Source organism: Flavobacterium sp. IB48, from assembly GCF_016405855.1.
Lineage (GTDB): Bacteria > Bacteroidota > Bacteroidia > Flavobacteriales > Flavobacteriaceae > Flavobacterium > Flavobacterium ginsengisoli.
The window spans coordinates 120,253-177,923 of record NZ_JAEFCA010000003.1; the positions used below are offsets into that span (position 1 = coordinate 120,253).

At 33.5% G+C, this 57,671-nt stretch carries 45 protein-coding genes and 1 other RNA gene (1 of these 46 running past the window's edge); 17 read left to right on the forward strand and 29 right to left on the reverse strand.

Annotation, left to right across the window (positions count from 1 at the left end; genetic code table 11):
* The 3 genes from JC605_RS11225 to JC605_RS11235 all read left to right on the forward strand — a co-directional run.
* Window positions 1-3,834: gliding motility-associated C-terminal domain-containing protein (locus tag JC605_RS11225; protein WP_198856276.1), on the forward strand; the 3,834-nt coding region annotated here is incomplete at its 5' end.
* A 135-nt stretch (window positions 3,835-3,969) separates the two neighbouring features.
* On the forward strand, window positions 3,970-4,887 hold the full coding sequence (locus tag JC605_RS11230) for a type IX secretion system membrane protein PorP/SprF (RefSeq protein WP_198856277.1): 918 nt from the start codon (window positions 3,970-3,972) through the stop codon (window positions 4,885-4,887).
* 12 nt (window positions 4,888-4,899) lie between these two features.
* Window positions 4,900-6,843, forward strand: a complete 1,944-nt coding sequence (locus JC605_RS11235) for an OmpA family protein (protein WP_198856278.1) — start codon at window positions 4,900-4,902, stop codon at window positions 6,841-6,843.
* Window positions 6,844-6,959: 116 nt separating this feature from the next.
* Here the strand turns inward: JC605_RS11235 and JC605_RS11240 are convergent, their stop codons facing one another.
* The 7 genes from JC605_RS11240 to pyrR form a co-directional block, all read right to left on the reverse strand.
* Window positions 6,960-7,463 carry a CAP domain-containing protein gene (locus tag JC605_RS11240; RefSeq protein WP_198856279.1) on the reverse strand — a complete coding sequence of 168 codons (504 nt, stop codon included), beginning with the start codon at window positions 7,461-7,463 and terminating at the stop codon, window positions 6,960-6,962.
* Window positions 7,464-7,637: 174 nt separating this feature from the next.
* Complete coding sequence (pdxH, locus tag JC605_RS11245; protein WP_198856280.1) at window positions 7,638-8,282, reverse strand: pyridoxamine 5'-phosphate oxidase; 645 nt, start codon at window positions 8,280-8,282, stop codon at window positions 7,638-7,640.
* Between the two features lie 244 nt (window positions 8,283-8,526).
* A complete protein-coding gene (locus JC605_RS11250) occupies window positions 8,527-9,432 on the reverse strand; it encodes a ribonuclease Z (RefSeq protein WP_198856281.1) in 906 nt (301 codons plus the stop codon).
* A 97-nt stretch (window positions 9,433-9,529) separates the two neighbouring features.
* On the reverse strand, window positions 9,530-9,862 hold the full coding sequence (locus JC605_RS11255; protein ID WP_198856282.1) for a ribonuclease Z: 333 nt from the start codon (window positions 9,860-9,862) through the stop codon (window positions 9,530-9,532).
* 134 nt (window positions 9,863-9,996) lie between these two features.
* Window positions 9,997-10,476, reverse strand: a complete 480-nt coding sequence (locus JC605_RS11260; protein WP_198856283.1) for a hypothetical protein — start codon at window positions 10,474-10,476, stop codon at window positions 9,997-9,999.
* A gap of 5 nt (window positions 10,477-10,481) precedes the next feature.
* The gene (locus JC605_RS11265; RefSeq protein WP_029273654.1) at window positions 10,482-11,408 is read right to left on the reverse strand and encodes an aspartate carbamoyltransferase catalytic subunit; all 927 of its coding nucleotides are present in this window, start codon (window positions 11,406-11,408) and stop codon (window positions 10,482-10,484) included.
* A 151-nt stretch (window positions 11,409-11,559) separates the two neighbouring features.
* Entirely contained in the window at window positions 11,560-12,099 is a 540-nt protein-coding gene (pyrR, locus tag JC605_RS11270) for a bifunctional pyr operon transcriptional regulator/uracil phosphoribosyltransferase PyrR (protein WP_008468864.1), read from the reverse strand.
* A 167-nt stretch (window positions 12,100-12,266) separates the two neighbouring features.
* On the opposite strand from pyrR, the gene JC605_RS11275 reads away from it, so the two are divergent.
* The 3 genes from JC605_RS11275 (at window position 12,267) to JC605_RS11285 (ending at window position 13,731) form a co-directional block, all read left to right on the forward strand.
* The gene (locus JC605_RS11275; protein ID WP_198856284.1) at window positions 12,267-12,797 is read left to right on the forward strand and encodes a hypothetical protein; all 531 of its coding nucleotides are present in this window, start codon (window positions 12,267-12,269) and stop codon (window positions 12,795-12,797) included.
* A gap of 21 nt (window positions 12,798-12,818) precedes the next feature.
* The gene (locus JC605_RS11280; protein ID WP_198856285.1) at window positions 12,819-13,451 is read left to right on the forward strand and encodes a trans-aconitate 2-methyltransferase; all 633 of its coding nucleotides are present in this window, start codon (window positions 12,819-12,821) and stop codon (window positions 13,449-13,451) included.
* 106 nt (window positions 13,452-13,557) lie between these two features.
* Window positions 13,558-13,731 (forward strand): hypothetical protein, encoded by a 174-nt coding sequence (locus tag JC605_RS11285; RefSeq protein ID WP_198856286.1) that lies wholly within the window; start codon window positions 13,558-13,560, stop codon window positions 13,729-13,731.
* Window positions 13,732-13,777: 46 nt separating this feature from the next.
* On the opposite strand, the gene JC605_RS11290 is transcribed toward JC605_RS11285, so the two are convergent.
* A complete protein-coding gene (locus tag JC605_RS11290) occupies window positions 13,778-15,397 on the reverse strand; it encodes an ABC-F family ATP-binding cassette domain-containing protein (RefSeq protein WP_198856287.1) in 1,620 nt (539 codons plus the stop codon).
* A 377-nt stretch (window positions 15,398-15,774) separates the two neighbouring features.
* Entirely contained in the window at window positions 15,775-16,578 is an 804-nt protein-coding gene (locus tag JC605_RS11295; RefSeq protein WP_233074090.1) for a TlpA disulfide reductase family protein, read from the reverse strand.
* Between the two features lie 189 nt (window positions 16,579-16,767).
* Between JC605_RS11295 and JC605_RS11300 the strand changes: the two genes are divergently transcribed.
* Entirely contained in the window at window positions 16,768-16,998 is a 231-nt protein-coding gene (locus tag JC605_RS11300; RefSeq protein ID WP_198856288.1) for a hypothetical protein, read from the forward strand.
* Between the two features lie 200 nt (window positions 16,999-17,198).
* On the opposite strand, the gene chiA is transcribed toward JC605_RS11300, so the two are convergent.
* The 5 genes from chiA to JC605_RS11325 all read right to left on the reverse strand — a co-directional run bounded on the left by chiA (window position 17,199) and on the right by JC605_RS11325 (window position 31,282).
* Entirely contained in the window at window positions 17,199-21,935 is a 4,737-nt protein-coding gene (gene chiA, locus JC605_RS11305) for a T9SS-translocated chitinase ChiA (protein ID WP_198856289.1), read from the reverse strand.
* Between the two features lie 463 nt (window positions 21,936-22,398).
* Window positions 22,399-24,465, reverse strand: coding sequence for a beta-N-acetylhexosaminidase (locus JC605_RS11310; protein WP_198856290.1), 2,067 nt, complete (start codon window positions 24,463-24,465; stop codon window positions 22,399-22,401).
* 147 nt (window positions 24,466-24,612) lie between these two features.
* Window positions 24,613-26,550 carry a glucosamine-6-phosphate deaminase gene (nagB, locus tag JC605_RS11315; protein ID WP_198856291.1) on the reverse strand — a complete coding sequence of 646 codons (1,938 nt, stop codon included), beginning with the start codon at window positions 26,548-26,550 and terminating at the stop codon, window positions 24,613-24,615.
* A 106-nt stretch (window positions 26,551-26,656) separates the two neighbouring features.
* Window positions 26,657-28,249: a RagB/SusD family nutrient uptake outer membrane protein gene (locus tag JC605_RS11320; protein ID WP_198856292.1), complete on the reverse strand. Its 1,593-nt coding sequence runs from the start codon at window positions 28,247-28,249 to the stop codon at window positions 26,657-26,659.
* A 12-nt stretch (window positions 28,250-28,261) separates the two neighbouring features.
* On the reverse strand, window positions 28,262-31,282 hold the full coding sequence (locus JC605_RS11325; protein WP_198856293.1) for a SusC/RagA family TonB-linked outer membrane protein: 3,021 nt from the start codon (window positions 31,280-31,282) through the stop codon (window positions 28,262-28,264).
* A gap of 275 nt (window positions 31,283-31,557) precedes the next feature.
* Between JC605_RS11325 and JC605_RS11330 the strand changes: the two genes are divergently transcribed.
* The 3 genes from JC605_RS11330 to JC605_RS11340 all read left to right on the forward strand — a co-directional run bounded on the left by JC605_RS11330 (window position 31,558) and on the right by JC605_RS11340 (window position 34,945).
* Window positions 31,558-32,610: a sensor histidine kinase gene (locus JC605_RS11330; RefSeq protein ID WP_198856294.1), complete on the forward strand. Its 1,053-nt coding sequence runs from the start codon at window positions 31,558-31,560 to the stop codon at window positions 32,608-32,610.
* Window positions 32,600-33,301, forward strand: a complete 702-nt coding sequence (locus tag JC605_RS11335) for a LytTR family DNA-binding domain-containing protein (protein WP_198856295.1) — start codon at window positions 32,600-32,602, stop codon at window positions 33,299-33,301. Before JC605_RS11330 ends, JC605_RS11335 begins: the two co-directional genes overlap by 11 nt.
* Window positions 33,302-33,475: 174 nt before the next feature.
* Entirely contained in the window at window positions 33,476-34,945 is a 1,470-nt protein-coding gene (locus JC605_RS11340) for an MFS transporter (protein ID WP_198856296.1), read from the forward strand.
* Window positions 34,946-35,061: 116 nt separating this feature from the next.
* On the opposite strand, the gene JC605_RS11345 is transcribed toward JC605_RS11340, so the two are convergent.
* The 4 genes from JC605_RS11345 to ffs form a co-directional block, all read right to left on the reverse strand.
* A complete protein-coding gene (locus JC605_RS11345; RefSeq protein ID WP_198856297.1) occupies window positions 35,062-35,559 on the reverse strand; it encodes a hypothetical protein in 498 nt (165 codons plus the stop codon).
* A gap of 94 nt (window positions 35,560-35,653) precedes the next feature.
* Complete coding sequence (gene fsa, locus JC605_RS11350; protein ID WP_198856298.1) at window positions 35,654-36,310, reverse strand: fructose-6-phosphate aldolase; 657 nt, start codon at window positions 36,308-36,310, stop codon at window positions 35,654-35,656.
* Window positions 36,311-36,477: 167 nt separating this feature from the next.
* Window positions 36,478-37,281, reverse strand: a complete 804-nt coding sequence (locus JC605_RS11355) for an SDR family oxidoreductase (RefSeq protein ID WP_198856299.1) — start codon at window positions 37,279-37,281, stop codon at window positions 36,478-36,480.
* Window positions 37,282-37,458: 177 nt separating this feature from the next.
* Window positions 37,459-37,556: signal recognition particle sRNA small type (ffs, locus tag JC605_RS11360), an RNA gene on the reverse strand.
* Between the two features lie 88 nt (window positions 37,557-37,644).
* On the opposite strand from ffs, the gene JC605_RS11365 reads away from it, so the two are divergent.
* Both JC605_RS11365 and hutI read left to right on the forward strand, forming a co-directional pair.
* Complete coding sequence (locus JC605_RS11365; protein ID WP_198856300.1) at window positions 37,645-38,694, forward strand: glutaminyl-peptide cyclotransferase; 1,050 nt, start codon at window positions 37,645-37,647, stop codon at window positions 38,692-38,694.
* A 93-nt stretch (window positions 38,695-38,787) separates the two neighbouring features.
* Window positions 38,788-40,023, forward strand: coding sequence for an imidazolonepropionase (gene hutI / locus JC605_RS11370; protein WP_198856301.1), 1,236 nt, complete (start codon window positions 38,788-38,790; stop codon window positions 40,021-40,023).
* Between the two features lie 80 nt (window positions 40,024-40,103).
* Here hutI and JC605_RS11375 read toward each other — a convergent pair whose 3' ends face one another.
* Entirely contained in the window at window positions 40,104-40,982 is an 879-nt protein-coding gene (locus tag JC605_RS11375) for a hypothetical protein (protein WP_198856302.1), read from the reverse strand.
* 98 nt (window positions 40,983-41,080) lie between these two features.
* Between JC605_RS11375 and JC605_RS11380 the strand changes: the two genes are divergently transcribed.
* The gene (locus JC605_RS11380) at window positions 41,081-42,118 is read left to right on the forward strand and encodes a formimidoylglutamase (protein ID WP_198856303.1); all 1,038 of its coding nucleotides are present in this window, start codon (window positions 41,081-41,083) and stop codon (window positions 42,116-42,118) included.
* 136 nt (window positions 42,119-42,254) lie between these two features.
* On the forward strand, window positions 42,255-43,502 hold the full coding sequence (locus tag JC605_RS11385) for a DEAD/DEAH box helicase (protein WP_198856304.1): 1,248 nt from the start codon (window positions 42,255-42,257) through the stop codon (window positions 43,500-43,502).
* Here the strand turns inward: JC605_RS11385 and JC605_RS11390 are convergent.
* The 3 genes from JC605_RS11390 to aroC all read right to left on the reverse strand — a co-directional run bounded on the left by JC605_RS11390 (window position 43,499) and on the right by aroC (window position 48,181).
* On the reverse strand, window positions 43,499-45,682 hold the full coding sequence (locus JC605_RS11390) for a response regulator (RefSeq protein WP_198856305.1): 2,184 nt from the start codon (window positions 45,680-45,682) through the stop codon (window positions 43,499-43,501). The genes JC605_RS11385 and JC605_RS11390 overlap by 4 nt on opposite strands.
* Window positions 45,683-45,807: 125 nt before the next feature.
* The gene (locus tag JC605_RS11395; protein WP_198856306.1) at window positions 45,808-47,070 is read right to left on the reverse strand and encodes a dicarboxylate/amino acid:cation symporter; all 1,263 of its coding nucleotides are present in this window, start codon (window positions 47,068-47,070) and stop codon (window positions 45,808-45,810) included.
* A 52-nt stretch (window positions 47,071-47,122) separates the two neighbouring features.
* Window positions 47,123-48,181 carry a chorismate synthase gene (gene aroC / locus JC605_RS11400; protein WP_198856307.1) on the reverse strand — a complete coding sequence of 353 codons (1,059 nt, stop codon included), beginning with the start codon at window positions 48,179-48,181 and terminating at the stop codon, window positions 47,123-47,125.
* 188 nt (window positions 48,182-48,369) lie between these two features.
* Here aroC and JC605_RS11405 point away from each other — a divergent pair, with 188 nt between their 5' ends.
* Together JC605_RS11405 and JC605_RS11410 are read left to right on the forward strand one after the other, a co-directional pair.
* On the forward strand, window positions 48,370-49,191 hold the full coding sequence (locus tag JC605_RS11405; RefSeq protein WP_095930510.1) for a UDP-2,3-diacylglucosamine diphosphatase: 822 nt from the start codon (window positions 48,370-48,372) through the stop codon (window positions 49,189-49,191).
* 139 nt (window positions 49,192-49,330) lie between these two features.
* The gene (locus tag JC605_RS11410) at window positions 49,331-49,828 is read left to right on the forward strand and encodes a hypothetical protein (protein WP_198856308.1); all 498 of its coding nucleotides are present in this window, start codon (window positions 49,331-49,333) and stop codon (window positions 49,826-49,828) included.
* 182 nt (window positions 49,829-50,010) lie between these two features.
* Here JC605_RS11410 and JC605_RS11415 read toward each other — a convergent pair whose 3' ends face one another.
* The 7 genes from JC605_RS11415 to JC605_RS11445 form a co-directional block, all read right to left on the reverse strand.
* On the reverse strand, window positions 50,011-50,436 hold the full coding sequence (locus JC605_RS11415) for a protease complex subunit PrcB family protein (protein WP_198856309.1): 426 nt from the start codon (window positions 50,434-50,436) through the stop codon (window positions 50,011-50,013).
* Window positions 50,437-50,450: 14 nt separating this feature from the next.
* The gene (gene bshA / locus JC605_RS11420; RefSeq protein WP_198856310.1) at window positions 50,451-51,596 is read right to left on the reverse strand and encodes an N-acetyl-alpha-D-glucosaminyl L-malate synthase BshA; all 1,146 of its coding nucleotides are present in this window, start codon (window positions 51,594-51,596) and stop codon (window positions 50,451-50,453) included.
* A gap of 673 nt (window positions 51,597-52,269) precedes the next feature.
* Window positions 52,270-52,752 (reverse strand): ABC transporter ATPase, encoded by a 483-nt coding sequence (locus JC605_RS11425; RefSeq protein ID WP_198856311.1) that lies wholly within the window; start codon window positions 52,750-52,752, stop codon window positions 52,270-52,272.
* A 56-nt stretch (window positions 52,753-52,808) separates the two neighbouring features.
* The gene (locus JC605_RS11430) at window positions 52,809-53,600 is read right to left on the reverse strand and encodes a (Fe-S)-binding protein (RefSeq protein ID WP_198856312.1); all 792 of its coding nucleotides are present in this window, start codon (window positions 53,598-53,600) and stop codon (window positions 52,809-52,811) included.
* Window positions 53,601-53,736: 136 nt separating this feature from the next.
* A complete protein-coding gene (locus JC605_RS11435; protein ID WP_198856313.1) occupies window positions 53,737-55,074 on the reverse strand; it encodes a (Fe-S)-binding protein in 1,338 nt (445 codons plus the stop codon).
* A gap of 6 nt (window positions 55,075-55,080) precedes the next feature.
* On the reverse strand, window positions 55,081-56,046 hold the full coding sequence (locus JC605_RS11440) for an MlaD family protein (protein ID WP_198856314.1): 966 nt from the start codon (window positions 56,044-56,046) through the stop codon (window positions 55,081-55,083).
* A gap of 50 nt (window positions 56,047-56,096) precedes the next feature.
* Window positions 56,097-57,218 carry an N-acetylmuramoyl-L-alanine amidase gene (locus tag JC605_RS11445; protein ID WP_198856315.1) on the reverse strand — a complete coding sequence of 374 codons (1,122 nt, stop codon included), beginning with the start codon at window positions 57,216-57,218 and terminating at the stop codon, window positions 56,097-56,099.
* Window positions 57,219-57,300: 82 nt separating this feature from the next.
* Here JC605_RS11445 and JC605_RS11450 point away from each other — a divergent pair, with 82 nt between their 5' ends.
* Window positions 57,301-57,671: the start of a putative LPS assembly protein LptD gene (locus tag JC605_RS11450; protein ID WP_198856316.1), read on the forward strand. 2,332 nt of this gene lie beyond the right edge of the window; 371 of the gene's 2,703 nt are visible here — the first part of the coding sequence; its start codon is at window positions 57,301-57,303; its stop codon lies beyond the right edge, outside the window.

Consider the following 57,671-nt stretch of genomic DNA (forward strand, 5'->3'; position numbering starts at 1 on the left):
GAAGGATGCGCTAACGCGGGAACATACACAAACACTTGGACCGTAAAAGATGACTGCGGAAATGAATCGGAAACTTTCACACAAATCATCACAATCCAAGACACCACAGCTCCGACATGGACTACTGCGGCTGAATCTTTAAACGCAACTTTAGAATGCAGCGATGCAGAAGGGCTGGCTGCCGCTCAGGCTAAATTCCCGACCGCTTCTGACTCTTGCGATGCTGATGTCACAAACATCACTAAAGCGAGCGGACAGTTTGTGGCTTCTGAAAATTGTTCAAATGCTGGAACATATACCAATACTTGGACTGTAAAAGACGACTGTGGCAACACATCAGAAACTTTTACTCAGATAATTACAATTCAGGACACTACTGCTCCACTATTTACTGGAACTCTTCCTTTAGATATTGAAGTATCATGTGATGCAGTTCCTGAACCAGCAGAAATGCATACTTCTGATAATTGCAATGGAGACTTACCAATAGTTTATACAGAAACGAAATCAGGTATTGAAAATGAATGTCCTTCTAATTATACCTTGACTCGTACTTGGAAAATTAGTGATTGTGGTGGCAATACGACTACTCATGTTCAAGTTATCACAGTACGAGATAAAACTGCTCCAACTGGAACAGCTCCAGAAAGTGTAACCAACTTAGCTAGTATAGATGTAATACCTGTAGGAAATCCATCAGATATTAAAGATGCTGCCGATAATTGCAGCCCTACTGTAAATATCACTGTTACCGATACAAACAATGGCGGAAATGGATGTGATGGAGAACCATATATCTTAACAAGAACTTACACTTTAACCGACTGTGCAGGAAATAAAACCGAATTGGTTCAAACTTTCACAGTTGAACGTAAAGTTACAGTTAGCGGAATTGCAACAAACACAAGCTGTTTTGGCGGTTCAGATGGTTCAATTACAATATCAAACAGCGCAGGCTCAACTGTAGTAATTACTAATGAAAGAAATGAGGTTGTTGGCAATACTAATTTACCAGCAGGAACTTATACTCTTACTGCAACTGCACCTATAAATGGTGAAAATCAGACTTGTTCTGCTACAGCTACCGTTGTGATTACACAACCTGTGTATACTGTAAAAATTTCTGGACAGATTATCAATATAGATACTAACGCTCCAATCGCAAATGTACCTGTTACTTTAGTTCCTCAAGGAACTACTACAGGACCAATACAAATGCACATTACAGGCGCAGACGGAATGTATAGTTTCTCTGGAATGCCTGCTGGAAGCTACTTAGTTCAAGTGCAAGACGCTAATTTGAATAGTGCATATCAATTATACCCTGTTAACTCTAGCTTATTCTTTACTACTCTAGAAGATTGTAAAATACAAACCCATAATTTTGAATATGGAGCTTCAAAACTTCCTGTTCTTGGAGATTACGTTTGGTTTGACACTAATAGTAACGGAATTCAGGATGAATGGTATGATGCGAACAATGATGGAATTGTAACTAAAAATATACCAGACTCAAATGGAAACATTGATTATAGCCAATGGGAATGGATAGATCTTAACGGAGACGGAAGCTATACCGGACCTCAAAATGTTGGAGAATTAAATGCTGGAGGTTTCGGAAATGCATTGAACGCAAATATAATTATTGATGGTCCAAACGGATACCATGATGAAGTAATTGTTGGAATTGAAGGATTCTGGAGAAACCGTCCAGATATAGCAAATCCTTATGGAGAATATACTATAAAATTGGTTAGAGATGCGAATTTCGATACTATGGCAGCAAACTTAGGATTAACTGGTTTAGTAAAAGTACTTCCGTCTATATCTGCTAAAAATATTGCTGGTAAAACAGGCAAAATGCAATTGCATACCGTTTGTAAAACCACAACAGACAGCGGATACATTGTAACCATTACTCCAGAAGATTTAGTTCATTTAGACAATGATTTCGGAATTAGCTGTAAAGAATACAAAGATATTGTTGCAAATGATGACTCTGCTGGTCCAATTCCTGGTGTAAATCATACAACAACCAATGTATTGAATGTATTACCAAATGATACATTAGAAGGAAATACTATAACAGCATCTGATGTTATAATTACAACGGTTACACCAAATGAGTTTTTAAAACTAAACCCTGATGGTTCAGTAGATGTATTGCCAAATGCTCCAGCAGGAACATTAACAATGGTGTATCAAATCTGCGAAGCTGATCAGACAGACAATTGTGACACAGCAACTGTAACCGTTACAATAGAAGCTCCTGTAATGACAGTTACTGCAACCTCAATTTGTGTTAATGATGTTCCTTACATTGATTATGTAGTAACACCAGTAAACTTCACTCCTGTAAATGGTGTAACTATTGCTTGGGCAGATAGCAACAATAATGTTGTAACAACAATGAACAATCTGCCATTAAGTGGTCGCGTATTATGGCCTGGAGCGGTAGTAGATGATCAAGGAAAAGGAATTGATTGGCCAGGTTGGGTTTTTGAAAACAACAAATGGATTGAAGCCGCTGATGGATTTGAGAAATTACGTCCAACCGCTAATGTAACGCTATCTGTAAATCCGAGTGAGACTATAACAGTTAATTATCCACCGGCAGATCCTTATTGTACTGCAAGACCAACATTTGCAATTGTTGCCAATGATGATAATCCTGCACCAATAATATCAAGCCCAACACAAACTACTGTGGGTAACGTTTTAACCAACGATACACTAAATGGTTCTGCGGTAAATATAAATGACGTAACACTTACAACAACAGTTCCCGACCCAACAGGTTCAATATCAATAGGCCCTGACGGAACTATAAATGTTGCAGCAAATACGCCTGGTGGCACTTATACATTAACGTATCAAATCTGCGAAAAGGCCGATTTTGGAAACTGTGATACAGCTATTGTGACTGTTATTGTGATCTCTCCTATAATTGCGAATGATGATACTTATAGCAATATCGGTTGTAATTCATTCGGACTAGTAGGTAATATTTTCAGCAATGATTTAAAAGGAAGAACACCTGTAACGATAGAATTAGTAAACTTTACGCTTCTTACCGAAGGGAATAACACTAAAACAGATCCAAACATTACTGTTGATGCTTCTGGAAATGTAAATGTGTCTAGCTTAACACCTGCTGGCACTTATACTTACGGTTACACAATTTGTGATAAATCAAGTCCAGATAATTGTGATTCTGCAACTGTTACCATTATAGTAATTCCAAGTGGTGTTGTAGAAGTAAGAGGCACAGCATGTAACGATGATTCGACATTGATTAACCTAAGCACCTTACTTCCTGAAGGAACTCCTTCAACAGGAATTTGGCAAGATAGAAACAATACTAATGCCCTTCAGGGTGGTATTCTTAATCCGTTTGGTTTAGCATTGGGCAATTACACTTTCGAATATATAATAGCCGATGAAAGATGTCCAAGAAATATAGTTTTAAATATGGAAATCAATGATGATTGTAAAGTCTTAGCTTGTGGTGATGTGTTAGTACATAATGCATTTTCTCCAAACGGTGACAATATAAACGATTTCTTCAAAATTGATAATATTGATGACACAACTTGTTATCCAACCAATTCTGTTGAAATATATAATCGCTGGGGAGTTTTAGTTTTTGAAACCACAAACTACAATAATACAACAAATGCTTTCGACGGAACTTCAAGAGGAAGAACAACCGTTAAGCAATCTGATGGACTACCAACTGGAACTTATTTTTACATTATTAATTATAAATCTCTAGATGGAAACAACAATGCTCAAGATCACAAATTAGACGGGTACTTATATCTATCGAAATAACAATTAAAATACGCTGCAAAGGTTATTTGCAGCGTATTTAAAAAAATGATTTTTTTGACTAATTTTGATTTATACGACATTGATTTTCAGTGATTTAAAAAATCAATAGTAATTATTAAATTAATAAAATCTACTATGAGAACAAAATTATTTTTCTTCGTCATTCTGTTAGTTACATGTTCAGGGTATGCACAGCAAGATGCACAGTATACACAGTATATGTACAATACAATAACCATAAATCCTGCATATGCAGGTTCTCGTGGAGTATTTAGTGTATTCGGCCTGTACCGCACCCAATGGGTTGGCCTTGATGGAGCTCCAGAGACAAGCAGTTTCTCAATTAATACACCAATAAATAATAGCAAATTAGGTATAGGAGCATCGTTGGTTAACGACAAAATTGGCCCAACAAATGAGAACAACATTTCTGTAGACCTATCTTATACAATTCAGACATCTGCAGATTTTAAACTTTCATTTGGTATTAAAGGAACCGCAAATATCTTCAACTTAGATGTAAACAAATTAAATCCTGCAGATCAAGGAGATCCTCAATTTCAGGATTTAAATAATAAATTCAGTCCTAATGTTGGAGCTGGGGTTTATTGGCACTCTGATAAAGCATACATTGGTTTGTCTGTTCCAAACTTTATTGAAACTAATCGTTACAATGATAACGATGTAGCAATTTATAAAGACAAAATCAATTATTATTTAATTGGAGGTTACGTATTCGATCTTGATAAATATCAATACATAAAATTTAAACCTGCACTTTTGACTAAAATGGTCGAAGGAGCACCTCTTCAAGTAGATGTCTCTGCCAACTTTATGTTCTATGATAAATTTATGATTGGTGCAGCTTACAGATGGAGCGCTTCTTTAAGTGCTATGGTTGGATTTCAAATTACAGACGGACTTTATTTAGGTTACGGATATGATCGAGAAACTACCAAATTGAATAATTACAATTCAGGTTCGCACGAAATCTTCTTGCGTTATGAATTCTTCTCAAACAAAGGCAAAATGACAACTCCTCGTTTCTTCTAAAAATAAGGTATCATGAAAAACTATACAATACTTTTCGTTACAATTATAGGCGCTTTTTCATTTAGCACTTATGCGCAACAGGCAAAAGTCAATTCTGGAGACAAGAAATATGACAGTTATGCCTATGTTGATGCCATTAAAACTTATGAAAAAGTTGCTAATAAAGGCTATAAGTCTGAAGACATGTTTAAAAAACTAGGTAACGCCTATTATTTTAATTCAGATTTTCAGAATGCCGCAAAATGGTATGGCGAATTATTTGCAATGAATACAGATGTTGAGCCAGAATACTATTTTAGATACGCACAGTCTCTAAAATCAAGCGGAGATATGGCTAAAGCAAATAAACTTCTGGATGAGTTTAATGCTAAATCAAAAAATGACAGCAGAGGAAAGCTTTATAAAGAAGATATAAACTATTTGGATCAGATTAAAGCAAACTCTGGGAGGTACCAAATAGAAAATGCAGGCATCAATAGCAAGTACTCCGATTATGGATCATTTGTCTACAACAACAAAATTTATTTTGCTTCTGCAAGAGATACAGGGAATTTCACACAACGCAAACACAAATGGACAGGAGAATATTTTACTAATATTTATGATGCCGATCTAGATCCTGCAACAGGAAGCACATCAAAAGTCAATAAATTTAAATCGGCCATTAATACTAAATTCCATGAGGCTTCACCAGTTTTTACTAGAGATGGTAAAACGGTTTATTTCACTAGAAATAATTATATCAACGGAAAGAAAGGAAAGGATGAAAATAAGATCACTTTAATCAAACTTTACAAAGCAGAACTTGGACCAGATAATAAATGGACTAACATTGCGGAACTTCCTTTTAATAGTGATAATTACAGTACGGCTCATCCTGCTTTGAGTCCAGACGAAAAAACACTGTATTTTGCTTCTGATATGCCAGGATCAATTGGACAGTCAGATTTGTATAAAGTCAGCATAAATCCAAATGGAGGTTATGGTACACCAGAAAATCTCGGAAATACAATTAATACAGAAGGAAAAGAAACTTTTCCGTATCTAACTTCTGAAAATGAAATTTACTTTGCTTCAGACGGGCATCCAGGACTTGGAGGTTTAGATGTATTTGTTGCCAATATTGACAATAACGGAAAAATAAGTAATATACAAAACGTTGGAGCTGATGTCAATTCTCCAAAAGATGACTTTGCGTATATTATTGATCCCGAAACAAGAAGAGGTTTTTTCTCCTCTAATAAAGACGGAGGACAAGGGTCTGATGATATTTACGGATTTCTAGAAACCAGAAGATTAAGATGTATTCAGGAATTGTATGGAACAGTAACCGATGCTGAAACAGGAATTGCTCTTCCTGGAGCCAAGCTTACTTTATATGATGACCAAATGAATCTCAAAAATTCTGGTGTTGCAGACGCGTCTGGTAAATACAGTTTTTCTGTAGAATGCGGGAAAACCTATTATGTAAGAGCCGAAAAACCAGAATATGCCACAAAAGAGCTACCTGTTACTATAGATAAAACAAGCGGAAAAACTAGTCTACCGATTGCATTGGAAAAATCAACTTGTAAGGTTACTGTAGGCGACGATTTAGGAAAATGCTTTGGCATCAAGATGATTTATTTCGACTTGGATAAATCTAATATTAGAACCGAAGCTGCCTTAGATCTAGAAAAAATATTGGTTGTTCTGAATGATTATCCAACAATGAAACTAGATATCCGTTCGCATACAGACAGTAGAGCTTCGCATCAGTATAACGAAGCTTTATCTGACCGCAGAGCGAAATCGACTATTCAATGGTTAGTTAAAAACGGAATCGCTCCTAACCGATTGACTGGAAAAGGATACGGAGAAAATCAACTTGTAAATAAATGTTCAGACGGAGTTCCATGTACAGAAGCAGAACATCAAGCAAACAGACGAAGCGAATTCATTATTACAGCCTTGTAATATTAAAAATAGATCAACAAAAAAGCTGCCGATATGGCAGCTTTTTTTATTTAAAAAGTCGTTGCAATTCTATGAATTACAACGACCTCTAAAAAACCAACCTGTTCAATAAACTTTTAAATCTTAACAAATATGTTAGTGTAATATTTTTTTCCCGTAGCAGGATCTGTTGTTACAGATAATCCAAAATGGGTATAATCGCCTACTATATTTTCTTTGTGTCCAGGACTGTCAAGCCAAGCTCGTACAGCCGCTTCTGCAGTTTTATAATTGTAGGCTACATTCTCTCCTACTTTTTTAGCTCCTAGTATACTAGTCATATTACTAGATCTAGCAACAAAATCATTATGATCTACAACATTGTTTTCAATCATATACTTATTATGCTCTTCACATTTAAAAGATATATGATTAATTCTCTCTAAAGCATTTAAACCAACACTCACACGGTATTCGTTTATTAGCTTCATAGTTTCTATTTCGGTATCGTTATAAGTGTAGTTTACAACAAGAGCTTCTGTTGGAGTGGTATCCAAGCTTGCTTCGGCGTTATCAGCAGAACATGCGTTCATTGCGAACAAAATCGCAATGAACAACATGGTGCGCATAATCTTTTTCATAATCATCAGCATTTTAGCGGTTTAAAGTAAATGTTGGGGCAAATCCTTTAAATTTATCTTTGAATAAAATATCGTTTGCTTTTTCTATACCAAACGTATTCAAATTACCGTTAAACTACAAAATTAATCGATGAAATGCATATAATTTTTATTTAAAAAAGTATTTTCTTACAACTAAGAAGATAGTCGCTCAATTTTCCACGAAAAATCAGACTGACTTGTATATCTAATTCTATCGTGAAGCCTATTAGGTCTTCCTTGCCAGAATTCAACTTGAAGTGGAGTTACAATATAACCTCCCCAATTTTCAGGTCTAGGGATAGTTTTACCTTCAAATTCAGTTTCTATTTTTTTTAAGTTTTCTTCTAAAAAAGTTCTCGACGGAATAACTTCACTTTGGTGCGAAACTATAGCGCCTAGCTTACTTCCGTCAGGACGTGAATCAAAATAATTATCAGAAACAATCTCAGATGTTTTCTGGGCAATTCCTTTAATAATTACCTGACGTTCTGCTTCCTGCCAAAAAAAAGACAAACAAACATTTGGATTAGCTTCTATTGCTTTCCCTTTTTCCGAATTGTAATTGGTATAAAATATAAAACCTTCCTCAGAAAATTTCTTCAATAAAACAACACGCGATTTCGGAAAACCATCCAATCCAATTGTCGAAACTGTCATGGCATTCACCTCTCCGCTTCCACCAAAATCTTCCACCTCATGAAACCATCGGTTAAAAAGATTAATCGGATCTTCTGGAATATTACTTTCTAATAATTCACTCTTCTCGTAAGATTTTCTATAATTACTTAAATCGTTCATGATTTGTTATTTTAGATTATTGACTTTAGATTTTTGTTTCAGGTTTCAGGTTTCAAGTTTCAGGTTTGAAGTTTGTCAGGCTGAGCGAAGTCGAAGCCCACAACTACAAAGCAAGTTCTACTCAAAAAAAGCACTTCGACTTCGCTCAGTGTGACAATCATATATTAAGATTCCATCAACTTAAACTTGAAGCAAATACAGCAAAACTTAGTCCCTTAGAACCTCAGCATCTCAGAACCTTAGATTAAAACTCAAAACTAACTCCATCATCAGCCAAAAGCACATTTGGAAAAACCTCTTCTGCTTCTTTTTTAAATGGCTCTAGACCATCATAACGCGTTGAATAATGACCTAAAATAAGCTGTTTCACATTGGCCTTTAAAGCAATATTTGCTGCTTCTTTTGCTGTCGAATGCAGTGTTTTTTCGGCCAATCTTGCTTCCGACTCTAAAAACGTAGATTCGTGATATAAAATATCTGTATTCTGTATAATCGGAATTATCTCTTCATTGTAAACTGTATCAGAACAGAAAGCATAACTTTTTGCTGGCGGCGGATCAAAAGTAAGTTTTTCATTTTCAATTACTGTTCCGTCATCAAGCGTAATATCTCCGCCATTTTTTATTTTCTGATAATAAGCAACATGAATATCATAACGCTGAACTGCTTCAACATCTAGTTTTCTTTCATCTGGTTTTTCCTGAAAAAGATATCCATTTGTATAAACACGATGCTTTAGCGGAATTGTTTTCACAATGACCTTTTTATCTTCAAAAACAACTTCACTTTCTTTCGATTCTAATTCGTGAAAAAACAAAGAATACGTTGTCCAAGATTCAGTCAGTTTTAATTGAATAAGAATTAATTCTTTAATTCCTTTCGGACCATAAATATGTAAATCTGTAGTTCTACCTAAAAGCGAAAAAGTCGAAATAGTTCCTATTAATCCATACAAATGATCTCCATGAAGATGCGAGATAAAAATGTGATTAATTTTTGAGAATTTAATCTTGTTTTTGCGAAGCTGTACCTGAGTTCCTTCACCACAGTCAATTAAAAACAATCGATTTCTAATTTCTAGAACCTGCGAAGTCGGATTAGTAAGTGTTCTCGGAGTTGCGGCATAACAGCCAAGTATAGTTAGTTTCAATTTTATTGTTTATTCGTTTATTTGGTAAATCGTTTAATCGGCTTAAAATTAAATCAAATCGATTAAACAGTTAAACGAATAAACAATTAAACCAATATTAAAATCCTAAATCACGTTCGATTTCTTCCATTTCGATAATATCGTGAGCTTCTAAAAGAGAAGGAACTACAGCCAATTTATCTGAAATAGCGTTAAAATCAAGATCGGTAGCTACAATTACAAACGATTTTTTTGCTTTTTTCTGAATCTTAGAAAGCGGTAAAAAAGCTTTTAAATCATTTTCTGAAATATTAGAATCTGATGATAAATCGATTATAATATTTTGTTTTTCAAAGGTTTTAAATTGTTGCGTTACTTTTTCCAAGAAAGCATTTACATCTCCTTGAGTATCTTTAATCGTAACGGTATGTCCTTTTTGATCTACTTTCATTTTTTAATTTATGGGGGCTTATATAAAAATTGATTTTCTGACAGCTAAGGTACGAAGTTTTTTTATTTTTTGGTTTCAGGTTTCACAAGCTGAGCGCCATAACTGTTGTAAAAAACAATATTATGCAATTAAGATTACTTCAATAAGGAATTTGTTCTATTATTAAAAATTTTAATAAATTCTTCTAATTTCCCTGCACCAGAACAAGTAAAACAAAAGTTTAAGATCGTTACGTTTTTTCCCCTTATAATTTCGTTATAAACATTCTCAGTCGGACATCCATCAATCCCACCAACTTTTCGAATCAGGATTGGTTTTTCTTCTAAATAAAATGCCAAAGCAATTTGATCTATTTGTTTATTAAGCCAAACAATTTCAGTCGCATTAGGTTTTAATTCATTTTGAAACTGATAAATACTTTCTAATCCTCCAATAGTATTCAAATTCAATTTAAAAAATCTATTTTCTGGTTTAGAAACTTCGTCTACCTTAAAATTTTTAGGTGTTCGATTTAATAAATTATTATAAATAGTATCTATTTTTATATTATCAACATCCTGAGCTTTAGCTATAAAACCAATTAATAGGCATAATATCTTAAGTATACTTCTCAATATAACTATTGAATCTTAGATGCTAGCAAATAAATAACCGCCATTCTAATCGCAACTCCATTCTCCACCTGATTTAATATCACAGAATGATCAGAATCGGCTACTTCAGAAGTAATCTCTACTCCTCTATTGATTGGTCCTGGGTGCATGATTACGATTTCTTTTCCTAGCGAATCCAAAAGCGGTTTATCCACTCCATATTGTTGTGCGTATTCACGTGTTGATGGAAAGAAATTCACATCCATACGTTCGTTTTGTACACGTAGCATATTCGCAACGTCACACCATTCTAAGGCTTTTCTTAAGTTTGGTTCAACTGTAACACCAAGCGATTCAATATATCTTGGAATCAATGTTTTTGGTCCGCAAACTTTTACTTCTGCACCTTGCATCTGCAAAGCATATATGTTTGAAAGCGCTACACGCGAGTGCAGAATATCACCTACAATAACTACTTTTTTCCCCGCAACATCGCCTAGTTTTTCTCTAATCGAATAACTGTCTAATAAAGCCTGAGTTGGATGTTCATGTGCTCCGTCTCCAGCGTTTACGATACTTGCTTTTACATTTTTAGATAAAAAATAAGCCGCTCCGGGATTAGAGTGGCGCATTACAACCATATCTACTTTCATCGAAAGGATATTATTTACAGTATCAATCAAAGTCTCTCCTTTTTTAACCGATGACTGAGCTGCAGAAAAACTGATTACATCAGCAGATAAGCGTTTCTGCGCTAATTCGAAAGAGAGTTTGGTTCTGGTACTATTTTCGAAAAAAATATTGGCAATGGTAATATCTCGTAATGAAGGAACTTTTTTAATCGGTCTGTTAATGACTTCTTTAAAATGATCTGCCGTTTCAAAAATCAGGTTAATATCATTCTCATTGATATATTTTATTCCTAATAAATGATTTACGCTTAATTCTTTCATGTTTAATGTTTAACTGTTTATTTGTTTAATCGTTTAATCGTTTGCTTTGCGATTAAACAGTTAACCGATTTAACGGTTCAACTTTTTATATTTTTAATTGTCTAATCATTGAGTTTCTCCGATTAAACAATTAACCGGTTAACCGATTAAACTAATTTGTCACTAGATGAACAACATCTTCACCATCATTTTCTTTCCAGCTTACAATTACTTTTTCACCATTAATAGCATCTACTTGACGACCTCTATAATCGGGTTGAATTGGCAAATGACGGCTGAAACGTCTGTCTATTAAAACCAATAATTCAATTTCTGAAGGTCTCCCAAAAGATTGAATGGCAGTTAAGGCAGAACGAATGCTACGTCCAGTAAACAAAACATCATCGATAAAAATGACTTTTTTGTCTTCGACTATAAAATTGATTTGGGTTTTATTGGCTTCAAGCGGTTTATCAGTACGACGGAAATCATCTCTAAAAAAAGTGATGTCCAGATATCCTAAAGAAATTTCAGGAACCTTGTATTCGTTTTCTAATATTTGTTTTAAACGTTCAGCTAAAAAAACACCTCTCGGCTGAATTCCCACCAAAATTGTTTCAGAGAAATCAAGATGTTTTTCGATTAACTGACAAGCCAAACGATGGAGTATGATAGTAACTTCTTTCGAATTAAGTAATACTTTTTGACTCATAAGTGATTGTAATGTTTGGTTGCGCAAATATACGGAATCTGATTTTATTTGTTGGGGTGTTGGGGTTGGAAATATTTTTATTGAAACAAATCCTGTTTTACAAAATCATTCTTAGCTAAATATCATATTTTAGCTAAAGAAAATTCTTAACCGTATTAAGTTAAACAATGCCTCAAAAGAAATCTATTCGTAGATCAGCTCCACTAGACCAGCCAAACACTAAACGGAAACCACAAATTATCAAGTTTACCTTAATAGGTCTCTTTATATGTTTTGGTATTTATTTTATTGTATGGAACTCTAAGCAAATTAATTTAGAAGGCAATTGGATTCCAACTAAAGTTGTTATCGATGGTAAAAACTTTATGACAGATAACGTTTTAAATGATTTTGAGGGTGCAAATCAAATTCTAATAAGCAATCTAGGCAACTCCATAGATATTTCAACATTTGATATAGAAACAAGTGCAAGATTTACTATAAAAAAAGACAATAAGGGTAATAATGATATAATATTAACGTCGAAAGAAAAAGCTTTAAACGGAAACTTTGAAATGAAAATTGACACTGTCGATTTAGGACCGCAAACGTATCGAGTTGAAGTAAAATTGCACTCAAACAAGACATACATAAATTTTCATAAAGAAGTTGTTGTCCCACCTTGGAAACCTGAACCTCCGAGAAGAGGGCAAGTGTAAACAGAAATATTAATAGGATCTATGGACAAATACAAAGAAACTTTTGAAACGTGGAATAAAATTGCCAATCTCTATGAAGATAAGTTTATGAATTTAAGCTTATACGATGAGACTTATGACTTTTTTTGCAACATTCTAAAACAAGAACAAGTAAACTTATTTGAAATTGGTTGCGGGCCAGGAAACATTACAAAATATTTGTTATCCAAAAATCCTAACTTAAGAATTACAGGTATTGACATTGCTCCAAAAATGATTGAGTTAGCAAAAGCAAACAATCCCTCAGCTAACTTTGAAGTAATGGATACGAGAGAACTTACCACATTAAATCAAAAATTTGATGCCATTATGTGCGGCTTCTGTTTGCCTTATTTATCTGAAGAAGATTGTTCTCAATTAATAATTGATTTCGAGAAAATACTTTATAGCAGTGGCGTTTTATACTTAAGTTTTGTTCAGGGAAAACCGTCCGAATCTGGTTTTATTTCTGGAAGTACAGGTGATCGCACATATTTTTATTACCATACATTAGAAGATGTAAGTAAGCAACTTTTCATAAATAACTTTAAAGTTATTGAATTATTTAACATAAATTATCCAAAAGGCGAAGATATAGAAATTCATACTGTAATAATTGCGAAGAAAAAAGAATAGTCAATTCAAAATTATCTCTAAATCCTAAAACATTTCCAAAAAATTCTATAACACATTTTCCTGATTCCTGAAGTAATTTTAAGTATCAATTTAAAACATCAGAATCATGCAAAATAAAATATTAAGATTGTTAATGGTATTTGTAATACTGTTTTCATTTACAAGCTGTGAAGTTATTGGAGACATTTTTAAAGCCGGAATGGGATTCGGGATTTTTATCGTAATTTTTATTGTTGCGATTATTATCTGGATTTTTGCTAAAATGTTCGGCAGTAAATAAGACATAAAAAAATCCCGTTATTTTCATAACGGGATTTTTGTTTTTATTAAAGATTGTACATCTTCTTTCTTTGTTCTTGAATTTTTTCATCATCAAGATATTCGTCAAATGTCATGTAACGATCGATAACTCCGTTTGGTGTCAATTCTACGATTCTGTTACCAACAGTTTGCGCGAACTCGTGGTCATGCGTTGTAAAGATTACAGAACCTTTAAAGTTTTTCAATGAGTTATTGAAAGCTGTAATAGACTCCAAATCTAAGTGGTTTGTTGGTTCGTCTAGCATTAAAACGTTAGCACGCTCCATCATCATTCTAGACAACATACAACGTACTTTTTCTCCTCCAGACAAAACTCTAGACGTTTTAAGAGCTTCTTCTCCAGAGAAAATCATTTTTCCTAAGAAACCTCTAATGAAAACCTCATCACGTTCTTCTTCTGTTTTAGCGTATTGACGTAACCAGTCAACTAAACTTAAATCATTTTCGAAATATTTGTGATTTTCAGCTGGTAAATACGCTTGGTTGGTTGTAATTCCCCAATCAAAATTTCCAGCATCTGCTTTTTGCTCACCGTTTAAGATTTCATAGAAAGCAGTTGTTGCACGTGAATCTTTAGAGAAAAGAACGATTTTATCGCCTTTTGCCATATTCAGGTTAATATCTTTGAATAAAACTTCTCCGTCTACAGAAGCCGCTAAGTTTTCTACATTCAAAATCTGATCTCCTGCTTCACGATCCTGATCGAAGATAATCGCAGGATAACGACGGCTAGATGGTTTAATTTCTGAAATATTTAATTTAGAAATCATTTTTTTACGAGAAGTAGCTTGTTTCGATTTCGCCACGTTTGCACTAAAACGACGAATAAATTCTTCCAACTCTTGTTTCTTCTCTTCTGCTTTTTTGTTTTGCTGTGCACGTTGTTTCGCCGCTAATTGGCTAGACTCATACCAGAACGTATAGTTTCCTGAATAGTGATTGATTTTTCCAAAATCAATATCAGAAATATGTGTACAAACCGCATCTAAAAAGTGACGGTCGTGAGATACCACAATTACAGTGTTTTCGTAGTTTGCCAAGAAGTTTTCTAACCAAGCGATTGTCTCAAAATCCAAATCGTTGGTAGGCTCATCCATAATCAGCAAATCAGGATTTCCAAAAAGTGCCTGCGCCAAAAGCACACGTACTTTCATTTTTCCTTCCATGTCAGCCATTAAAGTATAATGATCTGCTTCTGTGATTCCTAAGTTAGATAACATTGCTGCAGCGTCAGAATCGGCATTCCATCCGTTCATTTCTTCAAACTGAACTTGTAACTCTCCTATTCTGTCTGCATTGGCATCATTATAATCTAAATAAAGTTCATCCATTTCTTTTTTAACAGCGTACAGAACTTTATTTCCCATTAAAACGGTTTCCAAAACAGTATGCTCGTCGAACATGTTGTGGTTCTGGTTTAAAACCGACATACGTTTTCCTGGCTCTAAATGAATGTGCCCTGAAGTTGGATCAATATCGCCCGAAATTACTTTTAAGAAAGTAGATTTTCCTGCACCATTTGCTCCAATAACGCCGTAAATATTTCCGTGAGTAAACGTAGTATTTACTTCGTCGAATAAAATTCTTTTACCAAACTGAACTGATAAATTATTGACTGTTAACATGAATGTCTTTTTAATTAATTTGGTGCAAAAGTAGTGAAAAAGGTTCTAAGTTGCAAAGATGCTAAGGTGCTAAGGTTTTTTATGCTGATGAGCGGTTCTCGCAAAGTCGCGAAGGCGCAAAGTTTTGTTTTTTGAAGGTGATTACTGCGTAATCTTGTCATTTCGAGGAACGAGAAATCTTCGCGAGTAGCTCCGCAACAAAAAACCAATCTTTGTAGAGTTTCTTGTGGAGATTTCTCGTTCCTCGAAATGACAAAAAATGAGGTTACTTTGTCGACTAACTAGTGCGATTTCTCCTTTCAGTCGAAATGACAAAAATGAGGTTACTTTGCCATAAAACTTTGCGACTTCGCGACTTTGCGAGATTAATTAAAACTTTACATTTTACTTTCTTTCGCAAGCGCCACTTCTAAACTTTCAAAATTAGGAAGCACTTTTGCAATCATTCCTTCTTTGTTTAGAATAAAATGTGTTGGAAAAGAATTCAATTGCAGAGATTCATTCATATAGACTTTCATGTCTGGAATTACAGAATATGAAAGAGGTTTTCTTGCTAAGAATGTTTTTAATTGTTCTGCTAAATCTTCGGCTAAACTCATAAAAACGATATCTTTCCTGTCTTTATATTCTTCGACTAATTTGTTCACTTGCGGAAATTCTCTAATGCATGGCGTGCAGTGAATGTACCAGCATTTAATCACAATGATTTTTCCTTTCATGGATTCGTTGGTTACCAGATTTCCGTCTAAATCTTTGAATGAGAATTGCGGAAAAGCGGTTCCTTCCATTTTATAGTTTTTATAAGCATCAAAACCAATTTGATTGATGGTTGCTTTTATGCTTGTATCTGTTTTTGGCAGGATTTTGAAAAGCTTATAGACATATACACTTTCTTCTGATTTTAATCGAACTGGAATGAAATTTCCATTTGCCAATTGATCTAAAAAAGATTCTTTAGTAATTTCTTTTGAAGATGCGTCTAAAGCGATAAAGTCTCTAGAAAGCATTATTTTTTTATTCTGATAAGCTGCCCATTCTGGGTAAGTTTTTTGAATTTGAGTGGGATCAACTTCTGGATTTCCGAATTTGTTTTGAGCTTTACTTATTGTAAAAATAAAAAGTAGTGTAATTAAGCTAATGAATTTCTGCATAGATTCTAAATCAATTGTATTTGATCTCAAAAATAGTGAAAGTTTTTTAACCGCAATCCCGATAGCTATCGGGAGCGAAGGAATGCGCAAAGTTCGCAAAGGGTTTCTCGCAGACTCTGCAGATTTAGAAGATTCGTTCTCAAAAATCTTCCATTATGAAACAAATTTGTGTCATAATAAAAATAGTAATTCTTTAGATTTGCTAAAAAAAACAAGACAATGACTACAAATAATCATTCAGATGAAATTAAAGCAAGGTTAATCGATTTCTTTACAGACAAAATTGATTGTAAGGAAATGGCAAAAATGATACGCGAAGTAAATAATGTGCTTTCTTTATCAGTAATGAGAAAATGCGAAACGATAGAATCGGGAATAAAGAATATCGATGATAATTTTTATTGGCTTAATCAACTTGCAGAAGTTTTAGATCCTTATTTGGAAGCTTAAATAAGGAATTATTTTACCGATAAAAAAACCTGGCAACAAAAATTGCCAGGTTCATAATGCGCTACATGAGGCAAAAACCAAATAACAAATTACCTCACTTCACAGCATTTAAGAAATAAAAATTAGGTTAAAAAATAAATAACCAAACTCAATTTTAACCGTCCCAACTTTCTTATTTCTAAATTTTTAATTCTTTTATTTTAGTTTAAAAAGTTCATTACTTTCAATGACTTTTTGTGTCCAGATTTATCTGTTACGATCACAACAAAAATTTGTTTACTAGCAAAACTTGGACTATTAAGCAGTACTTCTTTATTGTTCTGAATATTTCTATGACTTGTAACAGTTTGTCCTATCGTATTAAATACATCAACTTGAGCAATATCTCCTGTGTCATTAACAACAGACAAAGTATTGTTTCTGAAATAGGCAACAGTTGTATTACTTTCAGCAGTTATATCTTCTACAGCCAATGTTTTTGCTGTGCCTTGCGATGCAAAATAAGCTGCGTATGCTTTAGACAATTCAGATGAATTTCCGCAAGAAGACGCATCCCAGTTTACAGACCAAGTCATTAAACCTCTTAAAGAAGGATATGGTCCGCCTGGTTGCATAGTATATGTTCTTCCAGAGAAATTGGTTCCGTTTCTTAAATAATCCATAGCGTTAATTCCTTCGGTTGGAGTTAGATATCCGCTACCTGCTGCACTCGGACAAGCTGGCAATGCAATAAGAACTTTTGAAGCTGGCAAGCCATCAAAATGCATTCCTGTCGAAGCAATGTTGTACCCTTTTATGATCATATCAGTCAACGCAGTAACCATGTTTGCTTTCTTGGCCGTACCATAATATTGACCATCTAATCCGTTTTCTCCTCCTGTGTTATACAATTGCACCGCTAACAAATCCAATTCGTTACGCAAGTTTTGAATAATTGGCAAGAACGAACCAAATGTATCGGTATAAGTAGTATATCCTCCTTGTACATATTGTGTTTCTGGAGCTGCAGTCAATAAGAATCCAGGCCCATAGTATGCTTTTAATTCTTTGAAAGCATCTACTACGTTTTTCAATCTTGGATAAGCTGAAATTCCCGCATAAGAAATATCTCTTAAACCTCCTGCGCTAAAATTCATAGATCCACCTTCAAAATCAATATCAACTCCATCAAATTGATACTCGTCAATAATGGCTTTCAGACCATTAACAAAAATATTTTTCTGCGTTACATTCTCTAGAACAACATGACCATTTTGACCTCCAATAGATACAATAACAGGAACGCCACTATCTCTTAAAGTTTTGATATCATTTTTCAATAATTGCTTATCGAAAACGCCATTGGTCAAATATCTAGCATCATTTGTAGTTAGTATTGGCGTATAACCATCACGATTCACTGTTTCTACAAAAGAATAATCCACTACATTAAACTTACTTCCCTTAATTTGAGAAAAATATAAAAATGGAGCTGAAGTATTTTCCCAAGAATGCGCGTATCCTAAAATAATTTTAGATGGAAGTGGAATAAATCTATTACCACTTACTGTAGCAATTTTAATAGTATTATTCAATGTAGTTACAGCCGCTTTATTATCGGTTGCTTTAATTACAATTGGATAATCCTGGTAAGCAGTTGGCGTAAAATTATACGTATAAGTATTATTTGTACCTGCTGTCATGTTAAATGTACCGCCGTTTATGGTAATAGTAACACCAGAAACTGTTCCGTCACTATCAACAGCCGTAACTGAAATTGGCACAGCTTGGAAAGAACTTTGGTATACCGTAGTATTTGATGGTGAATTCCAAGTGATTACAGGCAATGCATTTGGACAATTTGCACCTGAACAAGTTAATGTAAAACTATATGTCTTTGAATCTGTTGTTCCGTTTGATGCCGTAGCTGTAACAGTTAAGGTATGAGAAACTCCAAACTGATTTGCTACTGGTGTCCAAACCGAAGTATAAGTTCCCGAAGAATTGGTAGCACTTATCGTTTGTCCGTCTAAACTAAATACAACAGATGAAATTGTAGTGGCATCAGCTGCACTTAATCCAACACTTGCCACAAAATTAATTGATGATCCTAAATTTATAGCAATCGCCGAAGCTGTTGGTGCTGTAATAGCAACTACTGGCTTAGTTACAACCGTTGTTTGGGTATTGAAATTGTAAACTGTTGGCGTTGTAGGAACGGCAAAGTTGGCTAGATTATTTGGATAGTAAGCTACTTCTCCGTTTTGCCATGAATTTAATTTCAAGCTTAAAATTTGTGTATAACCTGCTACAACTGAATTATCGAAAGCATAATTTCCTGATGCATCTGTTGTTGCCAGAACGCTTTTCCAATTGTGTGTGTTGTCTGTCCAAGGTAAAACGATTTCAACTTGTGCATTTGCTACTGGAGTTGAACCATTTTTCACAGTTCCGCTAATTAAGTTCGTCGCTGCTGCTAATGCTACTTTCGCTGTTGAACTTGTATTAAAGTTGTAAACCGTTGGAGTTGATGGAACAGGAAAGTTTGCTAAATTATTTGGATAATAATTAACTTCTCCGTTTGACCAAGTATTTAGTTTTAAACTTGTAATAGTTGTATAACCATCTACAACTGAATTATCAAAACTGTATTTTCCTTGCGCATCTGTTGTTGCCAAAACACTTTTCCACGGATGTGCATTATCTGTCCATGGTAAAACAATCTCTACTTTTGCACCCGCAACAGGAGTTGTTCCATTTTTAACTGTTCCGCTAATTTTACTTGTGCTCGTTGCAACATCTTGAGTAAAATTCAACGTTTTATTAGCATTCAAATTAGAATAAACTGTAGATGCTGGCGTAAAAGTTTGTCCAGTCAAAGCTGCTGTTACCGTATAATTTCCACCAGAAGCTAAAGTCAATGAATACGCTCCGCTAGAATTACTTGTTGCAGTAACATTTCCTGCTGTAGAAGCTGCTGTAATTGTTACACCAGAAACTGGAGCTGATCCGTTAAGAACTGTTCCGCTTACAGTATAAGTTACCACTGCTGCACCTTGAGTGAAATTCAACGTTTTATTAGCATCAATTGCATTGTAAACTGTTGAAGCTGGCGCATAAGAGAAGCCTGTTTTTGTAGCTGTAACTGTAAAATTTAATCCAGCTGTTAAACCTGCAACACTATAAGCTCCACTTGCATTTGAAACTGCTATTAAAGTTGTGCTTCCAGAAACTGCAGAAACGGTTACGCCAGAAACTGGATTTGTTCCATCTAGAACTGTTCCGCTTACGGTATAAGTTGGCTGACTTCCGTTAATCACAACTCCTGTTTGGTTTACCGTTACATTGTTTAATGATACCGGAACAAATGTGTAACTCGCTTTTACTGCTGTAAGAGAATAGTTTTGTCCTGAAGTTAAATTATTGAATGCAAAATTTCCATTGGCAGAAACTACTGTCTGAATAACTGCATTGCTTGCATTTCGTAATTCTACTGTAACATTGGTAACCAAAGCCGATCCGTTTTTTACAGAACCAGAAATACTTACTGTTCCCGGAACTACACTTCCAAAAGAAGTATCAACTTGGTTTAATAATGCGTTAGGAATTGAACCCCTTGTATCTTGAGATAATTCCCAGATCATCCCTCCAGCTAAGTTTTTTGATTTTATATACTGCACTTTTAAGTCCATTGACTGTTTATCTTCATAAGAAATAAATTCTTTTGAAGTAGCATTATATAAATAAGGAACTTTTGTAGTATTATCAAAATATCTTACCCATCCTGCCGAAGCTGCAGATGGCGTTACCATCATCGTGTTTGGATCTAAATAGGCATGCGAGTTGGTAACTGGATTCCCAACTAAATCACAGATTTCGATACTTCCAGATTTTTCACAAGCTCCTGAACCATCCCATGTTCCTGTTGGGTTTTGCGGATTTGTACATCCAGGAACTACGTATCTTGGTGCTGAGACAAATAATCCGTTTGTTGAATTTGCAGCAACGTTATCGAATTTTTTTCCGTAGAAAGGCAACCCCATGATTAACTTATTCGCAGGAAAACCAATTACATTTAAATATTGATTTGTTAATTCATCTAATGATTCTGATTGTGTTGCACCATACAACGGGTCATTAGGGTTTCCACTTGCGTATAAAGGTGCGTTGTAACAGGTTTTATCGTACCAGTTTCCACCAAAATCATATCCGAAATAGGTGATATAATCGCAATAAGTCGAAATATCTTCTGTCATTCCGTATTGTGATCTGTTATTTGGTCCTAAATACTGTTTAGAAACATTTCTAACATTGTTTCCAGCAGCAATAGTAATTAGTTTATTTGGCATTGCCTGACGCATAGCTTTTAATAAAAGCACTAAATTTTTATTATCATTAGGGCTGTATTTTTGAGGAGGAACAGGCGAACCATTTACTATTTCTGTACCGTCAGTTCCGCCCGAAAGAGGATATTCCCAGTCGATGTCGAAACCGTCAATAAATGGATATGTAGTAATGAAGTTTGCCATATCTGCTGCTAAAGCCGCTCTTGCTACAGGACTTGCAGCAATTGGAGAAAGATCTTGTCCTTTTGTCCAGCCTCCAACAGAAATTAAAACTTTTAAATGCGGATACTTTTCTTTCAATTTCATTAAATCGTAAAAGTTTCCTTTAACTGGCGCATCCCAAGGAATTCCGCCTTCCATATGCTCAAAATCGGCATAGGTGTCTAAACATTTTAATTTTGTATTCTCCGGATGGGCAGGATCGTAAGTTGTCCCATAAAAAGAATAATTTAAGTGCGTCAATTTACTTCCATCAATTTTCGGAACATTAAAATCCCGAGCATAAATAGACCATTGCGCATAATACCCCACTACTTTTTTTCCGTGAGCCGGTTGGGCCAACGCTAGTAAGGGAAACAGTAACAAAAAGAGCAATCTGTAATAATGTTTCATAGTTAATAAATATTAGTTAATAGAAAATAAATAATTGGGCCACAGAAGCTTAAACACTTCTGGGTTTCGCTCAACAGCAGATTGGAACCCCGCGGTCGATTGGAAATAAACTCAAATTACATTCTATAGATAAATATTACTATTTCTGATTCATTCATAATCATTAGTAAATAGCAGTGATTGATATTTATTTATAATTTTAAAAATTAATATTAAATACAAATGATAAATTTGGGACTAATCATCAATCTATACTTTTTTGTCATGTTTTATTGTATTCTTATTCTTCTATTTGGTTTTAAAGGTTAATAATTAATTTCACGGCTTATATTTTGTTATTTAATTAAGTTAAGTGTTGATTATTTCTGAAATCTTGGCTATAACTATCTCTACCGAGGAACTTCAGTAGAGATAATTAAAAGCCTAATTAATGTAACTCTAATAACACTAACTCAACCAAAATTCATATTAGTTTTTTCAAACTTTCATAAACTGACAATTCCACGTCAGCATGATCTTTTGTATTACATTGATCTATTAAACTTTTTAAATCTGCTGATTTTAAAGTCGATTTGTTGTCTAATACAAGTAATAATTCCTGCGATGCATCACTTAATTTTTTAGACAATGGTAAAATTGGCTGTACTAATGGAGCATTTGCACTTAGTGCTGTAAGGTCATTATGCACTGCAATCCATTTAGTAAAAAATGCAGTCACTTTTGCTTTGTTATCTGCCGATTTATTTGCTAAATATTGATTTACCGCTGCATCAAATGCAAGAGCATCTTTTGCATCTGGTCCGCAAGCATCTGCAAACAAAGTAAAAGGAGAATACATCTGGTACTCTGTTCCTCCTTTGTTACGAGTATATCCTTTTAAAGGTTCGCTTACTTTAGAAAACTCTTCAAGCGGTTGAATACTTTGATTGTTGGCAATATTTCTTAAAATAACATCTTTGTTACGTATATGAGTAATTCCTAATTCTTCTAATCTGAAAGAAACTGTTTCTAAACGTTTACGCATATTTTCTACATCTACTACGTCTTCTGCAGACCAAAGTCTTTCTGCAATAGCTGCAGTTCTTGGCCATAATCTAGAATCTATAGTTGTTGGTGTAGCCAATTCTGTCCACATTGTCGCTTCTCCACCAAGAATTCTTGCTTTTTCGTCACTCGTTAAATTCGCTCCTTTTGGCATCGGATCATTTAAATAATGGCTTGCAATTGGGTACATCAAATCGATATAATATCCGTTAGACAAAACGGTTTTGTATCCTTTTTTAACAGCTTCTACCAAAGATTTACCTGCTGGCATTCCTTCGTTTGGCCCTCTCCATGAGTGAACGATCGCTTCTTTAGATAAATCTTTCGTCAAAATTTCTTCCCAACCCATCAATTGCTTTCCGTGCTTCTTTAACATTGGAGCCAATTGCATCGTGAAATAAGTTTGTAATTCGTGATTGTTCTTTAAATTATGTTTTTTCATGAATTCCTGAATTTTCGGGTTTTCATCCCAATCTTTCCCTTCGTTTTCATCTCCTCCAATATGGAAATAGGCACCTGGAAACAATGGGCAAACCTCATCAAAAACTTCACTTAATAGTTGATACGTTTTAGGATTTGAAGGATCTAATGTTGGTGAAAAAATACCAGCATTTCTTTCAATTCCATAGGTAGCGATTGCTGTACCTTGAATATTTTTTTCGGATGTTCCTCCTGTCAACTTGATTACTTTACTGCCAATTTCTGGATAAGCCGTTAAAATTGCAGATCCGTGACCTGGAACATCTATTTCGGGAACAATTAAAATACCGCGCTCATCGGCATATTTTACGATATTTTTAATTTCCTCTTGTGTATAATACATTCCATCCGAAGCTAATTGAGTAAACTTTGGATGTTTTTTCATTTCAATTCTCCATCCTTGATCATCAACCAAATGCCAATGAAAAACATTCATTTTCATTGCTGCCAATGCGTCAATATTTCTTTTAATAACATCAACAGGCTGAAAATGTCTTGAAGCATCAATCATTAAACCTCTCCAAGTAAATCTTGGAAAATCTGAAATTTTTGAAACTGGAAAATAAAACGATTTTGAATTGTTTTGAAGAAGTTGCAACAATGTCTCCAAGCCATGCAAAGCTCCCAAATCACTGGTTGCATTAATTATAATTTTGTTTGAAGTAATATCTAAATGATAACTCTCATCTTCATACAAACCAATTTTTCCGCTTTTACTACAATTAATTTGTAATTCTGCATTTGGAACTTCATTTAATTTGGTAATAAAACCTTGTTCAAAAAATATACCTGTTCTACCATCTAAACGGCGCAAAAAACGAGTTACTCCTCCAAAAATTCTAGCATTTGGATTACCAGTAATATTTACTTTAAAATTCTTACTTAAATTAAAATTACCTTCATTAATTACAACATTCTGAGGCCAAGGCATAAGATTCAGTTGCTCTTTCTGGACTTGAGCACCTGCCGATATACCTGCAAATAATAGTACAAATAAATATTTCATTTTTCTTTTTTTTGGTCGGATAGTTTCTTAGTCCATATCCTAATTTATATAAAAAGACAAAATCCAGAATGACTTCTGCATACCTCACTTTTACAAGTAATCATCTGAATTTTGTCATTTGATTCATTTTATAGAATCATAAAAACTTTAATAATCAAAACGCTTAAAGGCTTCTATTGCTTCATATTCAGCTAAACCTAGTTCGTCGTATAAAATTGCTGTGTTTTTGTTTCGATCTTCTGCCCTAACCCAGAATTCACGAGAATCATTTCCTTGAAACATTACTCTGTCTTTTTGAGACTGGTGATGTAAAATGGCATGACGTTTTAACAATACTTCTGAAGGACTTAACGGAACGGCCATGTCAATTTCATGAATGTCCCATTCGTGCCAAGCTCCTCTGTAAAGCCACAACCAGCAATCATTCATGTACGGTTCTGGTTTAAGCTCTTTTAATGCAGCAAAAATGGCATTTAAACAAACCTCATGAGTTCCGTGCGGATCTGCAAGATCTCCAGCAGCAAAAACCTGATGTGGTTTTATTCTAGCAATAATGTCTTTTACGATAGCAATATCTTCTGGTCCTAACGGATTCTTTTTAACCTGTCCTGTTTCGTAAAAAGGAAGATCCAAAAAGTGCGTATTCTCATCTTTCAATCCGATATATCTTGTTGCTCCGTAAGATTCTCTTCTTCTTATAAGTCCTTTTAATTTTCGAACTTCCAAAGAATCGATTTGATTTTCAGATTTGTTATTTAAAAACTCGATAACCGATTTGAAATTGATATCAGCTTGACCTTCTCCGATAAAATCACTGGCAACTTCTGCAAATTTTAAAGCTTCATCATCTGAAACTGCAATATTTCCTGAAGTTTGGTAGACCACATGAACATCGTGTCCTTGCTTGATTAATTTTGAAAATGTTCCTCCCATAGAAATCACATCATCGTCTGGGTGCGGGCTAAAAAGAATAATCCTCTTTTTTGCCGGATTTGCCCTTTCTGGACGAAATGAATCATCTGTGTTTGGTTTTCCTCCTGGCCATCCAGTAATAGTGTGCTGTAAAATATTAAACATATTAATGTTCATATCATAAGCAGAACCTTCTTGAGCCAATAGGTCAGACATTCCGTTATTGTTGTAATCACGGTCTGTCAGTTTTAAAATAGATTGTTTTGTTTTTTGACAAAGCCAGACAATTGCTTTACTTTTTAATTCAGGAGTCCAAAGACATTCACCGACTAACCACGGTGTTTTGAAACGGGTTAATTCTGATGCTGCCGACTGATCTAAAACAAAAGTTGCATTTGGATGATTTTGTAAAAACGTAGCTGGAACCTCTGAACTGATATCTCCTTGAATAGTTCTTTTGATGATATCTGCTTTGTTTTGTCCCCAAGCCATCAAAACAATACGTTTTGATCTCATAATGGTCGAAACTCCCATTGTTATGGCGCGTTTCGGTACATTATCTATACCATTAAAAGCAGATGAAGCATCGACTCTTGTGATATGATCTAAGGTAATAATTCTTGTTCCTGAATTGATGTGCGAACCAGGCTCGTTAAATCCAACATGACCCGTTCTACCAATTCCAAGCAATTGAAAATCAAGACCACCCGCATTTTTAATATTCATTTCATAATCAATACAGTATTGATTGATTTCCTCAATTGCTACAGTACCATCAGGAATATTAATATTTTCAGGTTTGATATCAATATGTTTAAAAAGATGCTCGTGCATGAAATAATGATAGCTCTGATTATTTTCTTTAGTCATTGGATAATATTCATCCAAATTAAAAGTGATTACATTGCTAAAACTTAGTCCTTCTTCTTTGTGCATTCTCACTAGTTCCTCATAAACTTTAATAGGAGAAGAACCTGTTGCCAGACCTAAAACACAAGATTTATTTTTTTCCTGCTTAGATCTAATTAGCTGCGCAATTTCCTGCGCTACAATTACAGAAGCTTCAATAGAACTTTTGAAAATTTCGTTATGAATTTTCTCAAAACGAGTTTCTTCAAATTTTCCCGCGCTTTTATAACTGATATCAGGTTTTATTTCTAAAGCACTTTTCATTTCTTTTCTTTTTTGTAGTAATTACCATCATGGTTTTAAGATATGGTATAGACAGCTTTCGCCATCTATACCACACTACTAACCAAACTTAATATCCCATTTTTTTTTAGAAGTTCACTCCAGTATCCCACCAAAGTCTTGTTGCACCGTTATCTGGTCCACCTAACTTAGCAATACCAGTTGCAACTCCATCTTTGTTTCCAGCAATTTCAGATGCCACAAAATTTACTCTTCTAACACCTAACTGAGAGCTAATAACTCCGTTACTTGTGTTATTTGTGATTGGGAATAATTTTGGATATCCAGTTCTTCTCCACTCAGTCCAAGCTTCTTGTCCGTCAGGGAAACCAGCAATCCATTTTTGAGTAATAATTTTTTGAAGTTTAACTTCATTAGAAGCACCAGCTTCCCAAGCTACAGTCACATTATTAACAGCAGCCGCATTATTTGTTGCATCAAGCGGGTCAACATAAGCTTTTGGCAATGCTGTACTAGTTTTGTATGTTGATGAAGAAACTCCAAACTGCTCGAAAGAAGCTGTGATTCCCGCCTCATATAAAGATTGAACATCACTTCCCATATTCCATCCTCTCAAAGCTCCTTCTGCTCTTAAGAAGAAAACCTCAGCAGTAGATAAGAAAACAGTTTCTTTTACATTTATAGCTTCTCCAACTTTAGAAAAATCTTTACGAGCTGCTTTTGTAGCTCCATCTGGAGCAACTGGCAAAACAATTCCTGTTCTAATTCCTTTATATTCTCCTGGATATTTAACTGAAACAGCGAAATATTTTGATAGTCTTGGATCATTATATCCTACTAAGATAGATTCCATATCTGCAGACATGTTAATATCTTCATAACTATTACTATTTCCATATACAGGATTTGTAAAGTCACTTAAGAAAACAAAACTATCGTCTTTAGTAAGCATTACACCATATTTCTGAGAAATAGATTTTTCAGCTTGTTCTTTGGCTACTGCTGGAGCTTTTACAGCTAATCGCATTGCTAATCTTAAACGAAGAGAATTCGCAAATTTTACCCATTTAGAATAGCTTCCTCCATATTTAGAAAAATCAGCTTTAGTAATAATTGAGCTTTCACCAGAATCTGCTGCTTTGCTTAATGTTACAATAGCCTCATCAAGATCTGCAAACATCTGCGTGTACACTTGTTCTTGTGAATCGTATTCTTTAACTGAAGATTCAGAACTATATTTTGAATAAACAATTGGTCCATAAATATCAGTTATTCTATGCATCGCCTCAACTTTTAGTATCTGAGACATTGCATATATTTCTGGATATAATCCTTTTGTTTTAGTCTCATGCTCTATTTTTAGAGCATTTGCCATTACGTTTGTGTACGCATCATCCCATGCTCTACCGTTCCAACCATTTACAAGATTGTAAGTCATGTTGTTATTATTACTTCCAAATGGATTTGGAGTAGCCATATAACCTGACCATACATCACCTTGCAAGTTTTGCTGGATTTGGTATCCCCACAATGGATCTTGTTCAAAAATAAAATTGAACATTACTTTTGAATAACCCGTGATATTATTAAAATCCTGTGCTAATTGTTCAGCAGTAGAACCTTGAGGATCAGAGTTAATCTCGTCAAAGTTATCAGTACAGCTCATAGCAGCTAATAAGCCTAAGCAGAGAATCGACTTTTGTATATATTTTCTTTTCATGATGTTTTTTTATTAAAATGTAACGTTTAAATTAAGACCGATACTTCTAGTTGTTGGCAATCCGAAAATGTCAACACCTTGTAAACCTTGACCTGTACTTAAAGCAACATTTGGATCAAACGGTGCGTCTTTGTAGAAAAAGAATAAGTTTCTAGCAATTAAAGAAATACTTGCATTTTGAATGAATGGAACTGCTTTAGGGTTAAATGTATATCCTACAGAAAGTTCTCTTAAGCTAACGTTTGTTGCTTTGTAAACATATTCAGCTAAAGCTCCACTTCTACCACCAACTGTTCCGTAGTAATCTTCTGCAGAAATTTTATTAACTGGAGTAACTCCATCTGCTGCAATTGCATTAACTGTAACACCACCAGCATTTTTAGCATCTCCAAAAGCTTTAGAAACTCCATAAGAATCATTTAAAGCTTGAGTCATACTCATTACACTTCCTCCAAATCTTCCGTCAACTAAAACATTTGCAAAGAAAGATCCGAATTTGAAAGTGTTAGACCAACCTAACATGAAATCAGGATTAGCATTACCTACTTCTTTAAAGTTCTGATCAACTTGTGGTTTACCTTGATCGTCTAGAAGAAGTCTTCCTTGAGCATCTCTAACTAAAGTGTAAGCTTCAATAACTCCAAATGGTCTTCCTTCTACTAATGAGAATCTATATGCATTAGATCCTGGATCTGTCAATATTACACGTCCTCCTAATTCTTCTGGAAGTTCTTTAACTGTATTTTTATTATGAGAATAGTTTACTGTAGTATCCCAAGAAAATTTATCTCCTTGAATAATTTTACCATTTAACACAATCTCGATACCTTGGTTAGCAATACTTGCAGCATTAAATGCATAGTTAGTATATCCGTAAGGGTTTGTAGAAGGCGCTGGAACTTCAACATATTGGTTTTTAGTTTCTGAATTATAGTAAGAGAATTCAAAACCTAATCTATTGTTAAACAGTCTCCATTCAGTACCAATTTCGTACTCTGATTTTAATTCTGGTTTTAATGTTTCTCCTGGTCTTGGTCCAACTCTTGGCGCAATAAACTGCCCTCCAAGGATTGTATATCTAGGAGAAGTTACGAAAGCGTTAATGTCGTTACCAACTTGTGCATAAGATCCTCTCACTTTACCAAAATTAATCCACTCTGGCATTGTAGCCATTTCACTAATGATTCCTGTTAAACCAACAGATGGATAGAAGTAAGAACCATTTCCTGTATTAACTAATGTAGACGACCAGTCATTTCTACCTGTTAAATCTAAATACAACATACCTTTATATCCAAGTGATGCAGATGCAAATACAGATTGTACTTCTCTGTTAGAACCTGAAACTTGTTGATTTGCTTTATTGTTAACGAAGTTTCCTAAAGTAAACCAGTTTGTGTTAACTAATCCACCATTATTTGTTCCTGAGTTTAAGATTGTTTGTTGGTTAGCCATAGTATTATTTATACTTGTACCAAGAACAGCATTAAAAGAGAAATCTTCACTAAAATCTGTATTTACTCTTGCAATTAAATCTCCATAACGCTGAGTACTTAATGTACCAATGTTGATATAAGTTCCTGTTGGAGCCGCAATAATTTCAGAAGTAGTTGCGTAGATTTTTTTATCAAAAATGCTTTCGATTCTATTATAGCTATATCTTGCTGTAATATTTAACCAGTTATTCGCTTTATAATCTAAGGCTAAAGATCCGTTAAAGAAGTTGTTTTTATCTTCAGATTTAGCTCTGTTGATTAACCAATACGGGTTTTGAATATATTCATTAATTACTGGGAAGTTTTGAACATTTAAGTTTCTAACTGGATCAAAAACTTCAAAATTGTTTTTATAGTAATTAAAGTCATTTCCATTTCCTCTTGGCATTAAATAAACACCTGTTAATGGGTTGAAGTTAAGTCCACTTAGCGGTCTGTTGTCAATAGTTTGAGTAGTATATTTTCCATCTGCAGAAACGGTTAATTTATCATTAAAGAATTTTCCTGTTTGACGGATACCAAAGTTATTTTTCTTCAAACCGTTTCCTGGCATAATTCCAGAAGAAGAAGTGTTAGCATAAGTAATGCTAGTTGTAGCAGTTGGTGAACCAGTTGTAAATCCGAAAGAAGTAATTTGAGTTACACCTGTGTCAAAAAAATCTTTTACGTGATCTTTTGTGTTTTCTTTTGCTCCAGTACTATTGTACTCTGTTTGGAATTTTGGCAAGTAAGCTGCATTTTCGAATGTAGTTACAGATGAAGCTGTAAAATTACCTTTTCCTTCTTTTACTTTTTTAGAAGAAAGCAAAATTACACCATTTGCTCCTTGAGAACCATATAATACAGAAGCTGCAGCACCTTTTAATACTGTCATACTTTCATAATCATCAGGATTTACAAGAGAGATTACATCACCACCATCACGGTTACCACCATTTGTATCTCCAAAAGTACCATTTGGTTGGCTTGAAGATCCATTATACATCGGAATACCATCAATTACATATAATGGCTGGCTATTCATAATAGATGAGTTACCACGAATTACTACTTTTGTAGAACCACCAGTACCACCAGCACTTTTAGTAACAGCAACACCAGCAACTTTACCTGCAATAGTATTGATAACGTTTGCATCTTTTACTCGAACTAATTCTTCTCCTTTTAATTCTTGAGTAGCATAAGTCAATGATTTTTTAGACTTCTTAAGACCTAAAGAAGTTACAACAACTTCATTCAAAGCATTTGATGCAGCTGCAACCATCTTCACATTAATTGTAGCAGCATCTCCTACAACTATAGTTTGAGTTTCAAGTCCTACATAAGTAAAAACTAAACTTTGACCCTTTTGAACTTCGATAGTGTACAATCCGTCAAAATCGGTAGTTGTTCCCTTTTGACCTCCTTGTACAGCAACAGAAGCTCCTGGTAATGGCATACCGTCAGAATCTGTAATCACACCCTTGACACTTTTTACTTGAGCAAGCGAAACTTGCGCCGTAAAAACAATCATAAAGATTAAGAAAATTTTTTTCATGTTTATTTTATTTTGTTAGTTATGATGTAAAATTATTCTTAAGGCATTGTTAAAAAAAATAAATTAAACCAACAGCAACAAAATTTAAACGAACGACATAAATTATTCAATAATACGCTTTACGAAAACGTTCTAATACAAAAAATAAGCACCAATATCCTTTTTTTTGGAAATTTTTTGCAAAAAAATTGCCATTTACCAGTTAATTGTTTAAAGTTGCACATTATTTAAATACTGTTAAGAAAAACTAAAATTCTCAAACAACTTAGAATCAATTGAAAGAAATACGAAAAGTTAAATTTGATATCAAACTGCAAAATCATGTCTGGTTTTGGGGAGTTTATTTTACTTTAAACTTTTTAAGATGGGGCGCTTACTTTAATGATTATCCTTATGCATTCAAATCAAACTTAATTGAATTCTCTTTGGTTATTCCTTTAGTTTATTTGAATTTATTTGTTTTGGTTCCAAGATATGTACTCAAACAAAAGTATATTATGTATACTTTTTTACTTCTGTTAAGTCTATTTGTGATATATCTTCTAAAAACAGCTCTAACCTACTATATAATATCAGAAAATATATGGCCTGAAGCTAATAGAGAATATCATCCTTTTGAGATCAATCACATTGTTGCTGTTTGTATCGGAGAATTGTATGTCTTAGCAATGGCATCATCAATTTATCTTACCTTAACTTGGCTAAGAGAGCGAGAAAGAAACAGGTCTTTACGAGAAAACCAATTTAAGATTAAACTTAAGTATCTTGAAAACCAGATTCAACCCCATTTTTTCTTCAACACGCTAAACAATTTGTATGCTTTATCGTTAGAATCATCAAAGAAAGTTCCTGATGTAATTATAAAGCTTTCTAATTTGATGGAGTATGTTTTATATGATGTTAAAGGAACCAAATTTGTTCCGTTAATAAAAGAAATCGACTATATCCAGAACTATATTGAAATAGAAAAGCTTCGTTTTGAAAATGTCGAAGTCACCATAAATCTAGAATCTAATATTGACGATGTTGTTGTACCGCCATTAATTTTCATTTCTTTGGTCGAAAATGCTTTTAAACATGGAGGTCTAAACAACAAAAATTTAAAAATAAAGATCAATTGTAAAGTTACAGACAATAAAATACTCGATTTTGAAATCTTAAATAATTTTGTAATTTCACAAAATCATAATCCGAAAAGAGGAATTGGTTTGGTTAATACGAAAAAAAGACTGAAACTAATTTACAGAAGCAATTTCCGCCTTAAACAACAAACCAAGCTAAATTTCTACATAATCCGATTACAAATACCTACATATAATGAAGATTAAATGCGTGTTAATTGATGATGAGCCTTTAGCTATCAAGGTCCTGCAAAATTATTTTACCAATTTTACAGATTTTGAAGTTATAGCAACATTCAATAACTCTTTAGAGGCACTCGATTTTATTAACAGTACACCTGTTGATGCTGTCTTTTTAGATATTAACATGCCTATGATGACCGGTTTTGAGCTTATTAGTCTTATCGAAAACAAAACCAAAGTCATCATTACAACCGCTTTTAGAGAATTTGCTGCTGAAAGTTATGATTTGGATGTATTAGATTATTTGGTAAAACCTATTCCGTTACCAAGATTCATAAAATGCATCAATAAAATTACCACCGAATACAATCTCAAAAACAATATTAAAGTCGAAACTTCAAAAGGAGATTCTCATATTTTTATTAAAGTCGATAAAAAAATGATGAAAATTAATATTGAGGAAATTTTGTTTGTTGAAGGAATGAAGGAATATATAAAAGTAGTCACGCCAGATAAGACATATATTACCCATAAATCTCTTACATCATTATCAGAAGAATTACCCGCAGATCGCTTCCTTAGAATTCATAAATCTTATGTAATTGCACTAAATAAGGTAAAATCTATAGAAGGAAACCGCGTTCAAATACAATCTTACAACATTCCAATAGGCAGAAACTACAGTAAAGAAGTTAAAAATAAGATATTGGAATAAATATAATTACGAATTACATTTTCTAAGTAGGTTAAAATTAACACTTTGTTGAAAAAACATAGCCGTTGGTTTAAATTTAACATTATTTATACCTTTTTATTTTTTTTTGATAATCCTAACAAATATATTTACGGTCTTCAAAAAACAATAAAATAAAAAATTAACCTTATTATTATGAGTTCAGAAAATGTTCAAACCAAATGGGGGCAATTTATCTCTTTGATAATCGTCTTCTTCTTTTGGGGTTTTGTTGGTTCTGCTAACGACATCCTGATTCCAGTATTCAAAAAAGTATTTACGCTATCGCAAGTACAATCTCAATTAGTAGCTTGGGCTTTCTATGCTGCTTATTTTGTTGGATCAATTATATTCTTTATCGTTTCTTTAAAAGTAGATATTTTACAAAAATATGGCTACAAAAGAACATTATCTGCAGGATTAATTTTATCAGCTGTAGGTTCATTCTTATTCATTCCAGCTGCTACAATTGAAAGCTTTCCTTTCTTCTTAACAGCTTTATTTACAGTAGGTTTAGGCTTTTCTATTCAACAAATTGTTGCCAATCCTTTGGCGATTAAAATGGGAAGTCCGGAAACTGGAGCACACCGTTTAACTCTTGCAGGTGGAATCAACTCTTTCGGAACAACAATTGGAGCAATCTTATTAGGTATCGCTTTATTCGGAATGGGAGATAACAAAAAAACGGCTCTTTCACTAGAAGATATTAAATTGCCTTTCATCATCTTAGGTCTTGCATTTATTGCTGTTGCAGTATTTATGAATTTCTCAAAAATCGAAGATCCTGTAAAAGAAGAAGAAGCAATAATTAAAGACAAACACAGTAAATTCAACATTCTTGACTATCCGCAATTATACTTGGGTATGTTAGGAATTTTTATTTATGTAGGAACTGAAGTAACAATCATCAGTAATTTACCTGCGTTATTACACACTCACGAATTCGGAAACATCTTAGAAGACGCTGTTGCACCGTTTATTGCGCTTTACTGGGGTAGTCTAATGATCGGTCGTTGGAATGGTGGAGCAAACGTGTTCAATACTTCAAACTTGGTAAATACTGCACTTAAATTTATTGTTCCTGCTGCTGCATTTGGAGTAATTATTGGCGCAAACATCTTTGCTGCTCACGATGTTTCTTCATTTTACATCTACCCATTTTGGATTTTGCTGTTTATCGCTGTAAGTTTTGTTGGTGGTAAAAACGCAGGAAAAACATTAATGCTTTTCGGAATTTCAGGATTAACTATGATGGTATTAGGTTTAGTTTGGCCAAACCCAGAAATTGCTAAATTCTTCTTTATCTCTGGCGGATTATTCTTATCAATTATGTGGCCTTCAATCTTCGATTTAGCTATTGCAGGATTAGGAAAAAATACAGGAAAAGCATCTTCTTTCTTAATCATGATGATTCTTGGTGGTGGAGTAATTCCATTAGTGCAAGGAAGTATCTGTGATTTAGACGCAACAAATCCAGGTGGAATTTTCGGCATCACTTACACTCACTTCTCTTACATTGTACCTCTTATCGGTTTTGCATATTTAGGATTCTACGGTTTCTACTGTCCTAAAATCTTAAAAAGACAAGGTATCAGTCACATAGAAAGTGCTGGTGGTGGACACTAAAAATTAAAAAAATCCAATATATAAAAATCCAAATTTCAAGTAAAAATGAAATTTGGATTTTTTTTATTTTCAAAAAAAATAACTTAGCTTCTCAGCACCTTAGAACCTTAGCCTCTTTACTTCGCATTAATAATATTGCTCAAGTTTTTCTTAAAAATGGCCTTATTTTGAGCTGTTAAAGAATAAACGACATCTTTATCCGCGTGAACTATTACTTTGTCTATATCGGCATTTAAAAGCGCTTGAGGATCTTTTATTTTTAAAGTGCAAGCTCCATCAAAAAAGCCATCATCTTCTATCGTTTTTCTAGCCTCTATTTTGGTGCCATCACTTAAAACTGCAGAAATCGTCATTTCACTATTTAATGTTTTCGAGTAAAATCCATCCATTACAAGCAAAAGACGATAGCTGTTTTTTAGTTCTGGCCCTTTAAATTCATGCCTCGTAATATTATAACGAAGACCTTTAGCTAGAGTTTGAAATTTTACAGAACAATCCAGCTCATAAGTAGCAACATCTCCCGCTTCATTTACTGAAGTAATAACTTTAGCGGCCTGTGCGTTTACAGAAAAACTCGCTACAAAAAACGACAACATAAATAAGACAACTTTCATATTTAACTATTTAAGATTCAATATAAAAGTAAAAAAAAAAATCGCCTTTTCTCATTAGAAAAAAGGCGATTTTAATTTTGTAAATATCTAAGGATTATTTATTTCCTTTTTCAAAGTCAGCTACAAACTGAGCTAAACCAATATCTGTCAATGGGTGTTTCAATAAACCGTAAATTGCAGAAAGTGGTCCAGTCATAACATCAGCACCAATTTTAGCACAGTTTACAATGTGCATTGTGTGACGTACAGAAGCTGCTAAAATTTGAGTTTCGTAACCGTAGTTATCGTAAACTTCTCTAATTTCTTGAATCAAATTCAATCCATCAGTAGAAATATCATCTAAACGCCCAACGAATGGAGAAACAAAAGTTGCTCCAGCTTTTGCAGCCAAAAGTGCTTGTCCTACAGAGAAAACAAGAGTAACGTTAGTTTTAATTCCTTTATCAGAAAAATATTTTGCTGCCATAACACCTTCCTTAGTCATAGGAAGTTTTACAACAATCTGCTCATGTAATTCAGCTAACTCCTCACCTTCTTTAACCATACCTTCAAAGTCAAGAGCGTTAACTTCTGCACTTACATCACCATCAACAAGATTGCAAATGTCAACATAATGCTTAAGGATGTTGTTTTTTCCAGTAATTCCTTCTTTTGCCATTAATGACGGATTAGTTGTTACACCATCCAAAACACCTAAAGCTTGTGCTTCTTTAATTTGAGCTAAATTAGCTGTGTCTATAAAAAATTTCATAATTTGTTTAATTAAAAATGGTTTGTTCGTATTTATAAATTTCTTTTCAAATAAATTCTTTTAAAGAAATCTAGCTGCAAAATTACAAAATCAATACCAATAAAGATTTTAAAATTAAAACCATTTTAAAATTATATGTTAAAAATAAGTGTATTTTTTACATTTTTCTACAGCTTATAATGATTCATAAGCATTTTCTCATACATTTTATCTGGAAGCGCACGTTTTAAAACAATCGAAAACTTTTGCATAAAAGCGCCTACTTTGTAATGAACGTTAGGTTTTTTAGTCTGAATGATTTTATAAACCGCTTCTGCCATTTCATTTGGATTGCTTCCTGCATCAACATGATCATTCATTGTCGCCAAAACATCTCCATATACTTTTTCGTAAGCCGAATCTTTAATTACCGGCGCATGATAACGCCCTGCTGCAATATTGGTTGCAAAATCTCCTGGTGCAACATTTGTAATTTCGATACCAAAAGCTTTCACTTCCATTCTTAAAGCCTCTGTAATTAACTCCAAAGCTCCTTTCGACGCAGAATACACACTTCTGTACGGAAGCCCCATATAACCGGCAATCGACGTAATATTAATAATAAGCCCCGAGTTTTGTTTGCGCATTTGTGGCAACGCCGCTTTCATAACTTCAATTGGCCCAAAAAAGTTAGTTTCAAAATTATTTCTAATTTCTTCTGTCGGAATTTCTTCTAAAGGCCCTGTAATTCCAACTCCAGCATTATTAATTACAATATCTAACCTCCCAGAAGTTGCAATAATTTTAGCTACCGCAGTTTTAATAGAGTCCGAATTTCTAACATCTAAAGCAACCAAAGGAAAAACTGAATTTAAAACTTTATCAGGGTTTCTGCTTGTTCCGTACACAACAAAACCTTTCTGATGTAAAAATTCACCAATAGATTTTCCAATTCCTGATGATCCTCCGGTAATTAAAACGACTTTGCTCATTTTTTTTAGTTATAAGTTATAAATTATGAGTTATGAGTTTTGGAAAATGGTTTTATTTGAACAGTATATTTAATGCTCAAAATTTAACTTTTAACCAATGACATCTAACTTCAGATAGGGTCAAAAATAAAAAAATCCTCCTGAAAGGAAGATTGCAAACTAATTAAATTCTAAAAAAAATGGCAAGCGACCTACATCGCACCGCTCAACCACGTACCCTTGCTATGTTCCCATCCTGGGGGAGTCTGCAGGAGCTGGTCGTGTAGGACTTGCCGGTGCAAATATACAACCTTTTTATATTTTTGCAAGACCTTTGTAGCAATAAAAATATCGTCGTATATTGCCTTATTCAAATTTTAAACTATGAAAAAATATAACTTCCTAGCTGTCATTTTATTAGGAATCACATTAATTGGATGTGGAGAAAAAAATAAAGGTGAAAATTCTTTATTTACTATCGATGATTCTGCTTTTCCTGCTCATCTTACCCAAAAAGAGGCGCTTAATATTGGAATTTTAAACCCAAAATCGAAAGAAATTGATAGCATTGCCTACTTCGTAAACGACAAAAGAGTTGGAGGTACAAAAGGTACTGAAAATTTTAGATTTGAATTAATAGATCAAAAATTAGGTTATCAATACCTAAAAGCTAAGGTTTATTTTGGTGGAGATTCTTCTGATGCCACTAAAAGAATTGAAGTAGTTTCAGACATTGAGCCTAAATTATTAAAATATAAAATTGTAAATACTTTTCCTCATGACACTACAGCTTTCACAGAAGGTTTAGAGTTTCATGATGGAAGGCTTTTTGAAAGTACAGGACAAAAAGGTGATTCTTACTTTAGAGAGGTAGACTACAAAACAGGAAAAGTGATCAAACAAGTTGATCTTCCGAAAGAATATTTTGGAGAAGGAATTACTTTCTTTGGCGGCAAAATATACCAGTTGACTTGGCAGGAAAAAACAGGTTACATCTACGATGCCAAGACTTTTAAATTAGAAAAAACATTTAAATACGATAAAGATATAGAAGGTTGGGGAATGACGCACGATGACAAATACATCTATCATTCTGACGGAACCGAGAAAATCTGGAAAATGGATCCTGCAACTCAAAAATTAATTGATTATATCAATGTATATTCTGGAAGTTCAAAAATTAAAGCGATTAACGAACTTGAATTAATTGATGGTAAATTTTACGCAAATGTTTGGCAGAAAGATGCTATTGCAGTTGTAAATCCAGAATCTGGAGCAGTTGAAAAAATCCTTAATCTTTCAGATTTGCGTAAATCATTAAAAGCTAAAAATGCCGAAGTTTTAAATGGTATTGCATATAATCCTGCAACTAAAACTATTTTCGTTACTGGTAAATATTGGGATAAAATGTTCGAAATAACAGTTTCTGAATAATCTTTAAAGAAAAACAATTTTACGAATTTCACAAGTTTTCACATATTAATCCGTGAAAATTTGTGAAATTTGTGTTTTATAATAACATCTCTAATGACAACATTAATTACAAATATACAGGAGCTATTGCAGGTTCGCGAAACTTCAATCGCTAAAGTTTCAGGTTCTGAAATGGCAAAACTTCCAACTATCAAAAATGCTTTTTTAATACTAAAAGACAATTTGATCGAAGATTTTGGCTCAATGGATAATCTTCCAAAAATAAATGCCGACAAAACAATTGATGCAACAGGAAAAGTTGTTCTTCCGTCTTGGTGCGACAGCCACACTCATATTGTTTATTCAGGAAACCGCGAACAGGAATTTGTAGATCGTATCAACGGGCTTTCTTATGAAGAAATCGCCAATCGCGGCGGCGGAATTCTTAATTCGGCTAAGAAACTAAATGATTCTTCTGAAGAAGAAATTTATGAACAATCTAAAATCCGTTTAGAAGAAGTAATGCATTTAGGAACTGGTGCCGTAGAAATAAAATCTGGCTACGGATTGACAGTTGATGGAGAATTAAAAATGCTTCGTGTAATTCAAAAACTAGCAGAAAATTATCCTATTGCAATTAAAGCGACATTTTTGGGCGCACACGCTTTTCCTTTACATTACAAAGATGATAAAGCGGGTTATCTGGATGAAATTATTAACGAAATGCTGCCAGAAATTTCCAAAAACAAACTTGCAGATTATGTTGATATTTTCTGCGAAAGCGGTTATTTTTCTGTTGAAGAAACCGAAAAAATAATGGAAGCAGGTTTAGCTTTTGGTTTAAAACCAAAAATACATGTCAACCAATTTAATTCTATTGGCGGAATCCAAGCTGGAGTTAAATTTAACGCTCTTTCTGTGGATCATCTTGAAGTGATGAATCCAGAAGATATTCAAGCACTAAAAGATACAGAAACAATGCCTGTAGCTTTACCTTCTTGCTCTTATTTTTTAAGTATTCCGTACACACCAGCGCGCGAAATGATAAAAGCTGGACTTCCTTTAGCATTGGCAACAGATTTTAATCCTGGTTCTACTCCATCCGGAAATATGAATTTTGTTGTTGCAACAGCTTGCATCAAAATGAAAATGACACCAGAAGAAGCTATTAATGCAGCTACAATAAACGGCGCTTACGCAATGGGACTTTCAGAAACTCACGGAAGCATTACAAAAGGCAAGAAAGCCAATTTGATTGTAACAAAACCAATTTCTTCTTATTATCAGATTCCTTATGCATTTGGAAGCAATCTTATTGAATCTGTTTTTGTTGAGGGTCAAATTATATAACTCAAGTTTTATTCCATAAAAAAGGTCTGTGAAAATCACAGACCTTTAATATCTAAGTGGTATTTTTCCCTTCGGCAGAATTATCTTAAACTGAAACTAGTTTTAGAAACTAACTCATCATTATCAAAAACATTGATAAAATAAGTTCCTTTAGCAAAATCTTTTCCTGGTAAATCTTCACTAACTTGAACAGTTTTATTTTCATATTTTACTGTAGTTTTGAAGCTATAAGTTAATGTATTGTCTCCAAAGTTTTCTGTTTTCTTTTCGCCTAAAACATTGTTTTTAGCATCGATAACTTGAACATAATACGTTTTATCTCCAGATTTTGCAATTTGATTTTCAGCAATTGTAAAACTAACTTTCAACATATCAGCACGGCTTGCTTTATCTGTTTCGATTTGTTTCCCAGAGCTTTTCAATTTGTAAGCTGAAGTTTTTGTATTTAATACAGATAATTTAGAACCTTTTTCTACAGTTTTAGCTAATTCTTCGTTTTGACCAACTAATACTTCGTTATATTTTTTAGATTCTCCTAAAACTACAATAGTACTATCTCTTTGAGTAGTTAAAACACCATTTTGTTTTTTCAACTCATCATTTTCAGCAACTAAAGTTTTCATTTTGCTTTGCATTGCTTGAACTTGAGATCTGTATTTAGAAACATCTCCTTTAGACTTGTTCAAATCATCCATTAAAGCAACTACTTTGTCTCTCTCTTGAATTAATTCGTCAGACATAGAAGTGTTTTCAGCAATAGCAGCATCATAAGTCGCTTTTAACTCCTGTAAATCTTTCATTACAGATTCTTTTTCAGTCAAGGTTGTTGTAAGTTCAGTTTTAACCACCTCTGTATCAGAAGATAATTTAAAAATATACACTAAGCTACCGATCAGTAGGACTGCTAAAACCGCGATTACCGCCTTTAGACTTGAATTGTTGTTCTTTGGGTTTTCCATATTTAAATAATTTTCTTTAATAACAAATTTAAGAATTAATATAAGGTAATAACGTAAGTTTCTACAATTATATTATTTTTGGAAAATAAATTTTTTTCATGGAAAAATTAATCCCATTCACTATAAATGATTTAGCAAAAATCACAAATCACAGAAGTGGTGAAATAAAGTTCGGAGAAAAAATGATTGTCATTCCGCCAGGAATTGATAAGATTAATTTTATTAAAGAAAGTGAAGCTAAATATGTGCTTTTAGGAATTCCTGAAGATATTGGTGTTCGTGCCAATTACGGAAGACCTGGAGCTGCTTCTGCATGGCAATGCGCTATAAAAAGCATTGCAAACATTCAGCACAATCGTTTTGCTAAAGGAAGCAATATTATTATTCTAGGACATATCAATGTTGCTGACGAAATGCGTGAAGTTGAAAACTTAGATTTTAACGACATTGACGACCGTTCCAAATTAAGCCAGCTAGTTGAAAAAATAGACAAAGAAGTTTCTCATATTATTTTTACCATAATTAAAGCTGGAAAAACACCAATTATTATTGGCGGAGGCCATAATAATGCTTACGGAAATATTAAAGGCGCTGCACTTGCAAAAGGAAAACCTGTAAATGCCATTAATTTTGATGCGCATTCTGATTTTAGAATTTTAGAAGGCCGTCACAGCGGAAATGGATTTTCATACGCTTACGAAGAAGGTTTTTTAAAGAAATATTTCATTTTTGGTCTGCACGAGAATTACACGTCAAAAAGTGTTTTAGATATTATTAAAAAATTGGAAGACCGCGTTCGTTACAATACTTACGACAGTGTCAACATTAGAAAAGAAAAAGACTTTAATCGTGAAATGATTACAGCTTTGGATTTTATTAAAAATGATGCTTTCGGAATTGAAATTGACTTAGATGCAATTCCTAATATCGCCAGTAGTGCCATGACAATCAGCGGATTTTCTGTTGAAGAATTAAGGCAATTTGTTTCTTTCTTTGCAGAACATAAAAATGCCACATATCTGCATATTTGCGAGGGTGCGCCAGATTTAGACAATTCTCCAAACAATAATTTAATTGGCAAATTAATTGGTTATTTGGTAACCGATTTTATCAAAGCTAACATAGAACCTGCTTGATTTTAAATATTCTATTTGATTATGCTATAAGGCCTCTTTGCCAAATAAAAGCAAATTCAAACAAACGATTGAACGAATAAACATATCTTTGCACAGCATTTTAGTAATTAAAACTAAAATACTAAATACCAAAGATATGTTATTCGAAGATCTATCACTTTCAAAAAGTATACAAAAAGCCGTATTTGAAGAAGGCTATTTAAATCCGACTCCAATTCAGGAAAAATCAATTCCTATTGTTTTAGAAGGTCGTGATTTAATTGGCTGTGCGCAGACAGGAACAGGAAAAACGGCAGCTTTTGCTATTCCAATTATACATCAACTACACCGAATTGTCGGTTCATCAAAAAAAGCAAAAGTAATTCGCGCCCTTGTAGTTACACCTACTCGCGAACTTGCTGTGCAAATTGGACAAAGTTTTGACACTTACGCAAAATATACCAACTTAACGCAACTGACTATTTTTGGAGGAGTTTCTCAGAATCCACAAGTTGATGCTTTAAAAAACGGAGTTGATATATTAATTGCCACTCCAGGACGTTTGCTTGACCTTCATAAACAAGGTTTTCTTGATTTAAATCATTTGCACACTTTAGTGTTAGACGAAGCCGATCAGATGTTAGATATGGGGTTTGTTAACGATGTCAAAAAAATCGTAAAACTAACTCCAAAAAACAGACAAACTTTACTTTTCTCTGCAACTATGCCAATTGCAATTCGCGAATTGGCAGAAATGTTTCTTCAAGATCCAGCACAAGTAGAAGTTTCTCCCGTTTCATCTACTGCAGAAAATGTAGAGCAGCGTGTTTATTTTGTAGATAAAACCGAAAAAAGAAACTTGCTTTATACTTTAATTAAAGAAGAGAATTTATCTAACGTGCTTGTGTTTTCACGTACAAAACACGGTGCAGATAATGTTGTTAAAGCACTTCGCAAAAAAGATATTCCCGCAGAAGCGATTCATGGAGACAAATCTCAAAATGCAAGACAAAGAGTTCTAGACGCTTTTAAAAATAAAGAAGTTGGAGTTCTAGTTGCAACTGATATTGCTGCAAGAGGAATTGATATCGAACAGCTTCCTTATGTAATCAATTTTGATTTGCCTAATATTCCTGAAACTTATGTTCACCGTATTGGCCGTACTGGTCGCGCTGGAAACGGCGGAATTGCGATTTCTTTTTGTGGAAAAGACGAACTTCCGTACTGGAAAGACATTCAGAAATTAATTAAGGTTGATGTAAAAACAATTGCAGATCATCCGTATCAATGGCATTCTGGAAGTCCGGAAGCTGGAGAAAAGCCTAAAAGCTCAAACAGAAGCGGTGGCGCTCATAAATCGAGAAAATCAAATAATGCTAAGAAAAATAAAAAACGCTGGTACTAAACAGCGTTTTTTTCGTTTATCAAGAAATTGATTATTTTAAATAATTTAACTGGCTCAAAAGGTTTAATTATAATATCGTTCATTCCAGACGAAATTGCTTCATCTGTAATTTCATCTTTATCAAAAGCCGTTAAAGCTACAATTGGAGTTTCTATTCCTTGAAGACGTATTCTTTTCGTAGTTTCAAATCCGTTCATTAAAGGCATATTGATATCCATTAAAATCAAATCAAAAGTTTCGTCTTCTAAAATTTTAAGTGCAGCAAAACCATCGTCAACAACTTTACAAGCATAATTGTTTTTTTCAATAATCTTTTTGGTAACAAGCTGATTGATCAAATTGTCTTCAACGACTAAAATTTTATAAACTTCGCTCGAAGTTAAATCCACTTCAATCTCATCAATAATACTTTTTGTTTTAGCCAAATCGTGCTCAAAAGCAATTGTAAACGAAAATGAAGTTCCTTTTCCTAAATCACTATCCAAAGTAATACTGCTTCCAAAAAGACCTAAAAGCCTTTTAACAATACTAAGTCCTAAACCTGTACCTTGATAATCTTCATCTTTTCGGCCAACTTGAACAAACTTTTCAAAAATCTTGTTCTGATCTACAACCGCAATTCCAATTCCGTTATCTTTTATCAAGAAATCCAAATAATGGAGCTTCCCTTCTACCTTATTTAGTTTTATGATAATTTCAACTTGCCCGTCTTTAGTAAATTTCAACGCATTGCTAACCAAGTTCATTAAAATCTGAGCCAGACGCAATTTATCTCCAATTAAATATTCTGGAATATGTGGATCAATATCAATAGAAATGCTATTATTATTTTTCTGCGAAAGAAAAGAAAGCGAATTCTTGATTACCGTAATTTCGTCAGAAATATTAAAAGTCAAGTTTTCCAGAACGATTTTGTTTTCTTCAATTTTATTGATCTGCAAAATATCATTTACGAGCGACAGCAAATATCTAGCAGAAAACTTTAGAGAACTTAAATGCTGACTTCTCGAAATTTCTTTATGCTCTTCTAGCAGCATATTTGTAATTCCGACAACTCCATAAAGTGGCGTCCTTAATTCGTGGCTTATCGTCGATATAAATTGAGTTTTAAGCAAAGAGGCTTCTTCTGCAATTTCTTTAGCTTTAAGAAGCTCTAAATTGTGTTTTTTCTTATATCTGATGTTCTTTACTAGAGTGACAATTAAAATTAGAAGAATTAGCGAAATCAAAATAAAAAGAATTACAATGATTTTTGATTTTCTCAAACTCTGAGATTGTTCTACTTTTTCTCCTTCAACTTTATCAATCTGCCTTTTATATTCATCCAACTCAAGACTTAAACCGGCTTGAGATGCTCTTTTAAGCTTTTTAACATCATACAAGTTATCCGAAAGATTATAATGATTAACCAGAGCGCCGTAAGCTTCTTTGTGTTTATTGATTTTATTTAAAAAATGAGAATATTCTAAATAAGCATGCGCCAGATCTGATTTTTCTTGACATTTTTTTCCTGCTTCAATAGCACTTAAAAAATAGGCATTGGCAGCCTTATCATCCTTTATATGACTAGAATAAATACCGTTCAGCATATCAACAATAACTTCTGTCGATCCGTCGTTGTATTTTAATTTAGTGCTGTTAACATATTTTAAAAAAAGATGTCCTTGATTGAAATTTCCAATATCAAAATAAGCCCAAGCAATATTGACATTAGTAAAATAAACTTCCTTTAAATCATTAATTTTCAAAGCAAAAGCGACCGCTTTCTTATAATTTCGAATCCCTTCATCAAATTGCTTCTTTTCAAAACAATACATATTCCCTAAATTATTATAGAGAAGGCATTTTATAGAATCATTATTGGTTTTATTAGCGTAGTAGAGACCTTTCTTATAGAAAAAAATAGCTTTATCAAACTCTGTTAATTCGTTATAATTGGCCGCAATAATATTATAGGAACGAGCAATAAGACAATAATCTTTTATTGCTGTTGCGGCGTTTAAGGCTGCTCTGGAATAAATGAGTGATTTTTCGAAATTAGCTTCCCTAAAATTCAAAAGTGCTTCTTTTACAGTCTTATCAATTTTAGGATCGAGATTACAATGAGATTGCGCAATTGCCGAATTGGCAAAGCAATTCAGAACCAAGAATAATAGTAAAAAAATCCGTTTTTGGGGCATTAATCGGCTAATTTGATCAAATATACACTTTAAAATAAAAAAAAGCTGCATTTCATAAAAAAATACAGCTTTTTAAATATTATTTCAATAACTAAGATAAAAAAATTAAAATCTCAGTGCTTTTATTATTCTTTATTGTCTTCCCATTGTCCTACAACAGAAGTTGCCAATGCATTTCCTAATACATTTGTTGCACTTCTAAACATATCGCAGAAGTGATCAATTGGAAGAATTAATGCAATTCCTTCAATCGGAATATCAAACATACCACATGTTGCAGCAACTACAACCAAACTTGCACGTGGCACACCTGCAATACCTTTACTAGTAAGCATTAAAACTAAAAGCATCGCCATTTGTGTTCCTAAATCTAAATGTACATTATAGAACTGAGCAATAAAGATACTTGCAAAAGTCATGTACATCATACTTCCGTCAAGGTTAAACGAATATCCAAGCGGTAACATAAAAGAAACAATTTTATCTTTTACCCCAAAAGCTTCTAACTCTTCTGTTAATTTAGGAAATACAGCTTCACTACTTGTTGTACCAAAAGCGATTGCCAAAGGTCCTGTAATACGTCTTAACAATTCTGTCATTCTACCTTTAAGGAAAATATATCCTATTAAGATTAAAATTACCCAAAGTGTACTGATACCAATTAAAAATGAACCAAAAAACTTAAAGTAAGTAATAACCAATTCCTCAGCATCACGAATCGCAAACACACCTGCAATGGCGCCAAAAACTCCAATTGGAGCAAACTTCATTACATAGTTTACCATTTTCAAAACGATATGCGACAGTTTATCAAAAGCACCAATGATTGGTTTTACAGTTTCTCCTAAAGAAGCTGCTGCCAATCCGAAGAAAATAGAAAAGACTACAATCTGCAGGATTTCATTAGTTGCCATTGCTTCAACAATACTTTTTGGCACAATATGCTCAACAAAATTGTCAAAAGATAGATTTTGTGTTTTACCAGTAACTTCAGAAGCTGCTGCCATATCAACGTGTTCTAGTTTTAAACCAACACCTGGCTGCAAAACATTTACGTAAAACAATCCGATTAAAAGAGAAATAAATGAAGCTGTAAAAAACCACCCAATAGCTTTTCCTCCAATTCTTCCAACGGTTTTAATATCTCCTAATTTTGCAATTCCTACTACCAAAGTGGTAAAAACTAATGGAGAAATAATCATTTGCACCAAACGAATAAAAATCGTTGCTAGCATTTTGATTTTGCCACTAAATAACTGTGCCGCTTCTGGCGAAATAGTGTTGTGCAATATAATGCCTAAAACGGCTCCTAGAACCATCGCAATTATAATTTGCCCTGTTAATCCCGAAAGAAATGATTGTTTTTTAGTTTCTGTAACTTCTTGCATTAAATTATTTTTTAATTATTAAAATATAAGACCCTCACTGTCTTACCTTTTATTAATATGTTTTGTTGATTAAATAAAAATCTGCCAAAACAATTGCTGCCATCGCTTCTACGATTGGCACTGCGCGAGGCACTACACACGGATCATGACGTCCTTTTCCTGTCATTGGTGTAATGTTACCTTTATTATCTAAAGAATCTTGAGTCTGCATAATAGTTGCAACTGGCTTGAATGCTACTCTGAAATAAATATCCATTCCGTTGCTTATACCGCCTTGAATTCCGCCTGATAGATTTGTTTTTGTAGTCCCGTCAGGATTGTATAAATCGTTATGTTCACTTCCTTTCATTTCAGAACCAGAGAAACCGCTTCCGTATTCAAAACCTTTTACTGCATTAATAGAAAGCATTGCTTTTCCTAATTCTGCATGAAGCTTATCAAACACAGGTTCTCCTAAACCAACAGGAACATTTTGAATTACACAAGTTACAACACCTCCGACAGTGTCTCCTTGTTTACGGATATCACGAATATATTCTTCCATAATCGCTGCAGATTTTTCATCTGGACAACGAACAGGGTTGCTTTCAATTTTAGAAAAATCCAATTCCTGATAAGGTGTATCTAAATGAATTGGACCAACAGAAGAAACATAAGCATTGATTTTAATTTCAGGCAACATTTGTTTTGCAATTGCACCTGCTACTACTCTAGTTGCTGTTTCTCTTGCAGAACTTCTTCCGCCACCACGATAATCACGTAAACCATATTTCTGATCATAAACATAATCAGCATGGCTTGGTCTGTAGTTATCTTTTATATGAGAGTAATCGTCTGATTTTTGATTGGTATTGGGAATAATGAAACCAATTGGAGTTCCAGTTGTTTTTCCTTCAAATATTCCTGATAAGAATTGAACGCTGTCTGGTTCTTTTCTTTGTGTAACAATTGCTGACTGACCTGGTTTTCTTCTAGCCATATCTACTTCAATTGCTTCAAAATCTAATTGTATTCCTGGAGGGCATCCATCAATAATTCCGCCTAAAGCTTCACCATGAGATTCCCCAAATGTAGTTACTTTATATAGTGTGCCGAAGCTGTTTCCTGCCATTGTGTTTTGTTTTGAGCAAATGTAAGTTTTATGAATTAAATTAAAAAATTTAAAACTGGTATTATTAACGAAACATTAAATGGGATAAAAATCACAATTTGGTAAAATTACCCACTTTTTGATAACCTTTTAATAAAATCAAACTTCACAAATTTTTATTCATTTGTAAAACTTCAAATCAAGAAAAATTGAAAAAAAGAAATGTCGAATTGGTCATCCTTTCTGATGTCCATTTAGGAACTTACGGAAGTCACGCCAAAGAATTAAACAACTATCTTTCAAGCATTAAACCCAAAACTTTAGTCTTAAATGGCGATATAATTGATGCTTGGCAGTTTCGTAAATCGTATTTTCCAAAAGCGCATTTACGAGTTATTCAGCGCATAATCGGAATGGCTTCTAAAGGAACAAAAGTCTACTATATTACTGGAAATCACGATGAGATACTTAGAAAATTCAGTGATATGAATATGGGAAATTTTGCTCTTGTTGATAAATTAGTTTTAGAATTAGATGATAAAAAAGCCTGGATTTTCCACGGAGATGTCTTTGACGCATCTGTTCAGCATTCAAAATGGATTGCAAAGTTGGGCGGATTAGGTTATGATTATTTAATTTTAATGAATCGATTTGCTAACTGGTGTCTGGCAAAACTAGGACGCGAGCCTTATTCTTTTTCGAAAAAAATAAAAGCAAGCGTTAAAAAAGCAGTAAAATTTATTTCTGATTTTGAAACCACTGCAACAGATCTAGCTATTGAAAAAAACTACGATTATGTAATTTGCGGACATATTCATGAACCAAAAATCGTAACCAAAGAAAACAAACATGGTTCTACTTTATACCTGAATTCTGGCGACTGGGTAGAAAATTTAACTGCGTTGGAATACCATAAAAAACGCTGGAAACTGTTTTCTTATAAAGCTAGTAATTTTGCTGAAGAAGAAAATCTTTTAGAAATGGAAGACCTTATCACTTCTCAGCTAATTTCTTCGATAATACTAAAATAGGGCTCTCAGAAACAGTTTTTTAAGAATTTTAACGCTTCAAATTTCTAAAAATGTAAATTATATAACAATTTTCAAAAATATTATACGTTCTCTATCTGACTGTAATAATACATTTGAAAAAAATTAATTAACCATTTTTATGAAAAAGATACTTTTATCTGCCATTATGCTTCTTGGTTTAGCATTTACGGCTCAATCACAAGAAATTTCGAAAAACGCATTAGGATTACGTCTTGGGGACAATAACGGATTTGGAGGAGAAATATCGTACCAATTAGGATTAAACCAAAAGAACAGACTTGAGTTCGATTTAGGTTGGAGAAATAGTAGAGACGTCGACGCTGTAAAAGGAGTGGCACTTTACCAATGGGTTTGGAACATTGACGGAGGCTTTAACTGGTACGCTGGTGTCGGTGGAGGTTTAGCTTCTTGGAATTACGATTACTACAATAACAACTACAAATATAAAGATAGCGGAACTTATGTTTTTGCTGCTGGAGATATCGGTATTGAATATAGATTTAAAGAAGTGCCAATTACTTTGTCTTTAGACGCGAGACCTGAAATTGGTTCTGGATATTATGATGATGATAATTTTGGATTTGACGTTGGTTTAGGCGTTAAATTCAGATTCTAATTAAAATAAAAAATAATTGTAAGAAGAAACCTGTCGTTTAAAAGCGACAGGTTTTTTTTTATGGTTTTAAAAGAAATTTAAAAAAAAGCTTCGACTCCGCTCAGCCTGACAAACTTTGAAATCGCTTTCTAAAAACAATCAATGTCAGGCTGAGCGGAGTCGAAGCCAAGTTTAATTTAATTTTATTTAATAATAATTTCTTTCTTAGAATGAATTTTCACCACTGTATAAGGATATGAAATAACCTGCATCGTCATTGCATCTTTTGCCGGACTATTTTCTTTTACCGTAATAATGATATTCTTATCTGTTTCTTCTACTTTCTCAACATCAATAGAATAACCGCTTGTATTTTTTTCACCCATATTCAAAATTACATAGTTGTAATCTTGAACATCTGGATCTTTCATCTTATGAGCCAAATTTGGATCATTTTCAAGCATTTTAATTTCATTGGGCTCGGTCAAAATTTCGAAGAATTTAATATTTCCACCGCCGTCCGATTGCTTTGTCAAAACTTCATACAATGCTGCATTTGAACTTTCCACTTTTTTTACTCCACACGAAATCAAAATAAAAATCGCTAAAACAGAAATTACTTTTTTCATTTTATCCTTTTAAATTAGTGCTTTTCATACTTGTAATCATCAATTGCTTTTTGATATAAAGCCTCATATTTAGGCAGAATATTTTTGATGTCAAATTTTCTTGCTACTTCAAGAGCATTTGCTTTAAACTGACTCAAGACCGCATCGTCTTTTAAAATTTTTAACGCGTTTTCGGCCATTTCTTCAACATTTCCAACATTGCTTAAATACCCCGAAAAACCATCAAAATTAACCTCAGGCAAACCTCCAGAATTACTAGAAATCACAGGAACACCGCATGCCATTGCTTCCAATGCTGCCAAACCAAAACTTTCAGTTTCTGAAGGCAGTAAAAACAAATCAGTCATGCATAAGATTTTATCAATTTCGTGGCTATTTCCAAAGAAAATCACTTTATCTAAAATTCCCAATTCTTGACATAGAATTTCAGCTTTTTCTTTTTCAGGTCCATCACCAACCATCATTAATTTAGCCGGAATTTCTTTCTGAATATTATAGAAAATCTTAATAATATCTGGAATGCGTTTAACCTTTCTAAAATTACTAATATGAGTAATAATGCGTTCATTCTCATTTGCCATTACATAACGATGACAAGGTGCACTTGGGTCTTTTTTAACTTTATCTAATTCGATAAAATTCGGAATCACTTTGATTTTATTCTTGATTTTAAATAATTTCAAAGTATCATCTTTCAAACTCTGAGAAACCGAAGTCACATAATCTGATTTATTGATGCTAAATGTTACCGCTGGTTTATAAAATGGATGATTTCCAACAAGTGTAATATCTGTTCCGTGAAGCGTTGTAATCATCGGAAGATTAATTCCTTCGTTTTTCAGCATTTGTTTTGCCATATAACCCGCATAAGCATGAGGAATAGCATAATGCACATGCAAAAGTTCTATTTTGTACAACTTAACCATATCGACCAATTTGCTCGATAACGCTAATTCATAAGGCTGATAATGAAACAATGGATATTCCGGAACATTTACTTCGTGGTAATGAACATTCGGATTTAAAAGTGCCAATCTAACTGGCTGACTGTATGTGATAAAATGTATTTCGTGTCCTCTTCTGGCTAACTCGAGACCTAACTCGGTGGCTACTACACCACTACCTCCAAAAGTAGGATAACAAACTATTGCTATTTTCATGGATAAAATTTAATTCTACGAAAATACTCAAAAATAGCGTTTAATTAACCGTTTAAATTGTTAGATTTTTGACAAAATTAGATTAACTCTGGTTGATAAATATTTTTTAGAAGCAGAACAATATCGGTCAAAACAACATTAGTCCCGCTGTCCGCTAAATTCCCGATCAACAAAAACTACGGCTAAAAAAGCCTTGTTTTTCTAAATCGGGAGATACCGCTCCCATCGGGGCTAGATTAGACGTTTTTGTTTTCATAAGAACCTTTCTTGCCTACTTGCCAAAGTTTAAAACCAAGATTGTAAGAAACATTAGTATTACACAAAATAACCACAATCATTGTCATTTCGACGAAGGAGAAATCTCAACAAGTAGCTCCGCAACGAAAAACCAATCTTTGTCGAGCTTCTAACGGAGATTTCTCCTTCGTCGAAATGACAAAAATGCGCAAACCGACTTTATAATTCATCCCTTACAAAAGTTCTTTAAGCAACGAAACCCGACAGGTTTTAAAAACCTGTCGGGTTTAATTCACAAACAGCATTACCCAACTTTGACAAAGTTCCTTACACAACTAAACCTAACAGGTTTTAAACTTGAAACCTAAAACTTGAAACCATAAAAAAAAGGCACAAAATCTAAATTTCATGTCTTTTAAATATATTTTAAACACTCTTAAAAAAACCTGCTGTGCCAGCTATCAGCTGCAGGAACTTCCCAAGACTCATTGAATTCTTCAATATTGTTTACCAAGTTATTGAAAACAATTGTATTCTCAGAAACCGATTTATCTTTTACCATTTTCTTGAAATCAATTAATGGTTTATGCGCAATATGTTCGCCTAGTTTAAAAGTAACATTCATTTTATCCAATAAATCAACATTGTACTTTTTCTCTAAACTTTGAATAAATTCAACAGAACTATCAATAGAACAACCTGTAGCAGCTTGAGCATCTTGATTTACTGCCAATATTATAAATCTATTGTATTTTAACAAAAAAGAAGCTTCTAGACTTGTGCCGTGCGCAGCCCATTGTTCTACAAAAGCTTTTAAATCTGTTTCGATTTCAGAAAACTCTTCCTCAGAAAATTTTCTGTTCGACTGGTAAATCCAGACTCTAGATTCACCTGGTAAATTTTCAAAAGGTATATACATTTTTAATTTTAGATTTTAGATTGTTGATTTTTAAGATTTAGTCTTAGAACCTCAGACTACAAATCCTGTGCATTTGCAATTAATTCTGCAATATCCAACACTTTAACCTGTCCTTCTTTTTCTTGATGCTTAATACCATCTGTCAACATCGTATTACAGAACGGACAACCAGCAGCAATAATATCTGGTTTTACTTCTAATGCATCTTCTGTACGAAGAACGTTTACTTCTTTATTTCCAGGTTCAGCATCTTTAAACATCTGTGCTCCTCCTGCTCCACAGCATAAGCCATTTGCTTTAGAACGTTTCATTTCGACCAATTCAACGTCTAATTTCTGAATTAAATCTCTTGGCGCTTCGTAAACTTTATTTGCTCTACCTAAGTAACAAGGATCATGAAAAGTGATTTTTTTACCTTTAAATTTTCCACCTTCAACAGTTAATCTTCCATCATCAATTAATGATTTCAAAAATTCTGTATGATGAATCACTTCGTAGTTTCCTCCTAATTCTGGATATTCATTTTTTAACGTATTAAAACAGTGCGGACAAGCTGTAACGATCTTTTTAGCTTCATAAGCATTCAAAACCTCGATATTCATCATAGCTTGCATCTGAAACAAAAACTCATTTCCAGCTCTCTTTGCAGGATCTCCAGTACAACTCTCTTCTGTACCTAAAACTGCAAAAGAAACATTAGTACGGTTTAAAATACGTACAAACGCTTTAGTAATTTTTTTTGCTCTATCATCAAAACTTCCTGCGCAACCTACCCAAAACAAAACCTCTGGTTGTTTTCCTTCGGCAAGCATTTCTGCCATTGTTGGTACTACTAAATTTTCTGACATTTCTCTCACTTTTGTTTAATCGGTTAATCGTGAAATTGTTTAATTGCTAAAAGCAGCATGACAATTCTATAAAAACCGAAATATTATTTTAAAATCGATCAAACGGTTAAACAACTAACCGATTAAACAATAAATCTTAATTCTCGTTTTTCCAATTTAAACGGTCTTGCTGGCTATATTGCCATGGTGCACCGTTATTTTCAATGTTAGTCATCATTGCGTTTAATGACATTGGAGCAGCACTTTGTTCCATAACCAAGTAACGACGCATATCCATAATGATAGATAACGGACTAATATTTACAGGACATTCTTCAACGCAAGCATTACAAGAGGTACAAGCCCATAATTCTTCTGGAGTAATATAATCGTTTAGAAGTGATTTATTATCTGGAACAAATACACCTTTATTGGCATCGATATTTTTACCAACTTCTGTTAAACGATCTCTTGTATCCATCATAATTTTACGTGGAGACAATTTTTTACCCGTTTGATTTGCTGGACAAGACGAAGTACAACGTCCGCACTCTGTACATGTATAAGCATTTAATAACTGAACCCAGTTTAAATCCTGAACATCGCTTGCACCAAATTTACTCGGAGCCGCGTTTTCATCAACCGGAGCTGCCGCAAACGGATCAGCATTTGGATCCATCATTAATTTCACCTCTTTTGTCACAGAAGCTAAATTATCAAATTGCCCTTCTGGTTTTAAGTTTGCAAAATACGTATTCGGGAAAGCCAAAAGAATGTGCAAGTGCTTTGAGAAGTATAAATAGTTCATAAAAACTAAAATACCAACAATATGCAACCACCAAAAAACTTCAAACAATAACCCAACAACTTCGTTAGATGTACCATTAAAAATTGGAGCAATAAACTGGCTTATTGGGTAACTTCCTGCTTTATGAAAATGAGAATATCCACCTGGAACATTCTGCAAATGCAAATCTGAAGCATTCATCAATAAAAACAGAATCATTAAAACTGTCTCAAAATAAAGAATGTAATTGGCATCACTTTTTGGAAATCCGTTCAAGTCTGAATTGATAAAACGCTTTAAGCGAATTACATTTCTTCTAATCCAAAACGTTACTACAGCAATAATTACAAGTATTGCCAAAATTTCAAATGAAGCAATTAAAACGTCATAAACCACGCCTAAATAGGGTGCAAAAACTCTATGAGTTCCAAAAAGTCCATCAATAATGATTTCAAGTAATTCAATATTGATAATTATAAAACCTACATATACAAAGATATGCAGTATTCCAGCAACAGGGCGTCTCACCATTTTTGATTGCCCAAGAGCAATCAAGGCCATGTTTTTCCAACGAGCTTTAGGATTATCTTTTCGATCTACATCGACTCCTAAATTAATATTTCGGATGATTTTTTTTACGCTCGCTGCAAAAAAACCGAAACCTACTATAAGAAGTACTGCGAATAAAATATTATCTAAATAACTCATTTATACTTATTTTTTATCAGTTGAGTTTGTTTCTTCTGTTGGTGCTACGTATGGTTTGTTTTTCTTTCCAAAAAGAGAAACGTTTACGTAACGTGTTGGATAAAGACGAAGGTCTTGCAATAACAATTCTAGCTCTTTTGAAGTTTTAGTCAGGTTATTATACAATGCCTCATCGTTAAGTATTTTTCCTGCTGTCCCTTTTCCAGAATTCAAATTACTCATTAAAACATCAACTTTAGCTAAAGTTTGGTTCAAGTTGCGAACTGTTTTACCCAAATCTGCCTTGTTTAATGAATCTGAAATCTTATTGAAGTTGCCAGACATTTTATTGAAGTTTGTAACCATTCCATTTATCTGACCTTTATTGGTATCTAAGATATTGTTAAGACTACCAGATGCTTTATGAAATTGTTGCATTGTCTGACTCAACTCAGCAATTGTTTTCTTTAGATTTTCCTGAGTATTCTTGTCTAAAGTATTGTTTAATCCTGTAACCAAATTATCAATATTCAAAAGCATTTTATCAAGCTTTTGCTGAATTGGCTCTATTTTCCCTCCTAATGATTCTGTCAATCCCAATTCAACAGTAGAAGTTAATTTCTGTCCGTCTTCGGCTAATTCTTTATCAGCAAAATTTGGAATGATTTTAATTTGTTTTCCTGCAATTAAACTTGGAGAATAAATTGCTGCTGTACTGCTTTTAGAAATTGGAAAATCTGTTTTAAGCTGAAGTTCAACCAATAATCTACCAGTTACTTCATCAATTGTAATTTTACTTACTTTACCAATTGCAAGTCCATTAAGTGTTACTGGAGCTGATGGTGCTAAGTCTTCAACATTATCATATTCAGCGTATAATACGGTATAATTAGTAAAAAGATCTCTGCCTTTTAAAAAACTATATCCCCAGATAAATAATAAAATAGATACGATGACTAAAATAGCCGTTTTAATTTCTCTTGTTAGTTTCAAAATTCTAAGTGTTTGTACAAAATTAATATAAATATTCGAACTTGAGCTTATTATTTAATCGCGTCCTGAATACTGATTTTTTCACCATCTTTAGTTGCTACTAAAAATGCAGCGCCATATCCTTTACTTTTAGCTTCTTGCAGATATTTTTGGGCCGTCTCGTAACTTGAAGTTTCTTCGTAGAAATATTTATAAATATTGTTTTCATATACCATCGTTACATTTTTCAATCCTTTAAAGTTTTTAGGTTCTAAAGGTGTTTTTTTGATGCTAGCAATAAGCTGTACTTTAAAAAAAGTCCCTTTTGGACTATTCTTCGCTACTGCAACTGGCGCACTTGTTTTAGGTTTTGCAGGAGTAGTGTCTCTTACGGGCCGACTCTCAGTAGCTTCCGCTCCTGTCCCAAAATATTCGCGTTTGTAACTTAAGATTGCTTCTGCAATTGCTTTCGCAATATCATCTTGACCTTCTTCAGAATTCAAAATATTTCCTTCTGTTGGGTTCGACACAAAACCAGTTTCAACCAAAACCCTTGGCATATATGCTTTATGAAGTACCATAAAAGGCGCTTGTTTTACTCCACCATGACGAAGTTTTTTTCCCAATTTTTCAAAATTTTCCTCTATTTTGGTGGCAAGCGTTATACTATTATCTAAATATTCTTCTTGCATTAAAGTCATACCAATCATAGATTCTGGAGAATTAGGATCGTAACCTTCATATTTACGTTTATAATCTTTCTCTAATGTAATTACAGAGTTCTCTTTTTTTGCAGCTTCAAGGTTTGACGCTACTTTACTTAAACCCATAACATAGGTTTCTGTTCCGTCGGCTGCTGTATTTTTGTTTGCATTACAGTGAATAGACACAAAAATATTCGAATTTGCTCTGTTAGCAATATTAGCTCTCTCTACCAAATCTATAAAAACATCTGTTTTTCGAGTATAAATTACATTAACATTAGGATTTAGCTCTAAAATCTTTCCTACCTTCAAAACAATAGCTAAAGCAATATTTTTTTCAATTCGTCCACTGTAAACAGCTCCAAAGTCATGATCTCCATGTCCGGCATCAAGTGTTACCTTAAACACATTTGACTGACTATGAGCACAAAAGGACGATATTATTAGAAATAAAGTAAATATTACCTTAAATTTGTTAATTCTATTCATAAATCTAAAAGTTAATTTTAATAAAATGCAGCTGTTATAATTTTTAGAATTGATTATTTTTGCCAAAAAATTATATGTAAGTTTGACATGTCAAAAAACAAGCCATAATTTTACAAAAATAGCATTTAAACCTTTGCACACAAACTTATTTAATATCGTTTTAATATCATTTTTCCTAACTATAGGTTGTGGTAATTTATACTCGCAAGAAATAAAAAACAAAAAAAAGCCTTTACCTGCTGTAAAACAAACAGATAAAGAAAATCCTCCAATTACAGATACCATAAAACTAGATACGGTTAAACCAAAAAAGACTTTTTTGGATGGAAAAGTAAGATACAAAGCAAAAGACTATGCTAAAATTGATCAGAAAAAAAAGTTGATTACTTTATATAATGAAGCAGAATTATACTATAAAGATGTCGAATTAAAATCGGGTATAATTGTTCTTAA

Excerpts from the sequence above, each read along its gene's own strand:
- JC605_RS11230 (WP_198856277.1), top strand. The coding sequence starts at position 3,970 with ATGAGAACAAAATTATTTTTCTTCGTCATTCTGTTAGTTACATGTTCA.
- JC605_RS11235 (WP_198856278.1), top strand. The coding sequence starts at position 4,900 with ATGAAAAACTATACAATACTTTTCGTTACAATTATAGGCGCTTTTTCA.
- JC605_RS11240 (WP_198856279.1), bottom strand. The coding sequence starts at position 7,463 with ATGAAAAAGATTATGCGCACCATGTTGTTCATTGCGATTTTGTTCGCA.
- pdxH (WP_198856280.1), bottom strand. The coding sequence starts at position 8,282 with ATGAACGATTTAAGTAATTATAGAAAATCTTACGAGAAGAGTGAATTA.
- JC605_RS11255 (WP_198856282.1), bottom strand. The coding sequence starts at position 9,862 with ATGAAAGTAGATCAAAAAGGACATACCGTTACGATTAAAGATACTCAA.
- JC605_RS11265 (WP_029273654.1), bottom strand. The coding sequence starts at position 11,408 with ATGAAAGAATTAAGCGTAAATCATTTATTAGGAATAAAATATATCAAT.
- pyrR (WP_008468864.1), bottom strand. The coding sequence starts at position 12,099 with ATGAGTCAAAAAGTATTACTTAATTCGAAAGAAGTTACTATCATACTC.
- JC605_RS11275 (WP_198856284.1), top strand. The coding sequence starts at position 12,267 with ATGCCTCAAAAGAAATCTATTCGTAGATCAGCTCCACTAGACCAGCCA.
- JC605_RS11280 (WP_198856285.1), top strand. The coding sequence starts at position 12,819 with ATGGACAAATACAAAGAAACTTTTGAAACGTGGAATAAAATTGCCAAT.
- JC605_RS11285 (WP_198856286.1), top strand. The coding sequence starts at position 13,558 with ATGCAAAATAAAATATTAAGATTGTTAATGGTATTTGTAATACTGTTT.
- JC605_RS11290 (WP_198856287.1), bottom strand. The coding sequence starts at position 15,397 with ATGTTAACAGTCAATAATTTATCAGTTCAGTTTGGTAAAAGAATTTTA.
- JC605_RS11300 (WP_198856288.1), top strand. The coding sequence starts at position 16,768 with ATGACTACAAATAATCATTCAGATGAAATTAAAGCAAGGTTAATCGAT.
- chiA (WP_198856289.1), bottom strand. The coding sequence starts at position 21,935 with ATGAAACATTATTACAGATTGCTCTTTTTGTTACTGTTTCCCTTACTA.
- JC605_RS11310 (WP_198856290.1), bottom strand. The coding sequence starts at position 24,465 with ATGAAATATTTATTTGTACTATTATTTGCAGGTATATCGGCAGGTGCT.
- nagB (WP_198856291.1), bottom strand. The coding sequence starts at position 26,550 with ATGAAAAGTGCTTTAGAAATAAAACCTGATATCAGTTATAAAAGCGCG.
- JC605_RS11320 (WP_198856292.1), bottom strand. The coding sequence starts at position 28,249 with ATGAAAAGAAAATATATACAAAAGTCGATTCTCTGCTTAGGCTTATTA.
- JC605_RS11325 (WP_198856293.1), bottom strand. The coding sequence starts at position 31,282 with ATGAAAAAAATTTTCTTAATCTTTATGATTGTTTTTACGGCGCAAGTT.
- JC605_RS11335 (WP_198856295.1), top strand. The coding sequence starts at position 32,600 with ATGAAGATTAAATGCGTGTTAATTGATGATGAGCCTTTAGCTATCAAG.
- JC605_RS11340 (WP_198856296.1), top strand. The coding sequence starts at position 33,476 with ATGAGTTCAGAAAATGTTCAAACCAAATGGGGGCAATTTATCTCTTTG.
- JC605_RS11345 (WP_198856297.1), bottom strand. The coding sequence starts at position 35,559 with ATGAAAGTTGTCTTATTTATGTTGTCGTTTTTTGTAGCGAGTTTTTCT.
- fsa (WP_198856298.1), bottom strand. The coding sequence starts at position 36,310 with ATGAAATTTTTTATAGACACAGCTAATTTAGCTCAAATTAAAGAAGCA.
- JC605_RS11355 (WP_198856299.1), bottom strand. The coding sequence starts at position 37,281 with ATGAGCAAAGTCGTTTTAATTACCGGAGGATCATCAGGAATTGGAAAA.
- JC605_RS11365 (WP_198856300.1), top strand. The coding sequence starts at position 37,645 with ATGAAAAAATATAACTTCCTAGCTGTCATTTTATTAGGAATCACATTA.
- hutI (WP_198856301.1), top strand. The coding sequence starts at position 38,788 with ATGACAACATTAATTACAAATATACAGGAGCTATTGCAGGTTCGCGAA.
- JC605_RS11375 (WP_198856302.1), bottom strand. The coding sequence starts at position 40,982 with ATGGAAAACCCAAAGAACAACAATTCAAGTCTAAAGGCGGTAATCGCG.
- JC605_RS11380 (WP_198856303.1), top strand. The coding sequence starts at position 41,081 with ATGGAAAAATTAATCCCATTCACTATAAATGATTTAGCAAAAATCACA.
- JC605_RS11385 (WP_198856304.1), top strand. The coding sequence starts at position 42,255 with ATGTTATTCGAAGATCTATCACTTTCAAAAAGTATACAAAAAGCCGTA.
- JC605_RS11390 (WP_198856305.1), bottom strand. The coding sequence starts at position 45,682 with ATGCCCCAAAAACGGATTTTTTTACTATTATTCTTGGTTCTGAATTGC.
- JC605_RS11395 (WP_198856306.1), bottom strand. The coding sequence starts at position 47,070 with ATGCAAGAAGTTACAGAAACTAAAAAACAATCATTTCTTTCGGGATTA.
- aroC (WP_198856307.1), bottom strand. The coding sequence starts at position 48,181 with ATGGCAGGAAACAGCTTCGGCACACTATATAAAGTAACTACATTTGGG.
- JC605_RS11410 (WP_198856308.1), top strand. The coding sequence starts at position 49,331 with ATGAAAAAGATACTTTTATCTGCCATTATGCTTCTTGGTTTAGCATTT.
- JC605_RS11415 (WP_198856309.1), bottom strand. The coding sequence starts at position 50,436 with ATGAAAAAAGTAATTTCTGTTTTAGCGATTTTTATTTTGATTTCGTGT.
- bshA (WP_198856310.1), bottom strand. The coding sequence starts at position 51,596 with ATGAAAATAGCAATAGTTTGTTATCCTACTTTTGGAGGTAGTGGTGTA.
- JC605_RS11425 (WP_198856311.1), bottom strand. The coding sequence starts at position 52,752 with ATGTATATACCTTTTGAAAATTTACCAGGTGAATCTAGAGTCTGGATT.
- JC605_RS11430 (WP_198856312.1), bottom strand. The coding sequence starts at position 53,600 with ATGTCAGAAAATTTAGTAGTACCAACAATGGCAGAAATGCTTGCCGAA.
- JC605_RS11435 (WP_198856313.1), bottom strand. The coding sequence starts at position 55,074 with ATGAGTTATTTAGATAATATTTTATTCGCAGTACTTCTTATAGTAGGT.
- JC605_RS11445 (WP_198856315.1), bottom strand. The coding sequence starts at position 57,218 with ATGAATAGAATTAACAAATTTAAGGTAATATTTACTTTATTTCTAATA.